This window comes from Micromonospora sp. NPDC005215 (assembly GCF_040607915.1).
Lineage (GTDB): Bacteria > Actinomycetota > Actinomycetes > Mycobacteriales > Micromonosporaceae > Micromonospora.
In genome coordinates, this window is sequence record NZ_JBEXHQ010000036.1 from 1 (window position 1) to 57671 (window position 57671).

The 57671-nt window shown below is 72.6% G+C and carries 47 protein-coding genes and 1 pseudogene (1 of these 48 running past the window's edge); 13 read left to right on the forward strand and 35 right to left on the reverse strand.

All coding sequences use genetic code 11. The features are described from left to right. Positions 1-270: 270 nt before the first annotated feature. The gene (locus ABZU25_RS24070) at positions 271-1668 is read left to right on the forward strand and encodes a cellulose binding domain-containing protein (RefSeq protein WP_355031625.1); all 1398 of its coding nucleotides are present in this window, start codon (positions 271-273) and stop codon (positions 1666-1668) included. A 49-nt stretch (positions 1669-1717) separates the two neighbouring features. On the opposite strand, the gene miaB is transcribed toward ABZU25_RS24070, so the two are convergent. Then, entirely contained in the window at positions 1718-3244 is a 1527-nt protein-coding gene (gene miaB, locus ABZU25_RS24075) for a tRNA (N6-isopentenyl adenosine(37)-C2)-methylthiotransferase MiaB (RefSeq protein ID WP_355031626.1), read from the reverse strand. 220 nt (positions 3245-3464) lie between these two features. On the opposite strand from miaB, the gene ABZU25_RS24080 reads away from it, so the two are divergent. Next, entirely contained in the window at positions 3465-4373 is a 909-nt protein-coding gene (locus ABZU25_RS24080) for an alpha/beta hydrolase (protein WP_355031627.1), read from the forward strand. A 70-nt stretch (positions 4374-4443) separates the two neighbouring features. On the opposite strand, the gene fxsT is transcribed toward ABZU25_RS24080, so the two are convergent. From fxsT to ABZU25_RS24110, 6 genes are all read right to left on the reverse strand, one after another. Further along, a complete protein-coding gene (gene fxsT / locus ABZU25_RS24085; protein ID WP_355031628.1) occupies positions 4444-8313 on the reverse strand; it encodes an FxSxx-COOH system tetratricopeptide repeat protein in 3870 nt (1289 codons plus the stop codon). Further along, the gene (locus ABZU25_RS24090) at positions 8310-9581 is read right to left on the reverse strand and encodes a TIR-like protein FxsC (protein WP_355031629.1); all 1272 of its coding nucleotides are present in this window, start codon (positions 9579-9581) and stop codon (positions 8310-8312) included. The genes fxsT and ABZU25_RS24090 overlap by 4 nt, the downstream gene beginning before the upstream one ends. Then, positions 9578-10237 (reverse strand): TIR-like protein FxsC, encoded by a 660-nt coding sequence (locus tag ABZU25_RS24095; RefSeq protein ID WP_355031630.1) that lies wholly within the window; start codon positions 10235-10237, stop codon positions 9578-9580. Before ABZU25_RS24095 ends, ABZU25_RS24090 begins: the two co-directional genes overlap by 4 nt. 52 nt (positions 10238-10289) lie before the next feature. Then, a complete protein-coding gene (locus tag ABZU25_RS24100) occupies positions 10290-11114 on the reverse strand; it encodes an AAC(3) family N-acetyltransferase (RefSeq protein WP_355031631.1) in 825 nt (274 codons plus the stop codon). Further along, on the reverse strand, positions 11098-13359 hold the full coding sequence (locus ABZU25_RS24105) for an FxsB family cyclophane-forming radical SAM/SPASM peptide maturase (RefSeq protein WP_355031632.1): 2262 nt from the start codon (positions 13357-13359) through the stop codon (positions 11098-11100). Before ABZU25_RS24105 ends, ABZU25_RS24100 begins: the two co-directional genes overlap by 17 nt. Positions 13360-13422: 63 nt before the next feature. Further along, complete coding sequence (locus ABZU25_RS24110; RefSeq protein ID WP_355031633.1) at positions 13423-13611, reverse strand: hypothetical protein; 189 nt, start codon at positions 13609-13611, stop codon at positions 13423-13425. A 162-nt stretch (positions 13612-13773) separates the two neighbouring features. On the opposite strand from ABZU25_RS24110, the gene ABZU25_RS24115 reads away from it, so the two are divergent. Beyond that, entirely contained in the window at positions 13774-14022 is a 249-nt protein-coding gene (locus ABZU25_RS24115) for a DUF2277 family protein (RefSeq protein ID WP_355031634.1), read from the forward strand. A 92-nt stretch (positions 14023-14114) separates the two neighbouring features. Here ABZU25_RS24115 and ABZU25_RS24120 read toward each other — a convergent pair whose 3' ends face one another. Together ABZU25_RS24120 and selD are read right to left on the reverse strand one after the other, a co-directional pair. After that, the gene (locus ABZU25_RS24120) at positions 14115-14594 is read right to left on the reverse strand and encodes a hypothetical protein (protein WP_355031635.1); all 480 of its coding nucleotides are present in this window, start codon (positions 14592-14594) and stop codon (positions 14115-14117) included. Positions 14595-14843: 249 nt separating this feature from the next. Beyond that, complete coding sequence (gene selD, locus ABZU25_RS24125; RefSeq protein ID WP_355031636.1) at positions 14844-15833, reverse strand: selenide, water dikinase SelD; 990 nt, start codon at positions 15831-15833, stop codon at positions 14844-14846. A gap of 195 nt (positions 15834-16028) precedes the next feature. Here selD and ABZU25_RS24130 point away from each other — a divergent pair, with 195 nt between their 5' ends. The 4 genes from ABZU25_RS24130 to ABZU25_RS24145 all read left to right on the forward strand — a co-directional run bounded on the left by ABZU25_RS24130 (position 16029) and on the right by ABZU25_RS24145 (position 19429). Next, positions 16029-16784, forward strand: a complete 756-nt coding sequence (locus tag ABZU25_RS24130; RefSeq protein ID WP_355031637.1) for an amino acid ABC transporter ATP-binding protein — start codon at positions 16029-16031, stop codon at positions 16782-16784. 57 nt (positions 16785-16841) lie between these two features. Next, the gene (locus tag ABZU25_RS24135) at positions 16842-17777 is read left to right on the forward strand and encodes a glutamate ABC transporter substrate-binding protein (RefSeq protein WP_355031638.1); all 936 of its coding nucleotides are present in this window, start codon (positions 16842-16844) and stop codon (positions 17775-17777) included. 79 nt (positions 17778-17856) lie between these two features. Then, positions 17857-18513: an amino acid ABC transporter permease gene (locus tag ABZU25_RS24140; RefSeq protein WP_355031639.1), complete on the forward strand. Its 657-nt coding sequence runs from the start codon at positions 17857-17859 to the stop codon at positions 18511-18513. A gap of 34 nt (positions 18514-18547) precedes the next feature. After that, positions 18548-19429, forward strand: a complete 882-nt coding sequence (locus tag ABZU25_RS24145) for an amino acid ABC transporter permease (protein WP_355031640.1) — start codon at positions 18548-18550, stop codon at positions 19427-19429. 63 nt (positions 19430-19492) lie between these two features. On the opposite strand, the gene rny is transcribed toward ABZU25_RS24145, so the two are convergent. From rny to ABZU25_RS24185, 8 genes are all read right to left on the reverse strand, one after another. Then, positions 19493-21259 (reverse strand): ribonuclease Y, encoded by a 1767-nt coding sequence (rny, locus tag ABZU25_RS24150; protein ID WP_355031641.1) that lies wholly within the window; start codon positions 21257-21259, stop codon positions 19493-19495. A 609-nt stretch (positions 21260-21868) separates the two neighbouring features. Continuing rightward, positions 21869-22567: a regulatory protein RecX gene (locus tag ABZU25_RS24155; RefSeq protein ID WP_355031642.1), complete on the reverse strand. Its 699-nt coding sequence runs from the start codon at positions 22565-22567 to the stop codon at positions 21869-21871. A 14-nt stretch (positions 22568-22581) separates the two neighbouring features. Next, on the reverse strand, positions 22582-23628 hold the full coding sequence (recA, locus tag ABZU25_RS24160; protein ID WP_355031643.1) for a recombinase RecA: 1047 nt from the start codon (positions 23626-23628) through the stop codon (positions 22582-22584). Between the two features lie 184 nt (positions 23629-23812). Beyond that, positions 23813-24013, reverse strand: a complete 201-nt coding sequence (locus ABZU25_RS24165; RefSeq protein WP_030489422.1) for a DUF3046 domain-containing protein — start codon at positions 24011-24013, stop codon at positions 23813-23815. A gap of 5 nt (positions 24014-24018) precedes the next feature. After that, positions 24019-25347: an MFS transporter gene (locus ABZU25_RS24170; protein ID WP_355031644.1), complete on the reverse strand. Its 1329-nt coding sequence runs from the start codon at positions 25345-25347 to the stop codon at positions 24019-24021. Between the two features lie 228 nt (positions 25348-25575). Continuing rightward, positions 25576-26178, reverse strand: a complete 603-nt coding sequence (locus ABZU25_RS24175; RefSeq protein WP_355031645.1) for a hypothetical protein — start codon at positions 26176-26178, stop codon at positions 25576-25578. 142 nt (positions 26179-26320) lie between these two features. Beyond that, the gene (locus ABZU25_RS24180; protein WP_355031646.1) at positions 26321-27025 is read right to left on the reverse strand and encodes a UdgX family uracil-DNA binding protein; all 705 of its coding nucleotides are present in this window, start codon (positions 27023-27025) and stop codon (positions 26321-26323) included. A gap of 317 nt (positions 27026-27342) precedes the next feature. Beyond that, complete coding sequence (locus ABZU25_RS24185) at positions 27343-28683, reverse strand: aminotransferase class I/II-fold pyridoxal phosphate-dependent enzyme (RefSeq protein WP_355031647.1); 1341 nt, start codon at positions 28681-28683, stop codon at positions 27343-27345. A gap of 36 nt (positions 28684-28719) precedes the next feature. On the opposite strand from ABZU25_RS24185, the gene ABZU25_RS24190 reads away from it, so the two are divergent. Together ABZU25_RS24190 and leuE are read left to right on the forward strand one after the other, a co-directional pair. After that, a complete protein-coding gene (locus ABZU25_RS24190) occupies positions 28720-29961 on the forward strand; it encodes a bifunctional pyridoxamine 5'-phosphate oxidase family protein/GNAT family N-acetyltransferase (RefSeq protein ID WP_355031648.1) in 1242 nt (413 codons plus the stop codon). Continuing rightward, positions 29961-30632 carry a leucine efflux protein LeuE gene (gene leuE, locus ABZU25_RS24195; protein ID WP_355031649.1) on the forward strand — a complete coding sequence of 224 codons (672 nt, stop codon included), beginning with the start codon at positions 29961-29963 and terminating at the stop codon, positions 30630-30632. Before ABZU25_RS24190 ends, leuE begins: the two co-directional genes overlap by 1 nt. Before the next feature lie 336 nt (positions 30633-30968). On the opposite strand, the gene ABZU25_RS24200 is transcribed toward leuE, so the two are convergent. The 10 genes from ABZU25_RS24200 to ABZU25_RS24245 form a co-directional block, all read right to left on the reverse strand. Continuing rightward, complete coding sequence (locus ABZU25_RS24200; protein ID WP_355031650.1) at positions 30969-31901, reverse strand: sporulation protein; 933 nt, start codon at positions 31899-31901, stop codon at positions 30969-30971. Positions 31902-32122: 221 nt separating this feature from the next. Beyond that, positions 32123-33187, reverse strand: a complete 1065-nt coding sequence (locus tag ABZU25_RS24205; RefSeq protein WP_355031651.1) for a hemolysin family protein — start codon at positions 33185-33187, stop codon at positions 32123-32125. Beyond that, positions 33184-34539 (reverse strand): hemolysin family protein, encoded by a 1356-nt coding sequence (locus ABZU25_RS24210; RefSeq protein ID WP_355031652.1) that lies wholly within the window; start codon positions 34537-34539, stop codon positions 33184-33186. Before ABZU25_RS24210 ends, ABZU25_RS24205 begins: the two co-directional genes overlap by 4 nt. Before the next feature lie 172 nt (positions 34540-34711). Beyond that, on the reverse strand, positions 34712-35071 hold the full coding sequence (gene mnhG / locus ABZU25_RS24215) for a monovalent cation/H(+) antiporter subunit G (protein WP_355031680.1): 360 nt from the start codon (positions 35069-35071) through the stop codon (positions 34712-34714). Further along, positions 35071-35334, reverse strand: coding sequence for a monovalent cation/H+ antiporter complex subunit F (locus ABZU25_RS24220; RefSeq protein WP_355031653.1), 264 nt, complete (start codon positions 35332-35334; stop codon positions 35071-35073). The genes mnhG and ABZU25_RS24220 overlap by 1 nt, the downstream gene beginning before the upstream one ends. Next, positions 35331-35942, reverse strand: coding sequence for a Na+/H+ antiporter subunit E (locus ABZU25_RS24225; RefSeq protein WP_355031654.1), 612 nt, complete (start codon positions 35940-35942; stop codon positions 35331-35333). The genes ABZU25_RS24220 and ABZU25_RS24225 overlap by 4 nt, the downstream gene beginning before the upstream one ends. Beyond that, positions 35939-37444 carry a Na+/H+ antiporter subunit D gene (locus ABZU25_RS24230; protein ID WP_355031655.1) on the reverse strand — a complete coding sequence of 502 codons (1506 nt, stop codon included), beginning with the start codon at positions 37442-37444 and terminating at the stop codon, positions 35939-35941. Before ABZU25_RS24230 ends, ABZU25_RS24225 begins: the two co-directional genes overlap by 4 nt. Then, positions 37444-37923, reverse strand: coding sequence for a Na(+)/H(+) antiporter subunit C (locus tag ABZU25_RS24235; RefSeq protein WP_355031656.1), 480 nt, complete (start codon positions 37921-37923; stop codon positions 37444-37446). Before ABZU25_RS24235 ends, ABZU25_RS24230 begins: the two co-directional genes overlap by 1 nt. Positions 37924-38040: 117 nt before the next feature. Further along, on the reverse strand, positions 38041-40872 hold the full coding sequence (locus ABZU25_RS24240; protein WP_355031657.1) for a Na+/H+ antiporter subunit A: 2832 nt from the start codon (positions 40870-40872) through the stop codon (positions 38041-38043). Between the two features lie 104 nt (positions 40873-40976). After that, on the reverse strand, positions 40977-41339 hold the full coding sequence (locus tag ABZU25_RS24245) for a hypothetical protein (RefSeq protein ID WP_355031658.1): 363 nt from the start codon (positions 41337-41339) through the stop codon (positions 40977-40979). Positions 41340-41516: 177 nt separating this feature from the next. Here ABZU25_RS24245 and ABZU25_RS24250 point away from each other — a divergent pair, with 177 nt between their 5' ends. Continuing rightward, entirely contained in the window at positions 41517-46169 is a 4653-nt protein-coding gene (locus ABZU25_RS24250) for an ATP-dependent helicase (protein WP_355031659.1), read from the forward strand. 14 nt (positions 46170-46183) lie between these two features. On the opposite strand, the gene ABZU25_RS24255 is transcribed toward ABZU25_RS24250, so the two are convergent. Further along, positions 46184-46780 (reverse strand): hypothetical protein, encoded by a 597-nt coding sequence (locus ABZU25_RS24255; RefSeq protein WP_355031660.1) that lies wholly within the window; start codon positions 46778-46780, stop codon positions 46184-46186. A 175-nt stretch (positions 46781-46955) separates the two neighbouring features. Here ABZU25_RS24255 and ABZU25_RS24260 point away from each other — a divergent pair, with 175 nt between their 5' ends. Next, a complete protein-coding gene (locus tag ABZU25_RS24260; RefSeq protein ID WP_355031661.1) occupies positions 46956-47198 on the forward strand; it encodes a CPCC family cysteine-rich protein in 243 nt (80 codons plus the stop codon). 24 nt (positions 47199-47222) lie between these two features. On the opposite strand, the gene ABZU25_RS24265 is transcribed toward ABZU25_RS24260, so the two are convergent. Further along, positions 47223-48485 (reverse strand): hypothetical protein, encoded by a 1263-nt coding sequence (locus tag ABZU25_RS24265; protein WP_355031662.1) that lies wholly within the window; start codon positions 48483-48485, stop codon positions 47223-47225. A 109-nt stretch (positions 48486-48594) separates the two neighbouring features. Between ABZU25_RS24265 and ABZU25_RS24270 the strand changes: the two genes are divergently transcribed. Together ABZU25_RS24270 and ABZU25_RS24275 are read left to right on the forward strand one after the other, a co-directional pair. Then, positions 48595-49404 (forward strand): DNA-formamidopyrimidine glycosylase family protein, encoded by an 810-nt coding sequence (locus ABZU25_RS24270; protein ID WP_355031681.1) that lies wholly within the window; start codon positions 48595-48597, stop codon positions 49402-49404. A gap of 164 nt (positions 49405-49568) precedes the next feature. Further along, the gene (locus ABZU25_RS24275; protein WP_355031663.1) at positions 49569-53186 is read left to right on the forward strand and encodes a hypothetical protein; all 3618 of its coding nucleotides are present in this window, start codon (positions 49569-49571) and stop codon (positions 53184-53186) included. 35 nt (positions 53187-53221) lie between these two features. On the opposite strand, the gene ABZU25_RS24280 is transcribed toward ABZU25_RS24275, so the two are convergent. The 6 genes and pseudogenes from ABZU25_RS24280 to rimO all read right to left on the reverse strand — a co-directional run. Next, complete coding sequence (locus ABZU25_RS24280; protein WP_355031664.1) at positions 53222-54007, reverse strand: hypothetical protein; 786 nt, start codon at positions 54005-54007, stop codon at positions 53222-53224. Positions 54008-54030: 23 nt separating this feature from the next. Then, positions 54031-54903 (reverse strand): PspA/IM30 family protein, encoded by an 873-nt coding sequence (locus ABZU25_RS24285; protein ID WP_355031665.1) that lies wholly within the window; start codon positions 54901-54903, stop codon positions 54031-54033. Between the two features lie 202 nt (positions 54904-55105). Beyond that, positions 55106-55546 carry a helix-turn-helix transcriptional regulator gene (locus ABZU25_RS24290; protein WP_355031666.1) on the reverse strand — a complete coding sequence of 147 codons (441 nt, stop codon included), beginning with the start codon at positions 55544-55546 and terminating at the stop codon, positions 55106-55108. Positions 55547-55849: 303 nt separating this feature from the next. Beyond that, positions 55850-56371 (reverse strand): annotated as a pseudogene (locus tag ABZU25_RS24295) (CinA family protein); the annotation flags it as partial. Positions 56372-56499: 128 nt separating this feature from the next. After that, positions 56500-57090: a CDP-diacylglycerol--glycerol-3-phosphate 3-phosphatidyltransferase gene (pgsA, locus tag ABZU25_RS24300; protein WP_355031667.1), complete on the reverse strand. Its 591-nt coding sequence runs from the start codon at positions 57088-57090 to the stop codon at positions 56500-56502. A 77-nt stretch (positions 57091-57167) separates the two neighbouring features. Further along, positions 57168-57671: the final stretch of a 30S ribosomal protein S12 methylthiotransferase RimO gene (gene rimO / locus ABZU25_RS24305; RefSeq protein ID WP_355031668.1), read on the reverse strand. The gene runs 1005 nt beyond the window's last position; only the last 504 of its 1509 coding nucleotides appear in the window; the start codon falls outside the window, past its right edge; it ends in the stop codon at positions 57168-57170.

A 57671-nucleotide genomic window follows, 5' to 3' on the forward strand; every position in this document is an offset into this window, starting at 1 on the left:
GAGACGGGCTGGGGAGCGTCGGTCGGTGTCGGCCTGTCCCCGTGCTCGTCACTCGGATCGGGACGGACGTCGGTGGTCCATACATCCAGAAGCTTCTATGCTTTCATCGGGAAAGCGCTTGCCTCCGCAGGGGCGGGCGCGAGCGCGGGAGCCGCTTTCCTTCACGTCATCGCACTGGCGGGCCCGAGGACCACCGGTCCCGGCCACGATTTCGCCGCCCACGGGCATGGGCGTCGCGACGGTCCGTCCGCCTCATCGAAAGGAAGCAGCATGCGCACAGGACGGCGTCGAATGACGCTGATCGCCACCACCGCCGCCGCCACCGCCAGCCTCGTCACTGCCGGACTGCTGACCTCCGTGTCCGCGCAGGCGGCCGCCGGCTGCCGGGTCGCCTACGCGGTCGCCAGCCAGTGGCCGGGCGGGTTCACCGGCAACGTCACTGTCACCAACCTCGGCGACCCGGTCTCCGGATGGACACTGCGCTGGTCGTACGGGGCCGGCCAGCAGACCAGCCAGGCGTGGGGCGCCACCGTCTCGCAGAGCGGCGCGCAGGTCTCCGCGACCAACGTCGACTACAACGGCAACCTGGCGACCAACGGCAGCACCTCGTTCGGCTTCAACGCGAGCTGGAACAACGCCAGCAACCCCGACCCGACCAGCTTCACCCTGAACAACGCCGCCTGCACCGGCAGCACCACGCCGACCACCCCGCCGCTGCCGAGCGACCCGCCACCGAGCACCCCACCACCCAGCACCCCGCCACCGAGCACGCCGCCGCCGTCCACGCCGCCGCCGACGAACAACCCGCCGCAGACCGGCCTGGTCGGCTGGGCCACCCAGAACGGCGGCACCAGCGGCGGCGGCAACGCCGCGACCACCACCGTCACCAACGCCTCGGCGCTGACCAGCGCGTTGAACGCGACAGGCGCCGCGGTGATCCGGGTGTCCGGCACGATCTCCTGCTCGGGAATGCTGCGGGTCCGGTCCAACAAGACCATCCTCGGCAACTCCGGCGCCACCATCGCCGGCTGCGGACTCAACGTCAGCGGTGACCGCAACGTCATCATCCGGAACCTGACCTTCCGGGACTGGAACGACGACGCGATCAACGTGCAGGAGTCGGCCACCAACATCTGGATCGACCACAACAGCTTCAGCAACGGATACGACGGCGCGGTCGACATCAAGCGCGGATCGGACTTCGTCACCGTGTCGTGGAACCGGGTCTTCAACCACGACAAGACCATGCTGCTCGGCCACAGCGACGACAACGGCGCACAGGACACCGGCCACCTGCGGGTGAGCTACCACCACAACTGGTTCGACGGAAGCAAACAGCGCAACCCCCGGGTGCGCTTCGGCAACCCGGTGCACGTGTTCAACAACTACTACCGGGCCAACGGCGGCTACGGCGTGGCCTCCACCGAGAACGCCGGCGTGCTCGTCGAGGGCAACTACTTCGAGAACGTCAACGACACGTACCACCTGGGCGAGGCCGATTCCGGGCCGGGCCGTCTGGTCGCCCGGAACAACCACTTCGTCAACTCGCCGGCCGGGCAGACCGGTGGCAGCGTGGCCAGCATCCCGTACTCGTACCAACTGGACACCGCGAGCAACGTCAAGTCCATCGTGACGGCGGGCGCCGGCGCCGGCCGGATCACCGTCTGAGCGCAGCGGCCCCTTGTCGTCGCGCGACGACAAGGGGCCGTCCGGCGGCTCAGTGGGTGGCGCAGCCCGCCGTGGGTGCGGGCACGACCGGCGGCGCGCCGATCGTCGGCAGACCGAGCAACACCCCTGGGGTACGCGGGGAGCGGCCCGCCTCGGCCGCGTCGCCGGCCCGGGTCCGTCGGTGCGACACCGGCGCCCCGTCGGCGTTGAGGTGGTGCGGAGCGGCGTACGTGATCGTGGTGTGCACGATGTCGCCCGGCCGGATCTGGTCGGCCATCGACTCCGCGCCCGGCGCCTGGGTCGCGAAGTGCACCAGCCGGCCGTCGCGGGCCCGACCGGACATCCGCCCGGTCCGCTCGTCCTTGCGACCCTCGCCGACCGCGACAAGCACCTCGACGGTCTCGCCGACCAGACGCTTGTTCTCCGCCCAGGTGATCTCCTCGACGCAGGCGACCAGCCGCTCGTAGCGCTCCTGCACGACCTGCTTGGGGAGCTGGTCGTCCATCGTCGCGGCGGGGGTGCCGGGCCGCTTCGAGTACTGGAAGGTGAAGGCCGAGGAGAACCGGGCCTCGCGAACCACGTCCAGGGTGCGCTGGAAGTCGGCCTCGGTCTCGCCGGGGAAGCCGACGATGATGTCGGTGGTGATCGCCGCGTCCGGCATCGCCGCCCGGACCTTCTCGATGATCCCCAGGTAGCGCTCGGAGCGGTAGGACCGGCGCATCGCCCGGAGCACGTCGTCGGAGCCGGACTGCAACGGCATGTGCAGCGAGTGGCAGACGTTCGGCGTCTCGGCCATCGCGGCGATCACGTCGTCGGTGAAGTCCTTCGGGTGCGGGCTGGTGAACCGGACCCGCTCCAGCCCGTCGATGTCGCCGCAGGCCCGCAACAGCTCCGCAAAAGCGGACCGGCCGCCACTGCGCTTCCAGTTCGGCTCGCCAGCGTCGCCGAACGCCACCCCGTAGGAGTTGACGTTCTGCCCGAGCAGGGTCACCTCCAGCACACCCTCGTCGACCAGGGCGCGCACCTCGGAGAGGATGTCGCCGGGACGGCGGTCCTTCTCCTTGCCGCGCAGGGCGGGCACGATGCAGAACGTGCAGGTGTTGTTGCAGCCCACCGAGATCGACACCCAACCGGCGTAGGTGGACTCGCGGCGGGTGGGCAGGGTGGAGGGGAAGACGTCGAGGGACTCCAGGATCTCGACCTCGGCGGCGGCGTTGTGCCGGGCCCGCTCCAGCAGCACCGGCAGCGCACCGATGTTGTGGGTGCCGAAGACCACGTCCACCCAGGGCGCCTTGCGGACGATCTCACCCCGGTCCTTCTGGGCCAGGCAGCCACCGACCGCGATCTGCATCCCGGGGTGCTTGTCCTTCACCGGGCGCAGGCGACCGAGGTTGCCGTAGAGCCGGTTGTCCGCGTTCTCCCGGACGGCGCAGGTGTTGAACACGACGATGTCCGGGGTGTCGTCGGCGGGCACCGCGCGTACGTAGCCAGCCTGTTCGAGCAGGCCGGAGATGCGCTCGGAATCGTGGACGTTCATCTGGCAGCCGTACGTCACGACGTTGTAGGTCCTAGCCACCCTCTTGGTGCCCCTTCCCCTCGGGCTACCAGGGTAGCGGCCCGTTTGGCGGCCCCGACCCACCGGCATTGACCCGGCGGCCCATGGCGGGCATCCACGACGGGCAGTACGCTGCACAACAAGGATGTGTTCTGGGCGATTTCGGGGGCTTTGCACTCGGCGCCGACGATGCGCGGCTCCGTTCACGGGGGAGCACATGACGACCCGCGGGAGGCCAACCGTGACGCGACAAGATGCGACACAGCGCACCGTCACGACTCCGGACGGGCGACGCCTCGCGGTGGAGACCTCCGGTGCGCCCGACGGGCCCGCGGTCTTCCTGCTGCACGGCACCCCGGGCAGCCGCAGTGGCCCCCGGCCCCGTGGCATCGTCGTCTACCGCCTCGGCGTGCACCTCGTCTGCTACGACCGGCCCGGTTACGGCGACTCCGACCGGCACGAGGGTCGGCGGGTGGCCGACGCCGCCGCCGACGTGGCGGCCATCGCCGACGACCTCGGCATCGAACGGTTCGCGGTGGTCGGCAGGTCCGGCGGCGGGCCACACGCCCTGGCCTGCGCGGCGCTGCTGCCGGACCGGGTCACCCGAGCCGCCGTGCTGGTGGGGCTCGCCCCGGCCGGCGCGCCCGACCTGGACTGGTACGCCGGGATGGCCGCGACGAACGTGGCGGACTACGGGCAGGCCGACGAGGACCTGACCGAGCTGACCCTCAACCTGAAGGTCCGTGCCGAGGAGGCTCGACGGGACCCGATGACGCTGCTGGACTTTCTCCGCCCCCAACTGCCCGACGAGGACATCCGGGTCGTCGACGACGTCGCGATCCGCCGACTGCTCACCGACATGTACGCCGAGGCGCTGCGACACGGCCCCGAGGGCTGGATCGACGACGTGTTGGCGATCCGACGGGGCTGGGGGTTCGACCTCGGCGCCATCCGTGCGGAGGTCCGGCTCTGGCACGGTGAGCAGGACCGCTTCTCCCCGGTGGAGCACTCCCACTGGCTCGCCTCGCGGATCTCGCGCGCCCAGGTGCAGGTCCAGCCCGGTGCCGCGCACTTCGGGGCGGTGGAGATCCTGCCGCAGACCCTGACCTGGCTGGCCACCCCGGCCCTGGCGACCAGCCCGCAACTCTGAGCGATCGACGCGGCGCGGCTGGGTGGGTGGGCCGGGGCGGACGCCCGACCCACCCGCCGCGCCGATCCGCTCAGATCGTCTGCGGGTCGATGACCCGGACGATGAACCGCCGTTCACGCAGCGTCTGGACGGTCGGGTGCTCCGGGCCGATCACCTCGGCCAACCGGTCGGCCACCGCGCCGACGTCCTCGGCGGAGGCGCCGTCGCCGGCCCGCCTCGACACCAGCGCGAGATCACCGAGGCAGCGCAGCGTGTCCGGATGGTCCGCCCCGATCACCGTGGCCAACCGGTCGGCGGTCTCCCGCAGCCGGTCCCGTGCCGACTCCCAGTCATCGTTCTCGGCGAGGCACACCGCCTGGTTGACCTCCGCGGCGAGGGTGTGCGGGTGGTCGGGGCCGAGCACCTTGCGCAGTTCACCGGCCGCGCGGGAAGCCGACGCGAGCGCCTCCGACCTGCGCCCGAGCGCACGCTCGGCGGCGGAGAGGTTGCTCAGCGTCGCCAGGGTGTGCGGGTGCTCCGGGCCGAGCCGGAGTTGCTCCTGGTACGCCTGACTCACCGCGGTCATCTCGGTCAACGCCCGGGCCGCGTCGCCGACGGCCAACAGGTTCGCCGCACGGCTGGACCGACACGCCACAGTGTCCGGATTGTCCGACCCGAAGCGTTCGTCGAGCTCACGGTAGGCCGTCTCGAACATCGGCGCGGCCTCGCTCCCCCGACCGGCGCTGCGCAGCGACACCGCGAGGTTGACCTGGGCGGCGAGGCTCTGCCCGTCGTCCGGTCCGAGCACCTCGCAGTAGGTCTCGAAGACCGTGCGCAGCAGGGTGGCCGACCTCTCGTACTCACCGGCCTCCCGCAGATCGCTGCCCAGCCGTACCGCGGAGACGAGCGTGTAGGGATGGGTGGGGCCGAGCACCAGCCGCCGCCGCTGGTGCACCTCGTCGTCCCACCGGCGGGCCGACCGGTAGTCGCCGACCAGCCGGTACGAGACGGCCAGGTTGTTGGCCGCACTCAACGTCCGGGGGTGGTCCTCGCCGAACACCTGGAGCCAGGAGGCGTAGGTGGACCGGTCCCGTTCCAGCGCCTCGGCGTAGCGGCCGAGCGCCCGCAGGTCACCACCGAGGCTGCCGGCGGTCATCAGACTGTGCGGGTGCAGCGGGCCCAGCAACCGTCGTTGCTCGGCGAGCACCGCCTCGTCCAGGTCCCGGGCCTCGTCGAAGCGGCCCAGACTGCGCAGGATGTTGGCTCGGTTGAACCGCAGGTGCAGCAACTGCCGGCCCAGCGCCGACGCCTCGACCTCGTTGCGCGTGTCACCGAGCCGGGCGCTCCAGGTGTCGTCCACCTCCTGACTGAACGAGTCGGCCTGGTCCAGGCCGCCGCGCTGCCACAGGTAACGGACCCGGTCGATCAGCAGCTGACACACCGACTCGTCCGGGCAGGTCAGCGCCTCGGAGACCTCCAGGTGCGGCCAGAGCATCCGCAGCCTCGCCCAGGTGGTCGGGTCGTCCACGTCGCCGCGCGGTCGGGACGCGGCCAGCACCAGGTGCACCTGGTGTCGGGCGGCGATGATCTCGTCCTCGGTCATCCGGTCGCGGACCACCGCCTGCAACAGCCGGTGCACCTGGACCCGACCGCCCTGCACGTCGAGCTTGAGCAACGCCAGGCGGTTGATCTGCTGGACCAGCGCGCCGCGCACGAGCCGCTCCGACACCGACGGGTCGAACGGCACGAGCGCCGCCGCCATCTCGTCGCTGTAGATGAGTTCGAGGGCGATCTCCGGAGCCAGCACCGAACAGAGCTGCAACAGCCGGTACGCGGCGGGCGCCTGCTCCAGCAGCCGGTTCAGCGACAGGTCCCAGGTGGCCTCCACGGAGAGCGCGCTGGGGCCGTGCCGCTCGATCTGCCGCAGATAGTCGGCGACCGACGTGCCGGTGTCCGCGAGCCAGGCACCCGCCGCGGCCACCGCGATCGGCAGGTCGCCGAGCGCCTCGGCCACCCGGTCGGCCTCCTCGGCGCTGATCGTGGGCACCCGCTGGGCGAGGTGCGCCACGCTCTCGGTGCGGTCGAAGACGTCCACCTGGATCGGGTTCGCCCGGTCACCCCAGGCGCGGTTGCGGGAGGTAAGCAGCACGTGGCCGGGGCCCTGCGGCAGGAAGGGCTCGATCTGGTCCAGTTCCTCGGCGTTGTCCAGCACGACGAGCCACCGCTCGTACGGCTCACCACGGCCCAGCACCTGCAACACCGACCGGACCGTGTCGGGCAGGGTGGGCCCGATGAGGATGCCGAGCCGACCGGCGAGGTCGGCGAGGGCGGTGTCGACGAACTGCGGCGGGTCCGCCACGATCCACCAGACCACGTCGTACGCGGCCCGGAACCGGTGCACGTACTCCAGGGCCACCTGCGTCTTACCGACGCCGCCCATGCCCTGCAGGGCCACCGGCAGCACCACAGCGCTGCCCCCGCTCTGCAACTGCGCGCGCAGTTGCGCCAGGTCGTCCTCCCGGCCGGTGAACCGGGCGTTCCGGTTGGGGGCGTTGAAGATCAGCGGCTCGGTGCCGGGATAACGGGTGGCCCCGGCGGCCGGACCGTCCGCCGACGACGGCACCGGACGGCCGACCAGCCGCAACACCCGTTCCACGGCGGTCGCGGCGCTCACGTTGACCAGGTTGGTGGAGCTCTGGGCGGGAAACTCGGCAAGCGGGCGCAGGTCGGCGACGTACACGGCGAGGGCCGTGGAGCCGGTGCTCGTGTCACGGTCGGGCAGACCGCCCGACGGCGTCGCCACGTAGGCCGGTGAGACCACTGTCAGCGTGCGCGGCGCGGGCGTACCGGCGGACCCGATGGCGGCCGCGGGATCCACCACCCGCAGCCCGGCCGAACTGAGCACCCGCTCCAGCCACTCGGCCCAGATGGCGTCCTCCGGGGCGCAACGGAGCACGATCTGGTCGTCGATCGCCTCGGTACGCCGACGGAAGCGGGCCTTGCCCCGTTCCCGCACCGACTCGTCCATCACCGGCAGCGCGGTCACCGTGCCGTCGGTGAGGATCCCGGTCAGGGTCTCGAACGCGGCCAGCAGCGACGTCGGCGAGCCGGGCGGGTCGCCGAAGGTCGCCAGGGTCTCCTCGTACGCGTAGAACGGCCGGTACGGGACCTCGACCGCGGCCCAGTAGCGCCGCCGTTCGGCCTCGGTCATGCCCGCCGGCAACCCGGCGAACCGGCGCATGGCCAGCAGGCGACCCGCCTCGGCCCGCTCCTTCTCGGCCTGGTCGACCCGCATCGGCACCGGCAGGACCCGGATGTCGCGCCGCCGGTACCGGTCCCGCACCGAGTGCGCCACCCGGGCCGCCCCGTCGATGCCCTGGTCGCTGAGCGTGAAGCAGTCGACAAGCGTGTCCGGGAGGTGCAGGGTGCAGATGTCGGCGACGTCGCTCAACCCCGTCCGGCTGTCGATCAGGGTGAAGTCGTACTGGCGCTTCATGTCCGCCCGCAGCGCCTCGAAGAACTGCGCCCCGCCCAGCCGGTTGTAGAAGTTGTCCCAGTCGAGCCCGCTCACCGAGACGGCGTAGTCGCTGTTCTGCCGGCCGGCGGAGAGGAAGTCGAGGCCGCCGCCGTCCGGGAAGTTCCAGCGCAACGAGAACGCGTGCCGCCCGACCCGGGCGTACTGCTCCATCCAGCGGTCCGGCCGGTCGTCGACCCGGGTGGTCTCCCACTCGTAGTCGCGGATCATGTCGATCACGCCACTGGTGCCCTGGATCGCCTCGGCGTCGAGGAACGGATGGAAGAAACGGTGCAGGCCGGGGGACTCGAGGTCCCAGTCGGCGACCAGCACCCGGCGGCCGCTGGCCGCGAGGATCCAGGCGACGTTGGCCAGCGCCATCGTCCGGCCCGTCCCACCCTTGAACGAGTAGAAGGTGACGACCTGACCTTCGCGATCGTTGTTCATCGGTTTTCTCCGTGGGGACGCAATGGGGCCGGATCATCAGGCGTGGACGCGGGGTCGGTGGTGGCGGTGGAGCCGGCGGGCGGCAGGCCGTCGCGCAGGCTCGGCACCGGCTCCGGCGGTGGTTCGAAGGGGACCACCGGGCCGTACTTGAGGAACTGGCGGCGGGCCTCGGTGACCAGCGCCGGCATCAGGTCGACGAACTCCGGCATGCTGCACGCCCGCTTCACCTGGGGCAGACCGGCGTCGTGCAGCAGTTGCGTCACCTCGGTCGCCCACCGGGTCGCGTCCTGGGTGTCGTCGTCGTCGGTGACCACCAGCGGAACGACCCACTCCCGCAGGCCGTGCAGCATGCGGCCGAGCAGGGCGGACGCGTCGGGCGCCGCCGCGATCCACGGGTCCACGAGCAACACCGCCGGTCGGCGCTCAAGCAGACCGGCGGCCTGCGCGAAGTCCTCCGTGCGGGCGGACAGCCCGAGGCGCTCGGCGGTGCTCACCGCGTACTCGGCGGCGGGCAGCTCCTGGCGACGCCCGTACGGCCGCCAGAGCCGGCCGCTGGCCGCGTAGCCGGCCGGGTCCCGGTCGGTCGGAAGGCGGTCCCGGGTCGGGGCCAGGACGGCGACGACGAAGTCCGGGTCGGACGGCCCCGGGCGGGCGACCTCGTCGAGGCCGGGCGCACGGGACGGACCCAACGGTCGCCGCTCGGCGGTGTGCACGATCCGACTGGCCAGGCGGCTCAGCAGCAGCTCGTACTGCGTCCGGTAGGAGGCCAGCATGCAGAAGGCGCGCAGACCGTCCTCGGCGTACTCCGGGATGTCCCGACCCAGGTCCAGTGCGCCGTCCAGCTCCGGATGGGCCTCCCACGGGGGGAACGGGATCCACAGCACCGGGGTGAGGTGGCCGGCGGTGCGCCGGGCCGGCCCGGCGGCGGCCAGCCGGGCCCGGAAGGACTCCTGCTCCCCCAACGCCCACGGGCGGCTGAAGTAGCCGGGCGAGTAGAGCGGGACGAAGACCTCGGCGTCACCGAGTGCCTCGGCGAGAGCCGCCTTCCAGTCGGCGCCCAACGGGATGTGCTGGTCGAAGAAGCCGATCCGCATCCCGGCCACCGGTCGCGCCTGGCGGCGCACCTCGTCGGCCAGGTCGGTGAAGAACTGCCCGACCCAGACGTCGGCGTCGGCCCGGGCGCCCGGGGCCGGCGCCGAGTGGGCGTAACTGAGGAAGAAGTACGTCCCTCGTGCCGCCGGTCGGCGGCGGTCCGCCGGCGGGCTCATCCCGGCTCCTCGGCGAACCGGTTGCACAGTTCGTCCACGCTCGCCGGCACCCAGGGCTCCACCAGGTACGAGCGGTGGATCGCCACGATCCGTTGCGCGAGCCGCCAGACCACCGCGCGGTACGCGTTCTCCCACTGCATGGTCAGCAAGCCATAGACCCCATCCCGCTGGTAGTGCACCGCGATGTCGGGATCCGGCATGGCGGTCGGGGAGAACCGTTGGATGTCGCGGAGCACCCGGGGCAGTGCGGCGCCGTTCGTCGGCGACCAGGTGACCGGCACGATCGCCGTCTCGTGGGCCGAGGCGGAGCTGTGCCGTGGGACGATCCGTCGGCGGGAGAACGCGTCCCACTCGCGGCCACACCACTCGCTGCCGAGCAGCGCGCTGGACACCAGTGGCACGAAGACCTGGCAGGTGCCGGCGGCCTCGAGAAGCTCCGGGCTCCAGCGTTCGCCGCCCGCGATGGAGCTGTCCAGGAAACCGGCGTCCACTCCGGTCACCGGGCCGACCAACTCGCTGACGTGGACGGAGAGGTCCTCGAAGAACCGGGAGACGTACTCGGCGGGCTTGCCGGTGGCCCGGCCGACCGGCGCCCTGGAATAGCTGAGGAAGAAGAGCGGGGCGCGCGTTCGGGAGGGTGCGTCCGCTGTGCTCACCGCTGACCCTCCGCCCTGCTCACGCGGCCGGATCATCAGCGTAGACCCCGCGTCAACGTTGCGCCGCCAGCCGGTTCGCCGCGAACCAGTCGACGGCGAAGTCCACTGTGGCGCGCGCCGGCAGGAGCCGGGCGCTGGCCAGACCGACCCGGCCGTGCCGCACGAACGGAGCGTCGTCGAGCGCGGCGCCCACCTTGGGGAAGTCGCGGTCGTCCAGGTCCAGGGCACGGAAGTCGAGGCGGACCCGGTGCCCGTCGACAAGCCGGAAGCAGCGGTAGTCGCGCTCGGGCGCCGGCACCGGCAGCCGGTACTCGGCCAGATGCAGGGCGCTGCACGCCTCGTACCCGAGGCCGAGCAGCAGGATCTGTCCGTCAGCCGCGTACAGGCCACCGACCGGTGAGCGTTCGCCCAGGTGACAGGTGAGGTCGTGGTCGCCGGTGAGCTGCCGGGCCCGAGGGCCGAGCGCGGCGAATGACGTCTGGGGGTGATCACTGCGTACGGCGCCGGGAGCACATCTGACGTACTCGGCGAGCGCGCCCATCCGCTGCGAGGGCGTGCCGCGGCGGTCCCAGCCCGGCAGCGCCGCCTCGTACCGGTCGCGCTGCGCCCGGTCCATGCCGGCGACGGCCGCCAGGTGGGCCCGGGAGGTGGTCGAGTTGCCGTCGGTGTGCGTGGGCACCAGCAGCGTGCCGGCGGGGCCGAGGACGTCCCGCAGAGCGCCGGCGAGCGTCGCCGGCCCGCCCTCCAGCCGGCCCACCCGACGCAGGCCGCAGTGCACCACGAGACACGCCCCCGGGCGGACGCCCAACGCTCGCAGGTCGTCGGCGAGTCGAGGACGGCCCACTGTGGGCGGATGCCGCTCATCGGGACCCGACACGGGTCTCCCCCAGGGCGTGCCGCAGCTGGCCGACGAACCGCTCGCCCGCTGCGGTGAGCGACCGGCTGGCCAGCAGCGCGTCGACGCCATCCCGGGTCCAGGTCAGGTAACGGTCGGCGTGCGCCGCCGCGTCACCCCCGCCGCGGGCCGCCCGGGACTGCCACACCTGGGTGACCGCCAGGTGGGCGTACACCCCTTGGAGGACGCCCTCGGGTGGCCGCGGGTCGGGGCGCCAGGGCACGCTGATCCGGGTGCCCCGGCCGGGTTCGACGAGGTCGTACAGGTCGAGCGCGGCACCGAGCTTCGCGTGCTGCCACTCGTGCACGAGCAGCACCGCCATCGTCTCCGGGTCCGCATCGGGGGTGACCGCGACCGCGCCGAACGCATGCCGCGCGGTCGCGCTGCGCAGTGGTCTCGCCGGGTCGGGCGTCAGCGGCACGACGGCGCGCAGACCACCGTCGAGCGCCGCCGCGTGCGCCGGCACGTCCCGGTGCACGACCCGCCAGGCCTCGGCCACGGTACGCCCCAACGCCCGCGCGGCCGGGTCCGCCAGGCGGGACGCCACCGACTGGCCGTAGCAGTCCCGGTACGGGTCGCCGTCCTCGATCAGCAACCAGCCACCGGGCACCGACACCTCGCGCGCCGGTCGCCAGTCGGCCGACAGCTCGACCGGATCGAGGAGCACCGTTCGCTCGGTGCTCCCGCCCCGGACCCGGAATCCACCCGGCCGGACGGTCACCTCGGCGCTCTCCCCCAGGCCGGGCAGCACCAGGCTGCCGAGCGTGGGCAACGTGATCGTGTCGGCCCGTACCGGGACGTGCACCGCGGCCGGGACGCCCGCCCGGAGAGCCGCCGCGACGGCGAGCGCCGGCAGCGGGTCGACCGCCGGGCGGACGCCCGACCGGGTCGACGAGTCGAGGCGATGCACCAGCCAGGGCCGGACGAAGGGGTGCTCCAGGACCGCCCGGACCGCCTCCGGCGCCGCCTGATCGAGCTGGACGAGCAGCTCCCAGGCGGCGGTGGAACCGGCCCGGTCCCGGCAGGCCACCAGCAACGCCCGGGTGATGGAGAGCTGGGTGGCGGCGAGCAGCGCCAGCGTCGGTGTCGACCCGTGGCCGGTCGCCAGGTCGTCCAGCAGCTCGTCGACCGGCGCGACGGCCGGCGGTTGGCTCGCCGGCCGTGGGTACGCGTCGACGCTGTCGATGAGGCGGAGCAGGTCGGCGCAGTACACCGACGGGTTGTCGAAGCCGGAGCCGGTGCGCCAGCGGTGGGCGTACAGGCCGCCGCCGCACCGGTCGACCACCCGACAGGCCCGGCAGGTCGCGCAGAGCCCGTCCACGCCCTCCTGCCGGATGGCCACCCCGGGGTGCCGGGCAGCCTCGTGCACCGAATGGCCGAACACGTCGAAACCGGTGCCCGCCGCGCCGTGATAGGCGGTCTTCAGCGAGTCGACCTGCTCCCAGCTGCCGTCCGCCTCGATCACCAGCACGTCGGCCGGCGCGAGGCCGAACGCCTCGGTGCCGCCACCACCGGGCCGCAACGCCTCGAACAGCCGGATCGACACCGGCCGCCCCTCGTCGACCCACCGCCGGTGCAGCCGCCCCAGCCAGTCCGCGTACGGGGTGGACCCGGGGCCGGGGCGCTCCGGGGGCTGGTCCCAGGTGGCGTGCGGCAGCAGCAGGTCCACCCGGGGCGGGCTTTCGGCAAGCAGTGCCTCGTACACCCGGTCGGGGTCGTTGCGGACGTCGACGGTGCAGAGGATGCCGGCGTAGCTGGCGTGGTGCTCCGGGCGCCGGAGCAGGGCCAGTGCCCGCCGGACGTGGTCATGACTGCTGCCGCCGTGGGCGAAGACCCGGTGCCTGTCGTTGGCGGCGCGGTCGCCGTCGAACGACACACCGACCTGCACGTCGTAGTCGACGAGGAGGCGGCACAGCTCGTCGTCGAGGAGCACCCCGTTGGTCTGCATCCGCAGGTCGAGCCGTGTCCACGGCGTGATCGCCGCCCGCAGCTCGGCCAGCACCTCGCGCAGCCCGACGGCACCCAGCAGCAGTGGCTCGCCCCCGTGCAGCACCACGTGCACGACCGGCAGCTCGTGCTCGCGGGCGTGCTCGGCGATCCGTCGCGCGGCGGCCCGGACCGTGGCCGCCGCCATCCGCACCGGCCGGCCCCGCCAGGTCTGGTCGGCGTGCTGGTAGACGTAGCAGTGGTCGCAGCTGAGGTCGCACCGGCTGTGCACCTTCAGCACGAACTGGCTGATCGGCCGGCAGGACCCGCCCGCTCCGGGTGGACCGCACCGGCCGACCATCAGTCAGATGGACGAGTTGAAGGCGGCGACGGGCACGCTGCCGGACGGCACGGAGTCGTCCACGACGACGCGTCGGCGGACCGCCTCGACCAGATCGGCGTGCTCGGCGGCGATCCGCTCCAGCGGAATGTGCAGGCTGCGGGTGAGGTTGTCGAGGTCGGGACGGGTCGAGCGGGTGGGGGCATGGTCCACAATGAGTCTCCGAGGGCCCGGGCGCTGAGAGCGCGAGCGGCGATAATTGCGCGAAAGGCTCTGGTCCCTGACCAGGATAGACAAATATCGACCCAGTGTCACCGTCGGTACAACCGCCAGCACCGCGGGTGGTGATCCGGGTGTCGGCAGAGGAGGAACCACATGTGCCGGAGCATCAAGACGCTGCGTGAGCCGTTCACCCCGCAGGTGACCGACGCGGACGTCGAGGCGGCGGCGTTGCAGTACGTCCGGAAGATCTCCGGCTTCCGGGCGCCCGCCGCACACAACGCCGCCGCGTTCGACGCCGCGGTGGCCGCCGTGACCGCGGCGACACGCGACCTGCTCGACCAACTGGTGGTGCGGGGCGCCGGCTCGGGCGCCGCGGACCGGCAGGCCGCCGCCACCACCTGATCGCGGGCGCGGACCGACTCGCCGGCGCGGCACCCGGCCCGCCCCCTGGCGGGTCAGGCCGCGGCGAGTCAGGCCCGCCCCTCGGCCGCGGGTCAGGCCGCGGCGAGCGCCGGGACGATCGTGTCCGGCGCCCAGCGCGAACGGTGGCACTGCGACCAGCCCCGACAGCCGGGGTCGCCCGCCGTGCAGAGCCGGTGCCTGCTGAGCACCTCACCGTCCTCGGTGTCCCGCACGTCGAAGTGCACCGGGCGGACCGTGCCGTCCGGGGCGACGAGCAGGTGCCGGCCCGCGTCGAGCGTGTCGTCGCGCAACAGGCAGTTGCGGCCCAACAGTCGAGCGAGCGCGGCGATGCTGGCGTGCTCGGGGAGACCCTCGGGCACCCCGTAGCAATCCACCACCGTCGCGAACTCGCCCGGCGCCTCCCAGACGTCGCACACCACCGCGTACGCCGGAAGCCGGGCCGGGTCGGCCACCGCCAGCGGCATCACCACCCGACCAAGCGCCTCGGCCAGCGCCGGGTAGACCTCCACGGGTCGAGCCCCGTCGATTCTCCAGTTCCACAGCTCGGTCATTCCGCCTCCTCGCTGCGTTCGTCCCACCGGCCTCCGGATCGGGCCTTACTCACGATGGTGGGGGGCATTTGACCCCAGGCGGGGGCAAGTTACCGGTCTGTGACCATTCCGGGCAAAATTTCCCTGAGCCGCATTGCTCGGAGTAGCGGGAAGGTGACAGTTTATCGGCTATGGTGCGCCAACCGCACCACCGCGACCGCGTGTCCGGCGAGCGGCCCTCGCGTGTCCGGCGTCAGCCTCCGGAAAGGGTCAGCGCAGGACGACGAGGTGCTCGCCGCGCGGCAGCAACTCACCCACCACGGGAGCGCCGGGAACCTCGCCGGCGACCAGCAGGCCGCCGGAGGTCTGCGCGTCGGCAAGCAACAACCACTCCTCCTCGCCCACGGCGCCGAAATCCGTCCACGGCGTCACCCACTCCAGGTTGCGCCGGCTGCCGCCGCTGACGTACCCGTCGCGTAGCGCCTCCCGCGCACCCGCCAGATACGGGACGCGGGCCGCGTCGATGGCCACCGTGAGCTGGCTGGCCCGGGCCAGCTTCGAGGCGTGCCCGAGCAACCCGAACCCGGTCACGTCGGTGCCGCAGCGGATGCCGGCGGCGACCGCCGCGCGGGCGGCGTCCCGGTTGAGCGCGCTCATCGAGGCCACCGCCTCCGGAAAGCTCTCACCGGTGGCCTTGTGTCGGGTGTTGAGCACACCCACCCCGAGCGGCTTCGTCAGCGACAGCGGCACCCCGACCCGCCCGGCGTCCAGGGTGATCAACTCCTCCGGGCGGACCGTGCCGGTGACCGCGAGGCCGTACTTCGGGCCGTCGTCGTCCACGCTGTGGCCGCCGGCCAGGTGACAGCCGGCCTCCCGGGCCACGTCCTGGCCACCGCGCAGGACCTCACCGGCCAACTCCATCGGCAGCACGTCGCGCGGCCAGCAGAGCAGGTTGAGCGCCACCAGCGGGGTGCCGCCCATCGCGTACACGTCGGAGAGCGCGTTGGCGGCGGCGATCCGACCCCAGTCGTACGCGTCGTCGACCACGGGGGTGAAGAAGTCGACGGTGCTGACCAGGCCGGTCCGCTCGTCCAGCCGCACCACCGCCGCGTCGTCACCGTGGTCCAACCCGACAAGCAACTCGGCGGTTCCGGTGGCCGGGCCGAGACCGGACACCATGATCTCCAACTCACCTGGCGGGATCTTGCAGGCGCAACCGCCACCACGGGCGTAACGGGTCAGCCGTACCGGTTCGGTCATCCCTCCATGATCTCGACAACCCGCCACGATCGCCACCGTTGCCACCCGCACAGTGACCGGAATCGGACCCTTGCCGACGATCGTGACCGGTGTTACCGCTCCGTGACCCGCTGAGTTGCATTCCGCCACATCAGGCCGCCTACAGTGGCCGCACCGGGGGTCAACCGACCCCGATCCGGGAGACGACAGGGGACGGTGGACGACGTGACGACGGGCGAACCGCTCATCGTGCTGGACGCGGTCAACAAGTGGTTCGGGCCGCTGCACGTGCTGGACGACGTCTCACTGTCGGTGGGTCGGGGTGAGGTGGTCGTGGTGATCGGCCCGTCCGGCTCCGGCAAGTCGACGCTGTGTCGCGCCATCAACCGACTGGAGCCGATCAACTCCGGCACGATCACCTTCGACGGCCAGCCGCTGCCGGCCGAGGGTAAGCCCCTCGCCCGGCTGCGCAGCGAGGTGGGGATGGTCTTCCAGTCCTTCAACCTCTTCGCGCACAAGACCATCCTGGAGAACGTCACCCTCGGCCCGATCAAGGTCCGCAAGGAGAAGCCGGCCGCCGCCCGCGAGCGCGGCCTGGCCCTGCTCGACCGGGTCGGCATCGCCAACCAGGCGGACAAGTTCCCCGCCCAGCTCTCCGGCGGGCAGCAGCAGCGGGCGGCCATCGCCCGCGCCCTGGCCATGCAACCCAAGGCGATGCTCTTCGACGAGCCCACCAGCGCCCTCGACCCGGAGATGGTCGGCGAGGTGCTGGACGTGATGACCTCGCTGGCCCGCGACGGCATGACGATGGTCGTGGTCACCCACGAGATGGGCTTCGCCCGGCACGCGGCCAACCGGGTCATCTTCATGGCCGACGGCAAGCTCGTCGAGGACGCCTCCCCGGCGGAGTTCTTCGAGAACCCGCGCAGCGACCGGGCGAAGGACTTCCTCTCCAAGATCCTCACGCACTAGGCGTCCGTAGTGGAGCGCGCCGAACACCGGTGGGCTCCGTGAAAGAAGGAGAAGAGTATGCGTATGAAGCGCGTGGCGGCGGTTGCCATGATGGCCTCCCTCGCCCTGTCGGCTGCGGCCTGCGGCAAGGAGGGTGAGCCGACCCCGAGCGCGGGCGGCAGCGCCCCGAGTGGCGCCCAGTCCGACACCTGCAAGAGCTCCGGCGCGACCTTCACCCCCAAGACGGACGCGGCCATCGCCGGCAGCCCGACCTTCGAGAAGATCAAGACGTCCGGCAAGGTCTCCGTCGGGGTCAAGTTCGACCAGCCGAACCTCGGCTACAAGGACGCCCAGGGCAAGCGGTGCGGCTTCGACATCGAGATCGCCCAGTACGTGGCCAGCACGCTGGGCATCGACCCGGCGAAGATCGAGTACAAGGAGATCGCGTCGGCCAACCGGGAGACCGCGATCAAGGGTGGTGAGGTCGACTACTACGTCGGCACCTACTCGATCACCGACAAGCGCAAGGCCGACATCTCCTTCGCCGGCCCGTACTTCGTCGCCGGCCAGGACCTGCTGGTCCGCAAGGACGAGACGTCGATCACCGGCAAGGACACCATCAAGGGCAAGAAGGTCTGCTCGGCCACCGGCTCGACGCCGATCCAGAAGGTCCGCGACGAGGGTCTGACCGAGGCGAACAACATCGTCGAGTTCAAGACCTACTCGGAGTGCGTCTCGCAGCTGCTCGACAAGAAGGTCGACGCCGTCACCACCGACGACGCCATCCTCAAGGGCTTCGCGGCACAGAGCCCGAGCGAGCTGAAGGTGGTCGGCAAGCCGTTCAGCACCGAGAAGTACGGCATCGGCCTGCCGAAGGACGACAAGGCGCTGCGCGACTACGTCAACAACCAGATCGAGGCGTCGTTCGGCAACGGCACCTGGCAGAAGATCTACGACGGCACGCTGGGCCTGTCCGGCTCGGCGGGCACCCCGCCCACCCTTGAGCGGTACTGACCAACCGGCTCGACACGAGTTGTGGCGCCGGGCGGGGCTCGTCCCCGTCCGGCGCCCGTCCGAGGACTGAGAGCGAGGCATGGGCGAGTTCTTCCGCGTACTGACGGACAACGGGCAACTGTTCGTTGACGGGTTCACCAACACCGTCAAACTCTTCCTGATCGCCGCGGTCGGCTGCCTCGTCATCGGCACGCTGCTCGGCGCGATGCGGGTCTCCCCCGTGCCGGCGCTGCGCGCGTTCGGCGCCACGTACGTCAACCTGGTGCGCAACACCCCGCTGACGCTGGTCTTCGCGTTCCTCGTGTTCGCGGTGCCGAAGCTGGACGTCAACATCGACTACTTCGCCAGCGCCGCCATCGCGCTGACCATCTACACCTCGGCGTTCGTCTGCGAGGTGATCCGCTCCGGCGTGAACACGGTCGCCGCCGGTCAGGCCGAGGCGGCCCGCGCGCTGGGCATGACCTTCGGTCAGGTGCTCACGCTCATCGTGCTGCCGCAGGCGTTGCGCGCGATGGTCCCGCCGATGATGAGCGTGTTCATCGCGATGTTGAAGAACACCACGATCGCCGCCGGTTTCTCGGTGCTGGAAGCCGGCGCGATCCCCTCGTACATGGCCGAGCGGGGCGAGCCGCAGTTCGCCGTCCTGCTCTGGATCACCATCGGCTTCCTGATCCTGATCCTGCCGCTGGTGGCGTTGCAGCGGATCCTGGAGCGCAAGTGGAGGGTGGCCCGATGAGCGAGCTGGCGGGCCCGACGGCCGCGAACGGAAGGTGGCTGAGTTGAGCCAGGCGTCGATCCTCTACGACCTGCCCGGACCCCGCGCCAAGCGGCGCAACACGATCCTGGGCGTCGTCTCCACAGCCGGCATCATCGCCCTGCTCGCCTACATCGGCTACAAGTTCGCCGACACCGGCCAGTTCGAGGCCCGCAAGTGGGAGCAGTTCCAGTACGCCTCGGTGCAGCGCGAACTGCTCGGCGGCCTGTGGGCGACGCTGAAGGCCGCCGGCATCGCCGCGGTCCTGGCGTTGCTCTTCGGCGCGTTCTTCGCCAGCGCCCGGCTGAGCGACAAGTGGGTGCTGCGCACCCCGGCCACCTTCGTGGTGGAGCTGTTCCGGGCCATTCCCCTGCTCATCCTGATCTTCTTCGGCTACTACGTGCCGTTGCAGTACGGCTGGTCGATCGACAAGCTCTGGGCGCTGGTCATCGGGCTGATGCTCTACAACGGCTCGGTGCTCGCGGAGATCTTCCGGGCCGGCATCAATGCGGTGCCCTACGGCCAGACCGAGGGCGGGTACGCGATCGGCCTGCGCAAGAACCAGGTGCTTCGGCTGATCCTGCTGCCGCAGGCGGTCCGGTCGATGCTGCCGGCGATCGTCAGCCAGCTCGTGGTGCTGCTCAAGGACACCGCGCTGGGCTTCATCATCACCTACCCCGAGCTGCTCTTCGTGGGTAAGCAGATCGGCGGCCGGTTGCCGTTCGGCCTGCCGTACGTGCCGACGTACCTTGTCGTGGCCGCCATCTACATCACCATCTGCGGCGCGCTGTCGGCCCTGGCCTGGTGGTTGCAGAAGCGGATGGGCCGCACCCCGCGGACGGCCGCGAAGGTGCTCCCGTCCCAGGATGTCGGCGACGCCGTCGGCCGGATGATCTGAGCGGAACCAGAACGAGCGACGGGCGGGTGGCCACAGCCACCCGCCCGTCGTCTGTTCCCGGGATCAGCGGGCGATCTCGGTGACCCGGGACTCGCGGACCACTGTGACCCGGATCTGACCCGGGTAGGTCAGCTCCTCCTCGATCTGCTTGGCCACGTCGCGGGCGAGCACGGCCGCCCCGATGTCGTCCACGTCGTCCGGCTTGACCATCACCCGGATCTCCCGGCCGGCCTGCATGGCGAAGACCTTGTCCACGCCGAGCTTGCCGGCCGCGATCTCCTCGATCCGCTCCAGCCGCTTGACGTACGCCTCCAGGCTCTCCCGACGCGCGCCCGGCCGACCGCCGGAGCAGGCGTCGGAGGCCTGGGTGAGTACGGCCTCGATGGTCTGCGGCGGCACCTCGTTGTGGTGCGCCTCGATGGCGTGCACCACGTCCTCGTGCTCGCCGTACTTGCGGGCCAGGTCCGCGCCGATGATGGCGTGGCTGCCCTCCACCTCGTGGGTGAGCGCCTTGCCGATGTCGTGCAGGAACGCCGACCGTTTGATGATGGGCACGTCCAGCCGCAGCTCGGCGGCCATGATGCCGGCAATGTGCGCGGTCTCGACCAGGTGCTTGAGCACGTTCTGCCCGTACGAGGTGCGGTAGCGCAGCCGGCCGAGCAGCGCCACCAGCTCCGGGTGGATCTCGGTGATGCCGACCTCGACCAGGGCGTCCTCGGCGGCCCGGAGGCAGAGCTGCTCCACCTCCTGCCGGGCCAGGTCGTAGACCTCCTCGATCCGGTGCGGGTGGATCCGTCCGTCCAGGACCAGCTTCTCCAGGGTCAACCGACCCACCTCCCGGCGGACCGGGTCGAAGCAGGAGAGCAGCACCGCCTCGGGGGTGTCGTCGATGATCAGGTTGACACCGGTCACCGACTCGAAGGCGCGGATGTTGCGCCCCTCCCGGCCGATGATCCGCCCCTTCATCTCGTCACCGGGCAGGTGCAGGACGCTGACGACGCTCTCCGCGGTCTGCTCGCTGGCGACCCGCTGGATCGCGTCCACCACGATGTGGCGGGCCCGCTGCTCGGCGGTGTTGCGCGCGTCGGACTCGATGTCGCGCACCAGCAGCGCCGCCTCCCGCTTGGCAGACGTCTCGATCGCCTCGACCAGCTCCAGTCGAGCCGAGTCGGCGGTGAGCCCGGCGATCCGTTCCAGCTCCCGGCGGCGTAGCTCCTCGGACTCGGCGAGCTCGGCCTCCCGCTGGGCGAGCGCGGACTCCCGGGCCGCGAGGGCGGCTCTCGCCGCGGTGAGCTGCCGCTCCCGCTCGGCGAACCGCTCCACCTCCTCGGTGTGCATCCGCTCCCGCTCGTCCATCCGGGCCGCCCGGCGTTCCACCTCCGCGGCCTGCTCGCGGGTGGTGGCGGCGAGCACCGCGACCTCCCGCTCACCGCTGCGGCGGGCCGTCGTCCGCAGCTGCTCGGCGTCCGACTCGGCCTGCTTGTGGGCGCGCTCCAGGACGGTGTCCGCCTCGGCGCGGGCGTCGTCGAGCATCCGACGCGCCTCGGCGCGAGCGGCCTTCGCCTCGGCCTTCGCCGCCGCCGCCTCGGCGCGGGCCGCCGCAGCCGCGGACTTCGCCACGTCGATCGTGCTGTTCGCCTCGTCGGCCGCGGTCCGCAGGACAGCGAGGGACTGCTCCTGGCGGTCCTTCTCGGCCATGAAGGCGGGATCCTCCGGAGCCGGCGCGGCACCCATCCGCCGCAGCGTCCGGATGCCGACCAGCACGGCCCCGATCACCACCACGGCGAGGACGAGGACGGCCGCGAGGAGCACGACGTCGAACGCGTTCATGCCGGGACCCCGTCGGGTCTACCGATGAACCTGTGCCGCCGCCCCGCCATGGCCGCCTCCCCTAACGTCGAGACCGCAGCGACCGTGCCGGGGCACACTCCTGCGGCTGTGGACGCCCGACCGGAGCGGCTGGCCGTGGGTAGCTCTCTCCGCCGGCGGTGCCCTCGGGCATCGTCGGCGACCGGGTGCAGTTGTCGCGGAGTTCCGGACCGGCCTGTCCAGATCTGCCGCCAAAGGCCGCGGAGTCGGCCAAAGTGATGCTGTCTTGTTACGCGATCTATGTTGTGCGCTTAGCCTGCGCTGGTCGGGCAATGTGAGCCTGTATGGCGAGGCTAGGTCGCCGGGGGTGCTCTGGTCAAGGACTCATGATCAAACCCCCCGAACGGAGAGAAGTTGCATCGTCACGCAAAGCTGATGTGGTTGCGGACACCCGGTGACAAACGTGGCGATCCGACGATGCGGATCCGGCTGTCGTGGCTGCTCAGCGACGGCCGGACCGCGCGCAGAGCCGGCTTTGTGACAACCATGACCCCCGCGCCCCGCCCGCCGGACCGCATCCAGATCGCCCGGCAGCCACGCCGACGTCGAACAGCGCGGCCCGGCGGCCGGTCAGTCGGACGGGCGGTTGTCGCGGTCCAACTCGCCCTCTGCGTCGGCGAGCGCGTCGGCGTCGATCTGCTCGGCGAACTCGGCCGCCTCGGCGCTCTGCGCGGCCAGCGCGTCCTTCACTGCCCGGATCGCCACACCGGGCGGGTAGCCCTTGCGGGCCAGCATGCCCACCAGCCGGCGGAACACCGCGTCCGGCTCTCCTCGGGCGGTGCGCAGCTTGCGCTCCACCAGGGCGCGGGCAGTGTCGGCCTCGGTCTCCTCGTCCAGCTCACCGAGCGCCTCGGTGGCCACCTCGCCGTCCACGCCCTTGCGGCGCAACTCGTTGGCGAGCGCGCGGCGGGCCAGCCCGCGCCCGGTGTGCCGACTGGACACCCAGGCTCGGGCGAACGCGGCGTCGTCGATGATGCCGACCTCGTCGTACCGGTCGAGCACCTCGGCCGAGACCTGCTCGGAGATGCCCCGTTTGGCCAGCGCACCGGCCAACTCGGCCCGGGTGCGGGGCCGGACCGCGAGCTGCCGCAGGCAGATCTCGCGGGCCACCTCCGACTCGTCACGAGGGGGGCCGGGAGACTCGACCGCGTCGGTCTCGGCGGAGCGTCCACGGCGTCCCTGGCGGGGGCGCGGTGGATCGGTGGCGTCGCCCGTACGGGGCGGGCTGGCATCCCAGCCCCGCCCCGTTCGGGCGCGTCGTCCTGCCATGGGTCAGCGACCGGTCAGAAGTCGACAGGCGGCAGCTCGGGGCCACCGGCGGCGTCACCCGCGCCGACACCGACGCCGAGCTTCTCCAGGATCTTCTTCTCGATCTCGGCGGCCACGTCCGGGTTCTCCTTCAGGAACTCCCGGGCCTTCTCCTTGCCCTGACCGAGCTGGTCGCCGTCGTACGTGTACCACGCTCCGGACTTGCGGATGATCGCCTGCTCCACGCCGACGTCGATCAGCGAGCCCTCGCGCGAGATGCCCTTGCCGTACATGATGTCGAACTCGGCCTGCTTGAACGGCGCGGCGACCTTGTTCTTTACGACCTTGACCCGGGTGCGGTTACCGACCACGTCGGTGCCGTCCTTGAGGCTCTCGATGCGTCGCACGTCGAGCCGGACCGAGGCGTAGAACTTCAGCGCCCGACCACCGGTGGTGGTCTCCGGGCTGCCGAACATGACGCCGATCTTTTCCCGCAGCTGGTTGATGAAGATCGCCGTGGTGCCGGTGTTGCTGAGCACACCGGTGATCTTCCGTAGTGCCTGGCTCATCAGCCGGGCCTGGAGACCCACGTGGCTGTCGCCCATCTCGCCCTCGATCTCGGCGCGCGGCACGAGGGCCGCCACCGAGTCGATCACGATGATGTCGATCGCGCCGGAGCGGATCAGCATGTCCGCGATCTCCAACGCCTGCTCGCCGGTGTCCGGCTGCGAGACCAGCATGGCGTCGGTGTCGACGCCGAGGGCCTTCGCGTACTCCGGATCGAGGGCGTGCTCGGCGTCGATGAAGGCGGCGATGCCGCCGTTGCGCTGGGCGTTGGCCACCGCGTGCAGTGCCACAGTGGTCTTACCGCTGGACTCGGGACCGTAGATCTCGACCACCCGGCCACGCGGCAGACCGCCGATGCCCAGCGCCACGTCGAGCGCGATGGAGCCGGTCGGGATGATCGCGGTCTGGACGACCGGCCGGTCACCCAGCCGCATCACCGAGCCCTTGCCGAATTGCTTGTCAATCTGAGCGAGAGCAAGGTCGAGTGCCTTCTCCCGGTCAGGCCCTGCTGCCATGGTTGCCACCCCTGCCTTCGCCGGCGTCTTTGCTGAGCTTCGCGTCACGCGGACACGCTAGGCGCTGGGTCCGACAGAAAACCAGCCGACGGGCCGCGAGCTGTGGACGAGCACCCCGCTGTGGACAATAGCCGAACAGGTGTACGACTCGACAAGCGACACGCGGAAGCGACGAAAAGGCTGCTCAGCGTAGTCGGGCGGGCACACGGTCGGGGTACGCGGCACAAACCGCCCGCCACACCACGTGCGTCTGCTCCCCCGACGCCAGGGCCTGCTCGATGGTCCGTCCGCCGAGCTGCGACAGCACCTGATCGCGGGCGATGCTGGCCGCGTAGCCGGGCCCGAACGCCTCGTCAAGGCGCGTCCAGAAGTCGGTCAGCCGCACAGTGATCAGCCCTCCTCGTCCGGTGCCCTGGTCGGCACCGGCCGCAACGCTAGCGCCACCAGGGGCACCACCGCGACCGCCGCGAGCAGGGTGAGCACGGGATATCCGGCGGACTGCATGACAAACCCGCTGGCCACGGCGGCCCCGGCCCCGGCCAGACCCATGATCAGGTCGGACAGCCCCTGCACGCTCGGCCGCACACCGGCCGGCACCGACTCGGACAGCAGCGTCGAGCCGGCCACCATCGTCCCCGACCAGCCCAACCCGAGCAGGACCAGACCCACCGACAGCCGGGGGGTGTGGTGCCCGGCGGTGCCGGCGACCGCGCAGGCGGCCAGCAACAACCCGACCCCACCGAGGATGACCGCCCGCCGGCCGAGCCGGTCGGTGAGCCAGCCGACCAGCGGGGAGAGCGCGTACATGCCGGCGATGTGCAGGCTCAACACGATGCCGACCAGCCGCAGCACGTCGGCGTCGGCGTGCGACTCGCCGAGCCGGACCGGCGTCATCGCCATCACCGCCACCATCACCAGGTGACCGACCGCCACCGCGGCGATGCCGAGCCGGGCGGCCGGCCGCCCGCGTACCACCGACCAGGCCGCCCACATCCCGGCGCCGGTCGGGGCGCGCACCCCGACCGGCGCGGCGGCCGGGGTCACCCCACCGGTCGCCGGCGCGCCGGCCGCCGCGAGCCGCCGCGCGGTGAGCAGCGGGTCGGGCCGGAGCAACCCGAGGAGTACGGCCGCGGCCAGCACGAACGCGACCGAACTGAACGCGAACGGCCCAGCCAGCGGGGGCAGCCCCCAGCCCGTGGTGACCCGGTCGGCCAGCGCGGCGAAGTTAGGCGCGGCCACCGCGCCGATGGTGGTGGCCCAGACGATCAGGGAGAGCTGCCGCCCTCGGCGGGCCGGCTCGGCGAGATCCACCGCCGTGTAGCGGGCCTGGAGGTTCGCGGCGGTGCCGCCACCGAAGAGCAGCATCCCGAGGAAGAGCAGCGGCACCCAGCGGGTGGCCGCGGCCAGCACCACGAGGACGCCGCCGACGGCACCGACCGCGTACGCCACCACCAGGCCCGGTCGCCGCCCGTGCCGCGCCATGATCCGGGTGACCGGGACGGCGAGCAGCGCCGCGCCCACCACCCCGGCGCTCTGCGCCACACCGGCCATCGCGGTGCCGGCGATCCGCGCGGCGAGCAGCGCGCCCACGGCGATGCCGATGGTCACGCCGATGCCACCGATGATCTGGGTGGTGAAGAGCAGCCGCAGGGTACGACGCTGGATCGACGTGACGTCGGGGCGGGCGACGGTACGCGGCGCGATCAGGTCGGTGGCCATCTGCGCTCCTCAGGTGGGGGGTGACCCATCCTCGCGCACCCACCCAGACCAGCGGCAGCGGGTTTGCCGACAGCCGAACCGATGACCGGCCGACCGGCCGACCGGCCGGCCCAAGATCCGCGCAACTTCGGTGAAGTTGCTGTGTCGGCGCGCCCGGAGGCAGCATTTTCCCCGATGTTGCGCCGGCGGTGGTTCGGGCGCGTGGGCGGGCGCCCGGGGGAAGTCGTTCTACTCGCGCGGTCGTGGTGGGTTGGGCACAGCCAGCAGGGAGGCGAGCCGGCGGACCCGGGTCAGGGTGAGCGCGGTGACGCCCACACTGACGGCGGCCACCACGCCGAAGACCACCGCGAAGCCCTCGCTGTCGGCGCCGAGCAGAGCGAGCAGGACCAGCCCGAGGCAGACGCCCAGGATGAGCGGCAGCGCCGCCCAGGTGCCTCGCCGCTGCTCCGCCAGGTACGCGGGCAGTGCGGCGCGCGTGGCCTCGTCCTCGGGCACGGTGCCGGTACGCAGCGACTGGCGCAGCGCGTACCCCTCGGGATCCCGCCGTGCATCGCCCACGATCCGCTGCGCCAGGTAGATCCAGGGGACGATCCAGACGGTGTTCAGAGCGGCGCCCAGAACGGCCTCGACAAACGACTCCTGCCGGTCGAAGAGCCAGCGCACCGGCAGCCCGATGAGCACCGTCATCGGCACCCAGTGGACGGCCATGATCTGCAAGCCGGGCGCCCGTTCGAGGAACCGCTTCCACCCCCGGCGACGCCCGCTTGTCGCGGCAGGGTCACCGACGGCGGCAGGCGCACCGATCCGACGCGCATCGCTGTCGACATCCATCGACCCCTGCTACCCGCCCACGGCAGCCGCGCAATCCGGCTCGCACTGTCAATCTTTGACACTTTCCGTCAGCCGACCGGGGACGGGAACAAGATCTGGAGAGGTCGCGGCGACGCGCAGGGCGGCCAGCAGAGCCGCCGGGCTACCCGGCCAGGGCGCGGGTGACGACGGCGAGGTCGGTGACCAGCCCTTCGTACGCCTTGTCCTGATCGTCGGCGCGCAGCACCGCGGACGGGTGGATGGTGGCCAGCAGCCGCGCCGTCGGCACGTCCGCACGCTTTCCGGCGCTGTCCACCGGCACCCGCTGGAAGTCCTCCGGGTGCTGTGCCGACTCGGGCCAGGGCAGTAACTCGCCCCGCTGCCGGGTGACCCGGAAGGACGGGCCGAGCAGCGCCTTGGCGGCGGTGGCGCCGAGCACCACCACGATCTCCGGACGCAGCCGGGCGAACTCGGCGACCAGCCACGGCCGGCAGGCGGTGATATGCACCTGGTCCGGTGTCTGGTGGATCCGCCGCTTGCCGCGCAACTCGAACCGGAAGTGCTTCACGGCATTCGTGACGTAGAGCTGACCCGGCTCCAGCCCGGCGTCGTCGACGGCACGTCGCAGCAGCCGTCCGGCGGGGCCGACGAACGGCAGGCCTTTCTGGTCCTCCATGTCACCGGGCTGCTCACCGACCAGCACCACCCGGGCGCTCTCGTCGCCCCGGCCGAAGACCGTCTGCGAGGCGTCGCGGTACAGCTCGCAGCCCCGGCAGCCACCGGCCGCGGTGCGCAGGTCATCGATGGTGTCGGCATCCGGCGGGATGAATCGCTGGGCGCCCGGAGCGCTCCCGGTCTGCTCGGCCATGCCGACTGTTATATACCCGTTGGGTGCTCGACGGCGGGTACGTCCGCGGCGCGGTGCCGCGACGCGAGGCGTTGGCGACGCGGCACCGACCGACCCGCGTCAGTACCCGTTGCCGCCGCCATCCCCGCCGGAAGCGATCGCGATCAGCACGATAATGATGATGATGATCGCGACTGCGACAGCGATCCAGACTCCCTTACGTGCCCCACCTGAAGCCATGATCCCCACCTCCGGCGCCCCGCATACCCATCTCATCCACCCCGAATCATCGCGATGGTGCACTTTTTGGGTGAACGGACGCGCGCGGCGGGTGGGCGTCAGGTCGGGAAGCCCCGGGGCGGGGTGGGATTCTGCGCGTGGGCCAGGGCGGCCGCCAGCGGGGCCAGATCCTCGGTGGTCAGGGGGCTGACGCAGATGCGGACAGCGGGTGGCGCGGCGATTCGGTAGAGGGCGCCGGGGGCCACCGCCCAGCCGGCATCGCGCAGGGCGGTGACCACGCTGGTCTCGTCGGAGACGGGCAGCCAGACGTTGATGCCGCTGCGGCCGTGCGCGGTCAGGCCGTGCGCTGCCAGTGCGGCCAGCAGCCCTTCGCGCCGCTGCTCGTAGCTCTGCGCCGCCCGCCGCACCTGCTCGGTGACCACCGGGTCCTGCCAGAGGGCGAGGACCAGCCGCTGCAACACGGTGGAGACCCAGCCGGCGCCGACCCGGGTCCGGCCGGTCACCCGGGCCACAGTGGTCTCGTCGCCGACCAGCACCGCGAGCCGCAGGTCCGGGCCGAAGGGTTTGCTCACCGAACGGACGAAGGCCCAGCTCGGGGTGGCACCAGCCAGCGGGTGCAGGGGTACGCGGGCCAGTTCGGCGGCATGGTCGTCCTCGATCAACAGCAGGTCCCGCCGACCGGCGAGCAGCGCCCGTAGTGCTTCGGCGCGGGCGGCGGAGACGGCGGCGCCGGTCGGATTCTGCGCCCGGCTGGTGACCACCAGCGCCCGTGCTCCGGCGGCCAGCGCGGCGGCCACCCCGGCCACCAGTGGCCCCTCGTCGTCAAGGGGTACGCCGATCGGGCGCAGCCCCAGCGCGGCGACCAGGTCGAGCAGGTTGGCCCAGCCCGGGTCCTCCACCGCCACCGCGTCACCGGGGCGCAGGTGTGCGCCGAGCAGCCGTTCGATGCCGTCCAGCGCGCCGCCGGTGAGGGTGAGTTCCCCGGCCGGTACGCGGTCGGCGCTCAGCCGGGCGCGGGCCGCCTCGGCAAGCTCCGGCAGCACTCCCGCGTCGGAGTAGCCGACCGACGGGCCGGTGTCGGTGGCGAGGGCCGCCAGCTGCGGGCCGAGCGGCGGGAGCAGCCGGGGGTCGGGTTCGCCCCGGGACAGGTCGCGGGCGCCGGGCAACGGCGGGGGGCGCAGCGCGGAGCGGCGGGCGGCCACCGGCGGGCGCTGACGCACGTGGGTGCCGTGCCGCCCGGCGGTGGCGAGCAGGCCGCGCTGGCGCAGGTCCTGGTAGGCGCGGGCGACGGTGGCGGGGCTGACCCCCAACTCGGCGGCGAGCGCCCGTACGGGCGGCAGGGCGGCCCCCGGCGGCAGGGCGCCGGTCCGGATGCCCGACTCGATGCTGGCCGAAATCTCGACGGCCGTCGTACCACTGAGCTGATAGCGTGCTGACACAAACAAGAGATTGTACTAGAACAAAGGGGCGAGCGCATGTATCCACCCACCGCCCGGACCACACCCCACCGCTCCCGCGACAAGATGAGCTACGACCGGGCCGCCGCCCACGCCGTGCTCGACGAGGCGTACCACTGCGCGCTCGGCTTCACCGTCGACGGCCAGCCACGGGTGCTGCCCACCCTGCACGTCCGCATCGGCGACACGCTCTACCTGCACGGCTCCACCGGCAGCCGCCCGCTGCTCGCGGCCCGCGGTGACGGGCTGGAGGTCTGCGTCGCGGTGACAGTGCTGGACGGCCTGGTCTACGCCCGCTCCCAGTTCCACCACAGCGCCAACTACCGCTCGGTGGTCGCGCTCGGCACCGCCCGACTTGTCACCGACGAGCGGGAGAAGAGCGCCATGCTCACCGCGCTGGTCGAGAAGGTCGGCTCGGGGCGCAGCACGGACACCCGCCCACCCAGCCGGCGCGAGCTGGCCGAGACCGCCGTGCTGGCACTGCCACTGCACGAGGTGTCGGTCCGCAACCGCACCGGTGGGGTCCGCGAGGACGAGGCCGACCTGCACCTGCCGCACTGGGCCGGCGTGCTGCCGCTGCGGCTGACCGCCGGGCAACCCGAGCCGGACGCCGGGGTCACCGCACCGCTGCCGGCGTTCCTGCGGACGGCCCGCACGCCCTGGCACGATCCGGTGTCGCTGCGCGGCGAGCACGTCCGGCTGGAGCCGTTGGAGCTGGCGCACGCCGACGAGTTGCACGCCGCCACGGCGGACGCCGAGGTCTGGCGACACCTCAGCGTCGCGCTACCCAGCACGCCCGCCGCGACGGCCGAGGTGATCCGCACCGCCCTGGCCGCCCAGCACGGTGGCGAGCGGGTGGCCTGGGTGCAGCGGTGCGCGGCGACCGGGGCCGTGGTCGGCAGCACCTCCTACTACGAGATCGACCCGCAGCGGCGATCGGTGGCGATCGGGCACACCTTCCTCGGGCGGCCCTGGTGGCGTACCGGGATCAACACCGAGGCCAAGTTGCTGCTGCTCAGCCGGGCCTTCGACGACCTGGGCGCGGTGCGGGTGGCGTGGCACACCGACATCCGCAACCTTCGCTCCCAGGCGGGCATCGAACGGCTCGGCGCGACCCGGGAAGGGGTGCTCCGGATGCACCGGCAACGCCCGGACGGCTCCTGGCGGGACACCGTGCAGTACGCGATGACCGTCGACGAGTGGCCGAAGGCACAGGCCCGGCTGCGCAAAAGACTTCTGCGGACGGCACCGGTGGCGTGATGATGGCGGGCGTGCTGGGGATTACCGACATCTGGACGTACGTGCTGGGCACCGTGGCCATCATCCTGCTGCCCGGGCCGAACTCGCTCTTCGTGCTCTCCACCGCGGCCAAGCGGGGCATCGCGGTGGGCTACCGGGCCGCCGGTGGCGTGTTCGTCGGCGACGGGGTGCTGATGTTCCTCTCCGCCGCCGGGGTGGCGTCGCTGCTCAAGGCGTACCCCCCGCTGTTCATGGTGATCAAGTACGCGGGCGCCGCGTACCTCGGTTATGTCGGGGTGACCATGCTGCTCGGCGCCGCGCGGCGCTGGCGCGACCGCAACGACCCGAGCACGCCGCGGCTCATCGACGCCGCGGAGCCGGCGGCGATGCGCAGCCCGTTCCGCAAGGCGCTGGTGATCAGCCTGCTGAACCCGAAGGCGATCCTGTTCTTCATCTCGTTCTTCATCCAGTTCGTCGACCCCGGCTACGCCTGGCCGGCGTTGTCGTTCCTGCTGCTCGGGCTGATCGCCCAGGTGACAAGCGCGCTCTACCTCACCGCGTTGATCTTCGCGGGCACCTTCCTGGCCGCCCAGTTCCGCCAACGTCGCCGGCTGGCCGCCGGGGGCACCACCGCCATGGCCGCACTCTTCCTGGCCTTCAGCCTCAAGCTGGCCACCGCCAGCGCCGGCTGACCCGACGCCGGCCGGCCCGGTACCGGTCGAGGCGGCCGCAACGGGTACGCCCACCCACGCTGCCCCCTGTCCGCTCACCCGCCGGCGAGTCCGCACTCCCGGCGGGTAAGGGAACCATGCCCTCGGGCGGCCAGCGTTCACGCAAACCCGCAAGATCCAGGCAACTTCGGGGAAACTGCTGCCTCCGGTGCGTCTGAGGCAGCAGTTTCGGGGAAGTTGCTCGAATCTTGGCGGGGCGCGCGGGGCGCGCGGGGCGCGCGGGGCGCGCGGGGCGCGCGGGGCGCGCGCGGGTTGGCAGGGTGGTGGCTTGACGGCTGACCCGGGGAGGGGTGGGGGTTAGGTGCCGTCGCCACCGCCGGAGCCGCCGCCTCCTACGCCGGCGCCGCCGGCGGTGCCGCCGAGACCGTAGCCGGGTCGGATCGGCTCGTCGGGGTGGCGGCTGACGTGGGCGGACCCGGCGATCTGCGCGGACCAGTCGGCGTCCGCGGCAGCGGCGGCGTGCCGGTTGATCGCCTGGCGGATCCAGCCGTCCACTGTGGCGACCCAGTCCCGCCGGTCGGCATCTTCGTGCCAGATCCGGAACCGGCTGATGCTCTGGTGGGTGATCCCGGCCAGCGCCAGCCGGCGATCCATCCAGAGGATCGCTTCCAGGCCCGCCGAGTTGGTCACGAAGATCACCTCCAGTTCGGTGATCGGGCCGGCGTAGAGCGGCCCCACCCAGTAGCCCCAGCGCTGGTGCAGCGGCAGGGTGTGCTCCACCCCCGGCAGCCCACCCTGCTGCAACCCCGCCTGGCGGATCATGAAACCGAGGGTGTCCAGCGCCGCGAACACGTGCTGCTGGGTGGGGATCGGGTGCACGAAGACGGGCACCATCGCCCCCTGGTCGAGATCAGGATCGACGGACACCTCGGTCCGCAGACCCATCCGCAGGCTCAGCAGTGGCACCCCACCGAAGGTCGTCACCGGGGTCTCCCAGGGCAACGGCAACGCGAAGTCGACAGCCCTGCGCCGCCCGGCCGGCACGACGAACCGACCGGCGATCGGCACCTGGTGGAACTGCACGAGACGACGGGCGCCGGCCGGATCCTCCGGTTCGACAGTGGTAACGAGGCCGAGCCGGATGTGCCGGACCAGCACGTCCTCCGGCCCGGCTGCGAGGGTCACCCGCCCCGGCAGGCGCAGGCCCGGCCGGGTGCTCGGGTTGGGGAGCGTGGTCTGCACCGACAGCCCGGTCCAACCGGACTCCGGGGACACTCCCGTCAGCCGCACCGCGCGCCCCCTCCCGGGACGGGGCACCGCCGCCCCGCACCAGCCGCGCCTACCCGGTCGAGGTGACCTCAAGCCCGCCCGCGCCGACCCGGCCGCACCATTCGGCGCTGTGCGCACATCGGCCCGGCCGCACCATACGGCGCTGCGCGCCGACCCGGCCGCACCATACGGCGCTGCGCGCCGACCCGGCCGCACTGGCGTTGTGCGGCCGGGTTGGCAGCTCAGCGCAACCGCCGCCCGCGCGGCACCATGTCGGTCTCGTCGTCGAACTCGCCGATGACCTCCTCCAGGAGGTCCTCCAGCGCCACGAAACCGATCGGCCGGGCCGGGCCACCGCCGTTGCGCACCAACGCGAGCTGCGACTGCCGGGCCCGCATCGCCGCCACCGCCTCGGTGACCGAGGACGTCGCGGGCAGGGTGAACGCGGGCGTCATCAGCGCCCCGGCGGTGGCGACCCGGCCGGCGGTGACCACCCGTACCGCCTCCCGGACGTGCACCAGGCCGCAGACGTCGCCCGCCTCGTCGAGCACCGCCAGTCGGGACCGACCGCTGTCCCGGCTGACCTGCTCGATCCGCTCGGCCGGGTCGTCCCGACGGACGGTGACCATGGTGGCGAACGGTTCCATCACCTGAGCCACGGACGTGCCCTGCAACTCCAGCATGCTGGTCAGCAGCTGGTGCTGCTCCGCGCCGAGCAGCCCGTGCTCACGGGACTGCTCCAGCAGGATCCGCAGCTCGTCCGGGCCGTGCACCTGGGCCAGCTGATCCTGCTGGTTCACCCCGACCAGCCGCAGGATCGCGTTGGCCAGGGCGTTGAGCGCGGAGAGCACCGGCCGCGACACCCGGGCGAAGGCACGGAACGGCAGCGCGAGCAGCGTCGCCGAACGCTCCGCGTCGGTGATCGCCCACGACTTGGGTGCCATCTCCCCCACCACCAGGTGCAGGAAGGTGACCACCCCGAGGGCGAAGACCAGGGCGATGAGGTGGCTGGCCGCGTCCGGCAGGCCCACCGCGTGCAGCAGCGGGCTGAGCAGGTGCTCGATCGCCGGCTCGGCCAGCGCGCCGAGACCCAGGGTGCACAGCGTGATGCCGAGCTGCGCGCCGGCCAGCATCAGCGACAGCTCGCGGACGCCGTCCAGCGCGGCACGTGCCGCCCGGCCGCCGTTCACCGCCGCCTGCTCCAGGCGGTACCGCTTGCTGGCCACCAGGGCGAACTCGGCGGCCACGAAGAACCCGTTCAGCGCCAGCAGGATCACCGAACTGAACAGCGCGATCCCGGGGCTCATGCGGTCACCCCCGGCTTGGTGAGCTGCAACCGCACCGAGTCGGCCACGTGCCGGTCCACGGCCAGCACCTCGACCAGCGCCCGCGGCTCCGGGTCCGTCTCGTCGGCCTCGACGCCCTCGGGCAGCAGGCTGATCTCCAGCCGGTCACCGACCTCCGGCACCCGGCCCAACTCCCGCATCACCAGTCCGGACAGCGTGTCGTACTCCGGGGCCTCGGGCAGGGCGATGCCGGTGCTGTCGGCGACCTCGTCGATCCGCCAGCGCGCCGGCACCACCCAGGACCCGTCGTCCTGCCGGGCCGGTGCCCGGTCGGGCGGGTCGTCCTCGTCCCGGATCGGGCCGACCAACTCCTCGGCGATGTCCTCCAGCGTGATCACCCCGGCGAAGCCGCCGTACTCGTCGACCACGCAGGCCATCTGGCGATGCCCGGACCGCAGCCGGTCGAGCACCGTGGGCAGGGGCAACGTCTCCGGTACGAGCAGTGGCGGCCCGGCCACCGCGCTCACCGGGGTGGTGGCCCGCTCCGCCGGGGGTACGCCGAGCACGTCGGCGATGCCGACGATGCCGAGCAGGTCGTCGACGCCCTCCGCACCGCGCACCGGGAAGCGGGAGTGGCCGGTGTCCAGCAGCTCGACCACCCGGCTGACCGGTTCGTGCGCCCGTACGGTGTGCACGTCGACGCGGGGCACCATGGCCTCGCCGGCGGTCAGCTCGCGGAAGTCCAGACCTCGGTCGAGCAGCGTGGACATCTCGGCGTCGAGGCTGCCCTCCTCGCGGGACTCGGCGATGATCTGCTCCAGGTCCGCCGGGGTGGCGCCGCTGGGCAGCTCCTCGATCGGTTCGATACCGAGGCGGCGCAGCAGACGGACCGAGGCTCGGTCGAAGAGCCGGATCAGCGGCCCGAAGACGGCCAGGTAGAGCAGAGTGGAGCGGCTCAGCGCCCGGGCCAGTTGCTCGGCCCGGGCGATGGCCAGGTTCTTCGGGGCCAGCTCACCGAGGACCATCTGCACGATGGTGGCGATGACCAGGGCCAACGCCACCGACAGCGGCAGGCTGACCGCCTCGCTGACGCCGGCCACGCCGAGCAGCTCGGCGAGGCCACCGCCCAGGTACGGCTCGGCGACGTAGCCGACAAGCAGGGCGGTGACGGTGATGCCGAGTTGGGCGCCGGAGAGCATGAAGGAGAGCCGGCTGGTGACGGTCAGGGCCCGGGCGGCGGCCTGGTCGCCGTCATCGGCGAGCTGGCGCAGCTTGCCCCGGTCCACGGCGACGTAGCCGAACTCCTGCGCCACGAAGTAACCGGTGGCGGCGGTGAGCACGATGATCAGAAGGAGACCAACGACAATCAACACGGGTCGCTCAGGGCTCCCGGGGTCGTCGGTACGGGGATATGCCGGGCACGACCCGGCTGGCTACTGCTGCCCTCCTGGGCAGAAGAGTCGATCATGCCGCTATTTTATCGTCGCTGGCTGGGACTCCGCTGGGGGTGGGCCGAACGAAGCGGAACGTCCGGTTCGCCCGCCGTCACGCCGGTCCGGCCGGTCCACCGCCCGAGCCCCGTTCGGCCAGCTCGTCGGCGTCGAGCAGGCTCCGGTCCAGCCGCCCCGACCGGTACGCTGCCCGCCCGATCATCTGGGCCGCGACCGGTGCGGTCGCCAACTGGAAGATCGCCACCAGCAGGATCATGCCCAGGTCCGCCGGAGAGCGCAGCCGCAACGCGATGCCCAGCAGCAACAGCAGCGCCCCGAGCACCTGCGGCTTGGTGGCCGCGTGCATCCGGGACAGCGCGTCCGGAAATCGCAGCACGCCGATCGCGGCGGCCAGGCCGAGCAGCGCGCCGGCCACCAGGCAACCGGCGCCGAGCCAGTCCGCGATCGTCGCGATCACCGCTGCTCCCGAACGGCGAAGCGGACCAGTGACACCGAGCCCACGAAGCCGAGCAGGGAGAGCACCACCAGCACGGGCAGCGTGGTGGCATGTCGGTTGACCGCCGCCTCGGCGCCCACCGCGCCGACCATGGTGGCGAGCAGCATGTCCGCGGCGATCACCCGGTCCACCAGCGACGGGCCACGGTACAGGCGGGCCAGCGCGAGCAGCGCGGTCACCGACAGCAGGACGGTGAGGACGACGGCCAGGAACGTGGTCACGGGCTGGTGCCCCTCTCGGACGAGTCGGTCTCGACGCGGCGCAGTTCGGCGGCGGAGCCCACCGCCCGGATGATCCGCCGTTCGACGGTGCGGGTGCGTTCGCGGGCCACGTCGAGGTCCGCCGGCCCGTGGGTGTCGAGCACGTGCAGGTAGAGCGTCCCGGAGTCCCGGTCCACCTCGAGGATCAGCGTGCCCGGCACCAACGAGACCGCCTCGGCGGTGAGCGCCAGATTCAGGTCGGTGGACACCCGCAGCCGGACCGCGATGATCGCCCCACGCGGCCGATAGCCGGGCTGCACGGCGATCCGGGCGACGTGCAGGCTCGCGCTGACCAACTCGACGACGAACCGGCCGGCGAACACCAGCAGCGCCCCGGGCCGCAGCCGGCCGACGAAGCTGACCGCCGGCAGCGGATAGAAGACCAGCACCGCGCCGCCCACCAGCAGGCCGCCGAGCACGTTGGCCCAGTTGATGTCGCCCCAGAGCAGGTTCCAGACCACCACCAACCACCCGAGCGCCAGCACCTGGTCGCGCCAACGCCCGAGCCGGCCGCGCCCCACCACGCTGGGCGCGGGGGCGTCGGGAGCCGGCTCAGGGGGGCCGGTCACGGCACGCCGCCCGGCAGCACGGCATGCACGTACGGGGTGCGCAGCCGCAGGTCGGCGGCGGCATCCGCTGTGACGTCGAGGAGCGGACCGGCCAGCACGGTCAGCGCCAGCCCGAGGGCGACCAGGGCCACGGTGGCCCCGACCATCAGCTTCGGCAGCTGGACGGCCGGCTCGCTGGTGGCCAGTCGGGGCGCCCGCCAGAAGGCGATGTTCCACACCCGGGACGCCACGTAGAGGGTGAGCAGGCTGGTCAGCGTGCCCGCCGCGACAAGCATCCAGGGCAGCGGACCGCCGGCCGCCACCCCGGCCTGGAGCAGGCCGAGCTTGCCGAGGAAACCGGAGAACGGCGGCACCCCGGCGAGGTTCATGGCCGGGACGAAGAACAGCACCCCGAGCAGCGGCGCCACCCGGGCCAACCCGCCGATGCGGCGTAGGTCGGTGCTGCCGGCGCGCTCCTCGACCAGCCCGGCGACGAGGAACAGGGTGGTCTGGATGGTGATGTGGTGCACCACGTAGAAGATCGCGCCGGAGAGCCCGGCGGCGGTGCTCAACGCCACCCCGAAGATCATGTAACCGATGTGGCTGACCAGGGTGAACGAGAAGAGCCGCTTCAGATCGGACTGGGCCACCGCGCCGAGGATGCCGATCACCATGGTCAGCCCGGCGACGACCATGAGCAGCACGTCGGCATGCCCACCGGGAAACAGCAACGTCTCGGTGCGGATGATCGCGTAGACGCCCACCTTGGTGAGCAGACCGGCGAAGACGGCGGTGACCGGGGCCGGCGCGGTGGGATAGCTGTCCGGCAGCCAGGCCGACAGCGGAAAGACCGCCGCCTTGATCGCAAAGGCCAGGAGCAGCATCAGTTCCAGGGCCAGTCGGACGCCGTCGGGCAGGTCGTCGAGACGCTGGGCGAGTTGGGCCAGGTTGAGCGTGCCGGTGGCCGCGTACACCAGGCCCACACCGGTCAGGAAGATCATCGAGGAGAGGATGCTGACCACCACGTACGTCGACCCGGTCCGGATCCGGGTCTCGGTGCCACCCAGGGTGATCAGCACGAAGCTCGCGGCCAACAGGATCTCGAAGCCGACGAAGAGGTTGAACAGATCACCGGCCAGGAACGCGTTGGTGACGCCCGCGGTGAGTACCAGGTACGTCGGGTGGAAGATCTCCACCGGGCTGGACTCGCTCGACTCGCTGCGACCCTGGCCGATCGAGTACAGCAGCACGCAGAGGGTCACCGCCGACGAGACCACCACCATCAGCGCGGCGAGTTGGTCGGCGACCAGCACGATGCCGACCGGTGCCGGCCACCCACCGACCGCCACCACCACCGGCCCGTGCCGGTACGCCTGCACGAGCAGCAGCAACGCCACGATCAGCGTGCCGCCCAGGCAGAACACGCTGATCGAGCGCTGGAGTCGGGGCTTCCCGGCCAGCAGCAGCGTCAGTGCCGCACCGAGCAGTGGCACCACCACCGGCAGCGGCACCAGCGCACTCATCACGCCTCCTCCCCGCGGCGGAGCCGGCGGCGGGCGGGCTCGGGATCGACCTGCTCCGGGTCGCCGTCCGGGCCCTCCCCGCCGTGGTCGACGGCGCCCACCTCGTTCCGCACCGCCCGGCGGATGATCTGCCGGTCCTCCAGGTCGTCGGGCACCTCGTCGTCACCGGTGAGATACCAACTGCGGTACGCGATCGCGAGCAGGAACGCGGTGAACCCGAAGGTGATCACGATGGCGGTCAACACCATGGCCTGCGGCAGCGGGTCGCTCATCTGCCGCACCGCACCGGTGCCGACGATCGGCGCCCCACCCGGCCGCCCGCCCAGCAGGATCAACAGGTTCACCCCGTTGCCGAGCAGGATCACCCCGAGCAGGATCCGGGTCAGGGTGCGCTCCAACAGCAGGATCACCCCGCAACCGACGAGCACCGCGACAGCCAGCACCAGCACCAGCGTCGGTCCCGCGTCGCTGTCGGTCATGGCCGTGCCACCCTTGTTCGCGACTGCGGGGCTCGCAAGACCGGCTCACTCCTCGCGCTCACCGTGCCACCTCTGTTCGCGACTGCGGGGCTCGCAAGACCGGCTCACTCCTCGCGCTCACCGTTCCCCCTTGTCGACGGCCAGGCCACCGGTGGCCGTCCCGGTGGCCTCGATGTGCCGGTCCACCTCGGCGCCGAGGCTGCGCAGGATGTCCAGCACCAGCCCGATCACGACCAGGTACACACCGATGTCGAAGAAGATTGACGTGACCAGGTGGGCGTCACCGACCAACGGCAGCGACCGGTCGACCTTGGCGCTCTCCAGCACCGACCCACCGACCAGCAGCGCCACCACGCCGCTGCCGACCGCCAGGGCCAGCCCGGCGCCGAGGATCGCACCAGCGCCGATCGGGGCCGCCTCGGTCAGCTCGTACCGGCCGCCGGCCAGATAACGGACCACCAGGGCGAGACCCGCCACCAGACCACCGGCGAAACCGCCGCCCGGCGCGTTGTGCCCGGAGAAGAGCAGGAACAGGGAGAACAGCACCACGGTGTGGAAGATCAGCCGGGTGACCACCTCCAACACGATCGAGCGGCGCTCCTCCTGGAGGGTGGGCCCACCCCGCAGCCACACCGGCCGGCCGGGTTCGTCGACCCGCTGATCCGACTCCGGCCGGCGCGGTCGCGGCCCGGTCCGGGACCGCTCGAAGATCAGGCTGGCCACCCCGGTCGCGGCCACCACCAGCACCGCCAGCTCCCCCATGGTGTCCCAGGCCCGGATGTCGACAAGGGTCACGTTGACCACGTTGCGGCCGTACCCCTCGGCCACCGCCAGATCCGGGAAGGCGGCGGAGATGTCCGGCGCCCGGCGGGCCCCGGCGGCGGTGAGGGCCAGCCCGGCGGCCACCACACCCACCGCCACCCCGATGGCCCGACGGACCCAGCGGGTACGCCGCAACGGACGAGCCGAGAACCGCTCCGGCAGGCGACGCAGCACCAGCACGAAGACCGCGATCGTCGCGGTCTCCACAAGGAACTGGGTGAGCGCCAGGTCGGGCGCGCCGTGCAGGACGAAGAGCATCGCGGTGCCGTAGCCGGTCATCCCCACCAGCAGCATCGCGGTCAGGCGACGACGGGCACCGACCGCCAGCAGCGCGGCGACCGCGATCACCACCACGACCACCGGTTGGAGCAGGTTGTCCCAGAGCGGGATCCGGGCCCGCCACGGGCCGGCGGAGAGCATCGCCGCACCGGGCACCAGCACCAGAGAGACCAGGATGATCCCCAGATACTGCGGCAGGGAGCCGCGCTGCGTCGCGCCGGTGACCTCGATGGCCAACCTGTCGAACCGGCCCACGATCCACTCGTACCCCTGGTTGCCGGTTACCGGCGCGCGGAGCCGGGCCAGCACCGGGGCGAGCGGCCCGCGCACGGCGAAGAGCAGGCCGCCGCCGGCGAGCGCCAGCACGGACAGGCCGAGCGCCGGGGTCGGCCCGGACCAGAGCGCCAGGTGCGCGTCGACCCCACCGAGCAGATCGGCGTACGGGCGCAGCAGGTCGTCCAGCACGCTCGCGGCCGGGCCGGCGAGCAGCCCGACCCCGGCGAGCACCGCCGGCGGGACCAGCAGCGACGCGGCGACCGGGCCCGACTGGGCCGGTGCCACAGCGGGGCGGTCGGCGAACGCGCCCCAGAGGAAGCGGGCGCTGTACGCGACGGTGAGCACCGTCCCGGCGACCAGTCCCGTGAGGAGCAGAGGCTGGTCGGTGAAGGCCCCGAACACCGCCTCCTTCGCCACGAAGCCGACAAGCGGCGGCACACCGGCCATCGACGCCGCGGCCAGCACCGCGACCACGAACAGCGGCCGGGACCAGTGCCGCAGCCCGGACAACTCGCGCAGATCACGGGTGCCGGCACCGTGGTCGATGATGCCGACGACCAGGAACAACGCCGCCTTGAACAGGGCGTGCGCCAGCAGCATCGCGGTGCCGGCCAGGGCGGCGTCCGGGGTGCCCGACCCGGTCACCGCGATCAGCAGACCGAGTTGGCTGACCGTCCCGTACGCCAGCAGCAGCTTCAGGTCGGTCTGCCGCAGCGCGCCCCAGCCGCCGAGCAGCATGGTGGACACCCCGGCGATCTGCACCACCGGCCGCCACGGCCCGACCGTGGCGAGTACCGGCGCGAGCAGCCCGACCAGGTAGACGCCGGCCTTGACCATGGCGGCGGCGTGCAGGTACGCGCTGACCGGCGTGGGCGCCGCCATCGCGACCGGCAGCCAGGAGCTGAACGGCAGCACCGCCGACTTGGACAGCGCGCCGGCCAGGATCAGCAGCACGGCGACCACCAGGTACCCGCCGCCGGGCAATGGCTGGGCGGCGATCTCCGACCAGCGGTAGGTGCCGGCGTGCACGCCCAGCATGATGAACCCGACAAGCATGGCGAGCCCGCCCAGCGTGGTGACGGTGAGCGCCTGCGCCGCCGCCCACCGGCTGGACCGCCGCTCGGTGCTGTGCCCGATCAGCAGGTACGAGAAGATCGTGGTCAGTTCCCAGCCGACGTAGAGCAGCAGCAGGTCGTCGGCGAAGACCAGGACGAGCATCGCGCCGGCGAAGGCGACCAGGACCCCGACGTACCGGGCCAGCCCCCTCGACCCGGCGCTGAAGTAGCGGGCGCTGTAGACCAGCACCAGCGCGCCGACGCCTCCGATCAGCAGTGTCATCAGCCAGGAGAGCGTGGTGAGCCGAAACGCGAAGTCGAGGCCCAGCTGCCGGATCCACGGGTACGTCTCGACCACCGCCCCGCCGTCGGCGACGGCCGGGGTGCGGGCCAGCGCCCAGCAGAAGGCGGCGGCCGGCGCCAGCGCCAGCGGGTAGCAGGCGCGGGGTCCCCACCACCGGACGAGCAGGGGTGCGACGAGGGCCGCCACGAGGTGGAGGACGAGCAGTACCAGCACCTGCGCTCCCGATCCAGGTGGCCGACGCCCGTGCAGCGGCGGCCCCTAGCAGCGATCAGACGCCTGTTCGTCGCCCTTCGGGCGGTTTTGCCGGAATTCCCCCGCTACCCCAGCCGGCCTGGCATGGGGCGGTCCTGGCGCAGTTCGGTCAGCAGGTCGGCTCGGCCGAGTTGGCGTGCCACCCGGTCGACCACCCGTTCCGCGGCGGCCAGCGACCGCACCGAGAGCAACCGACCACGACTCTCCCGGCGCAGCACGAAGTAGTGGACGGCGGCGCGGACCTGGCCACGATCGGCGGCGCTGGCCTGGGCGGTGCACAGGACCAACTCCCGCAGGCAGCGGGCGAGGCGTTCGGCGAGCTCGAACTCGGCGCCGTGCAGACCGCCACGCAGCGCGGCAAGGTGGCCGTCGACCTTGCGAATCAGCACGTCGGTGCCCGGTTCGACGGTGTGCTGCTCGCCAGCCATCAAACCCCCTCACCCCGGTTCGCGTTGGCAGTGAAGTTACTTTATGTTGCTCCTCAGAAGCAAGCAGTTAAGTGAGACTTAACGTATTAAGCGCACGTTCCATGCTTTTTGCTTTTGTCCGGCACATTCCACCGTCGGCCGGTCGTCGTTGTCGTACCGGCGGGGCAGGATGGACCGGTGACCGGGGCAGACGCAGACGCCGGCGCGGTGCTCGCCGACTTCGGCCCGGCCACTCGCGCCTGGTTCGAGGCGGCCTTCGCCGCCCCCACCGCCGCGCAGACCGGAGCCTGGCGGTCGATCGCCGCCGGCCGCAACGCCCTCGTGGTCGCACCCACCGGTTCCGGCAAGACGCTCGCGGCCTTCCTCTGGTCACTGGACCGGCTGGCCCGCGAGCCCGCACCGGCCGAGGCGCGGCAGCGCTGCCGGGTGCTCTACGTCAGCCCGCTCAAGGCCCTCGCCGTCGACGTGGAACGCAACCTGCGCACCCCACTGGCCGGCATCCGGCAGGCGGCCACCCGACTGGGCGTCGCACCGCCCGACATCACCGTCGGCATGCGCACCGGCGACACGCCCGCCGACGAGCGGCGAGCCTTCGCCCGCACCCCACCGGACATCCTCATCACCACGCCCGAGTCGCTGTTCCTGCTGCTCACGTCCGCCGCCCGCGATTCGCTGCGCGGCGTCCAGACGGTGATCGTCGACGAGGTGCACGCGGTGGCCGGCAGCAAACGCGGCGCCCACCTCGCCCTCTCCCTCGAACGCCTCGACGAGTTGCTGCCCGCTCCGGCGCAGCGCATCGGCCTCTCCGCCACCGTCCGGCCGATCGACGCCTGCGCGCAGTTCCTCGGCGGCGCCCGCCCGGTCGACGTCGTGCAGCCGGCCTCCGCCAAGACCATCGAGGTCAGCGTGCAGGTCCCGGTGGAGGACATGACCCGCCTGGACGAGCAGGAGCAGCCACCGGAGGACGACCTGGGCGGCCCCGGGCCACGCCGCGCCTCGATCTGGCCGGCCGTCGAGGAACGGGTCTTCACCCTCATCGGGCAGCACCGCTCGACAATCGTCTTCACCAACTCCCGCCGCAGTGCCGAGCGTCTCTGCGCCCGACTCAACGAACTGGCCGCCGAAGCGGTGGCCGCCACGTCGGCGGAGGGCGCGCTCGGCGTACCGGAAAAGTTGTCTTCGGGCGACGGCGGCCCGGCCTCCGGCGCGGAGCGGTGGGGTGGTCCCGCCGGTCCGGTGCGCAACCGGCCGCCGGCCGAGGTGATGGCCCAGTCCGGCGCGGCGGCCGGCGCGGCGCCGGTGATCGCCCGCGCCCACCACGGCAGCGTCTCCCGGGAGGAGCGCAAGCACATCGAGGAGGCGCTCAAGTCCGGTCAGCTCCCCGCGGTGGTGGCCACCTCAAGCCTGGAGCTGGGCATCGACATGGGCGCCGTCGACCTGGTGGTGCAGATCGAGGCCCCACCGAGCGTGGCCTCCGGTCTGCAACGGGTCGGCCGGGCCGGGCACCAGGTGGGCGCGGTCTCCCGGGGGGTGGTCTTCCCCAAGCACCGCGGCGACCTGCTCTCCTGCGCGGTGGTCGCCGAACGGATGACCGACGGCGCGATCGAGGAGCTGCACTACCCGCGCAACCCGCTTGACGTGCTGGCCCAGCAGATCGTCGCGATGGTGGCACTGGAGCCGTGGCCGCTCGGCGACCTGGCGGTGCTGGTCCGCCGGGCCGCGCCCTTCGCCGAGCTGCCCGACTCCGCGCTGCACGCCGTGTTGGACATGCTCTCCGGCCGCTACCCGTCCACCGCGTTCGCCGAGCTACGCCCCCGACTGGTCTGGGATCGGGCCACCGACCTGCTCACCGGCCGTCCCGGCGCGCAACGACTGGCGGTGACCAGCGGCGGCACCATCCCGGACCGAGGGCTGTTCGGGGTCTTCCTGGCCGGTGCCGAACGGGCTGCGCGGGTCGGCGAGTTGGACGAGGAGATGGTCTACGAGTCCCGGATCGGCGATGTCTTCCTGCTCGGCTCCTCCTCCTGGCGCATCGAGGAGATCACCCCCGACCGGGTGCTGGTCTCGCCCGCCCCCGGCCAGGCCGCCCGGATGCCCTTCTGGAAGGGCGACCAGCTGGGCCGGCCGGTGGAGCTGGGTCGGGCGATCGGCGCCCGGGTGCGCACCCTGCTGCGACAGAGCGACGAGGCGGCGCTGGCCGCGCTGCGTGCCGGCGGGCTGGACGACTGGGCCGCCAGCAACCTGATGGCATACCTGCGCGAGCAGCGGGAGGCCACCCGCTCGCTGCCCGACGACCGCACGGTCGTGGTCGAGCGGTTCCGCGACGAGCTTGGCGACTGGCGGCTCGCCGTGCACAACGTCCTCGGTGCCCGGGTCAACGGGCCGTGGGCCCTCGCGGTGGGCCGCCGGCTGGCCGAGCGGTACGGGGTGGACGCCCAGGTGATGCCCTCCGACGACGGCATCGTGGTGCGACTGCCGGACACCGCCGACGAGCCGCCCGGCGCCGACGTGGTGGTCTTCGAGCCCGACGAGATCACCCAACTGGTGGAGGAGTCGGTAGGCACCTCCGCGCTGTTCGCCGCGCGCTTCCGAGAGTGCGCCGCCCGGTCACTGCTGCTGCCCCGCCGTGACCCGCGCCGCCGCCAACCGCTGTGGCAGCAGCGGCAACGCGCCGCGCAACTGCTCGACGTCGCCCGCGAGTACGCGGACTTCCCGGTCACCCTGGAGGCCGCCCGGGAGTGCCTCCAGGACGTCTTCGACCAGCCGGCGCTGGCCGGGCTGATGCGCGACCTGGCCGCCCGGAAGGTGCGGCTGGTCGAGGTCGAGACGAGCGCGCCGTCCCCGTTCGCCAGGTCGCTGCTCTTCGGCTACGTCGGCGCGTTCCTCTACGAGGGGGACGCCCCGTTGGCGGAGCGACGCGCCGCCGCGCTCGCCCTGGATTCCACACTGCTCGGTGAGCTGCTCGGCCGGGTCGACCTGCGCGAGTTGCTCGACCCCGCCGTGCTCGCCGAGACCGACCGGCAGCTGCGGTGGCTGACCGAGCAGCGCCGCCCCCGCGACGCCGAGGACGTGGTCGAGCTGCTGCGGGTGCTCGGTGACCTGAGCGACGCCGAGTTGACCGAGCGAGGTGTGCCGGAGACCTGGCTGACCGAGCTGGAAGCGGCCCGCCGGGTGCTGCGGGTCCGGATCGCCGGCGAGCAGCGCTGGGTGGGTGTCGAGGACGCCGCCCGGCTGCGCGACGCCCTCGGCGTGGCGCTGCCGGTCGGGGTGGCCGAGGCGTACCTCGCCCCGGTGGTCGACCCGCTCGGTGACCTGGTGGCCCGCTACGCCCGCACCCACGGGCCGTTCGCCGCGGCCAGCTGTGCGGCCCGCTTCGGGCTGGGCGTGTTCGTCGTCGAGCAGGCGTTGCGCCGGCTCGGTGCCACCGGGCGGGTGGTCTCCGGGGAGTTCACACCGGATTCGACCGGCGCCCAGTGGTGCGACGCCGAGGTGTTGCGGATGCTGCGCCGCCGCTCGCTCGCGGCGCTGCGCCGGGAGATCGAGCCGGTGCCGCCCCGGGCGCTGGCCACGTTCCTGCCCCGCTGGCAGCAGGTTGGCTCGTCCGCCCGGGGGGTGGAGGCGCTGGCCGCGACGGTGGAGCAGTTGCAGGGCGCGGCGGTGCCGGCGTCCGCGCTGGAGCGGCTGGTGCTGCCCGGTCGGGTCGCCGACTACTCCCCCGCCCACCTCGACGAGCTGTGCGCCAGCGGGGAGGTGCTCTGGGCCGGGTCGGGGGCGATCTCCGGCGGCGACGGCTGGGTCACCCTGGCGTACGCGGACTCCGCACCGCTGCTGCTCCCGCCCCCCGACGAGGCGTTGACCCGCACTCCCCTGCACGACGCGGTGCTCGACGCGCTCGGCGACGGGCAGGCGCTGTTCTTCCGGCCGCTTGCCGACCGCGTCGGCTCGACCGACGACGCGGCGTTGACCGGGGTGATCTGGGACCTGGTCTGGGCCGGGCACCTCACCAACGACACCCTGGCCCCGCTGCGCGCGGTGCTCGGTGCCGGTGGTGCGCACCGTGCCCGGCCGTCCGCGCCGCGCACCCGTTACCGGCGGCCCGGTCGGGTGGCGCTGCCCACCAGGGGTGGCCCGCCGACCGTCGCCGGCCGCTGGTCGCGCCTGCCCGAACGGGACCTCGACCCGACCCGGCGCGCCGCCGCCCTCGCCGACGTGCTGCTGGAGCGGCACGGGGTGGTCACTCGCGGCGCGGTGATGGCCGAGCAGGTGGTGGGCGGGTTCTCGGCGGTCTACCCGGTGCTGTCGGCGCTGGAGGAGCGCGGCGCGGCCCGTCGGGGTTACTTCGTCGAAGGGCTGGGCGCCGCGCAGTTCGCGGTGCCCGGCGCGGTGGACCGGCTGCGCGCACTGGCCGAGCCGATGGACGGCACCCGGGGGCGGGGCACGCCGGCCACCGTCCTCGCCGCCACCGACCCGGCCAACCCGTACGGCGCGGCGCTGCCCTGGCCGGAACGGGTGGTCGACTCCGGCGACGGGGCCGCCCCGGCGACCGGGCACCGGGCCGGCCGCAAGGCCGGCGCGCTGGTGGTGCAGGTCGGCGGTGACCTGGTGCTGTACGTCGAACGCGGCGGTCGGACGCTGTTGTCCTTCAGCGACGACACCGACACGCTCGCGCTGGCCGGCAAGGCCCTCGCCGACGCCGTCCACTCCGGCGCGTTGGGTGCGTTGTCGGTGGAGCGGGCCGACGGCGAGGCGGTGCACTCCTCGCCGCTGCGCGACGCACTCACCGCCGCCGGCTTCCGGGCGACCCCACGCGGCCTGCGCCTGCGCGGCTGATCCGTCCGCTCCGGTCAGCGAAGGCCGTTGAGGACCTTCTCGTAACGAGGGCGCTCGGCCGCCGGAGTCTTCGCCTCAAGGTAGTTGAGCACCACCGCGCCACGGCGGTACGACTGGCCACCCCAGGTCTCCGCGATGTCGCCGGCGCTGGTCTCGTCGGGGAAGACGTACACCGTCACGGCGTCGGTGGCGATCAGCTCGGAACAACCCAGGCCGAGCCCGTCCGGTCCGCAGTCGACCGAGCGGTCCTTCGGATGCGGCACCTTCAGGCCGGCGGCCTTGAACGCCTCGACGATCTGCTTCGCCCCGGGTGCCCCGACCGGGCGTTGGGGCAGCACCACCGGCGGTGGACTGGCCGGCCGGTGCTGCGTGGGCCCCTGCGGGGCAATGGAGGGCGGGGTCGGCGGAGGTGGCGCACCGCCGGTGCTGGACGGGGCGACCGAGGGCGTCGGCGCGCTCGGCAGAACGGCGGCCGTCGGGGCCGAGGCGGGCGAGGCGGACGAGGCGGTGGGAGCCGCGCTCGACGGGTCGGCGTCGTCACCGCCGCAACCGGCGGTGAGGGCGACGGCGACCAGCAGGACCGCGACGGCGGGCAGGCTCCGATGTGTCACCAGGGCAGTCTCCCTCGACGCCACCCGAGCGCGGGAGTGGCCGGTCGGTCACCGCACTGTCCCATATTCGCCACCCACGTCGACCCCGGCGGGCGGGCGGTGGACCTCCTCCGGGTGGCCCCGGGTGACGTCCTGCGGGTTTCCCGCTGATATTCGACTGTGGAATGCTGCCCCGGTGGGTGAACAAGTGGTTCCCGTGGGCTGTCCCTGCTGTGCGTCTCGGACCGGTGGGGGGACCTGCCCGGTCTGTTTCTGGACCGACGACGGCCAGACCGACGCCGACGCCGACGCGGTCCGGGATGGCCCCAACGGCGACCTGAGCCTCTCGCACGCAAGACTCAACTACGCCGTCTACGGTGCCAGCCACCCGCGCTACCAGGACATGGTGCGCCCGGCCCGCCCCGACGAGCGCCCCTGACCGACGTCCGACGGGGAGCGTGGCTCAGCAGACGGGCACGCTGCCGCCGTACACGCCGGAGATGTACGCGTGGCTGACGTACTGCCCGGTGGCCAGGCGGTTCCAGCGGGTGGTGGTGCGGTAGGGGCCGGCGACCGACTGACCGGTGACGTAACACTGGATCGGCACGTGCGCCAACCGGGCGGCGAGGCCACGAATCGCGGACGACGTGCTGGCGCCGGCGCGGATGTTCAGCGGCCCGTCACCGACCACGCCGCGCGGCCCACCGCCGGTCCACAGGTACGCGACGTCCACCCAGGCGTTGGTGGTCAACTGGAGGCCGTCCCAGAAGGTGCCGTCGGCCAGGTCGACGCCCGCCGGGTTGAGCACCGTCCGCCCGAACTGGTCTCGACCGCCGTTGTAGCCGGACTGGTACGCGGCCTGCGCCTCGGGTCGGCCCTGCGGCAGGTTCTTCCAGTTTTCCCGGACCGACGAGAGGTTCCAGTAGTCGTCGCGGGTGTTCCACGGCCCGACGTCCCAGACCGGGGCGTATTCGCACCGGGAGCCGCTGGTGGTGCAGACCCGCACTGTGTAGTCGCCGGTGTTGAGTGGGGAGAGGCCGCGCCGCGACGGCAGCGCCACGAAGTGGTCCCGGGGTTGGACGGTCCGGCCGTTGGCGGTCAGTTCGCCGACGAGTCCGATCCGGGTGGCGTACACCCGGTAGGTGCGGCCGGGCGTGGCGGCGGAGACGGCGGCGGCCGCGTCGGCGCTGAGCCGCACGGCGCGTACCGTCGCGGTGCCGCCGCCCGTGGGCGCGGTGAGCACCACCCGGGTCTGTACCCGGGTCACCGGCCGGTCAAAGACCGCGCCGGCGGTGGCGGCCCGCCACTCCGTCCAGCCGGCGGCCCGCCACCCGCGGACCTGCGCCTCGACGGTGGCGCCGGCGGGGATCGAGGCGCTGATCTCGGCGCGGACGCGGGTGACCGGCCGGGACAGGGTGCGGGGTGTGGTCAGGAGCATCCCCTCCGCGACCGCGCTGTGCGGGCTGCGCGCGCCACGCCCGGTGGGCCGAGCCGCGCCGAGTCGAAGGCCGGCCGCGGTGCGCCGGACGTTGACGTCGTCGCTGTCGACGACGGACAGGTCGGCGCCCCACTCCTCGGTGTGCGGGGCGGCCGCGATGAGGGTGATCGGGCCGGCGGCGGGGGCAGCCGGCACCGAGTTGACGGCGGGCAGGAGCGCGGCGCTGAGCAGCAGGGTAAGAGAGCCGACGAGGGCGACGGTTGGAGTACGACGACGAGGTCGCGTCATGGTTATTCTCCTCAGAACCCCCTGACCCTCGCATGTCAGGAGATCAGGAGGAACCTGTGTACAAATAGCGACACATGCGAATCCTGCTCAAATGAGAGAGGATGAGAGGGTGCCCGAAGGCGACACCGTCTGGAACACCGCGCGCGTGCTGCACCGCGCCCTCGCCGGCGCACGGATCACCGACAGTGACTTCCGGGTGCCGCAGCTGGCGACCGCCGACCTGACCGGTTGGACCGTCCGCGAGTCGGCCAGCCGGGGCAAGCACCTGCTGCTGCGCCTCAACGCTCCGGACCAGGCGCACTGGACCCTGCACTCGCACCTCCGGATGGACGGCGCCTGGCGGGCGTACGCCCCGGGGGAACGCTGGACCCGCCGGCCCGCGCACCTGATCCGAGTGGTGCTGCGCAGCCCCGGCGCTGTCGCTGTCGGTTATCACCTCCACGAGCTGACAGTCGTGCCCACCGCCGAGGAGGACCACCTGGTCGGCCACCTCGGCCCCGACCTGCTCGGCCCGGACTGGGATCCGGCCGAGGCGGTCCGCCGACTCACCGACCACCCGGAGCAGACCATCGGCGAGGCACTGCTCGACCAGCGCAACCTGGCCGGGGTGGGCAACCTCTACAAGTGCGAGGTGCTGTTCCTGCGCGGTGTGTCGCCGTGGACGCCGGTCGGCGCGGTGCCCGACCTGCCCGGCCTGGTGGCCCTCGCGCAGCGGCTGCTCGCCGCCAACCGTGGTCGGTGGACGCAGAGCAGCACCGGCTCCCTGCACCGGGGCCAGACCAGCTACGTGTACGGTCGCCGCGCCCAGCCGTGCCGCCGCTGCGCCACCGCGATCCGCAAGGAGGAGCTGGGCGAGAGGGTCACCTACTGGTGTCCGGTCTGCCAGCCCGAACACCCGGGCACCCCAAGATCCGGCTGACCAGGGCACCCGTCGGCCAAGGCCATCCCAGATACGGACGATTGGGTAATTCCTATCCGGCCGTCGGAGTCGCATGCTGCGGTTGAGTGCTCACCGATCGTCAGCAGAGCGCCGAGGCAGCCACGCCGGGGTGGCGACCCTCGCGCCCCGACCCGGGGAGAGTCATGGCGTTGTTCCGCAGACTCCGCTCCACCTTCTTCGAACGGGCCACCCGCGACACCGACGGCTCCGTCAATGGCCGAACGGTGTCCGTGCCGACCGCGCGTACCGCCGAGGAGACCACCCCGGCGTCGAGCCTGGATCCGGCCGTCGTGCCCCGCTGCTTCGGCCCGGTGCCGAACTTCGCCCACAGCCCTCGCCCGACGCGCAACACCGGCGGGCGGGTCGTGCCCGGGACCGGGCTGCGCAAGTTCGTCGACCCGCTGTCCGTCCCGGACCGGCGGGGCGGCACCGACCTCGGCGGCCACCTGCCGGTGGCAACGCCGGACACGATCAGCTATCCGGGCTGCGACTACTACGAGATCGTCGTGCAGGAGTACGCGCAACGGCTGCACCGGGACCTGCCAGCCACCCGGCTGCGCGGCTACCGGCAGCTCAACCTGGGCACCGACCCGGCGGGCCACAACACGGTGGGGCCCCCGGATCGGCCCTGGCACCTCGGTCCGATGATCGTCGCCCGGCGGGGCCGACCGGTCCGGGTGAAGTTCATCAACCAACTCCCGACCGGCCGGGCCGGTGAGCTGTTCCTGCCGGTCGACGACAGCATCGAGGGAGCCGGGATCGGCCCGCTGGACGGGCCGGCCCCGTTCCCGCAGAACCGCGCGGTGCTGCACCTGGCCGGGGCGCAGACCGGCTGGAACAGCGCCGGCAACCCGGGGCAGTGGATCACTCCGGCCGGGGAGATCACCCCGTACCCGAACGGGGTGGGCGTCACCCACGTGCCGGACATGCCGCCGCCGGGCGCCGGGGCCACCACCCTGTACTACCCGAACGAGCAGAGCGGCCGGCTGCTGTGGTTGCACGACAACACCCTCGGCCTGGCCCGGCTCACCGTCTACGGCGGACAACTCGCGCTCTACCTGCTCACCGACCCGGCCGAGGAGCAGCTCGTCGCCGACGCGGTGCTGCCGGCCGACCAACTGCCGCTGGTGATCGAGGACAAGACGTTCGTGCCGGACGACGCCCAACTGGCCGCCGAGGACCCGACCTGGGACCGGGAACGCTGGGGCGCCCGGGGCAGCCTCTGGCACCCGCACGTCTACCAGCCGCGGCAGAACCCGTACCGGTCCGACGGACGCAACCCCACCGGCCGGTGGGACTACGGCCCCTGGTCGCGTGATCCCGCCCCGGGCAGCACCCGCGCCGACGGCTGCGTCGCCAACCCGCACCACGACCCGGTCGACGCACCGGACGAGCCCCCGTTGCGCCCCGGCGTGCCGCACCCGTCCGCGGTGCCCGAGGCGTACGGAGACACCCCGCTCGTCAACGGCGTCGCCTACCCGTACCTGGAGGTGCGGCCGCGCGCGTACCGGTTCCGGATCCTCAATGCCTGCCTGGACCGCAGCCTCAACCTCCAGCTCTACCGCGCCTGCTCCGACGCGCCGATGTGGACGGCCGACGGGGCGCTCGCCGACGCCGACGCCGGGGAGGTGCCGATGGTGCCGGCGGTGCCGGCGGCGGACCGCCCGCCGGGGTGGCCGACCGACGGACGCGACGGCGGTGTGCCGGATCCGCGCGCCGCCGGGCCGGAGTTCATCCAGATCGGCAACGAGGCCGGACTGCTGCCCGCCCCGGTGGTGCTGCCGAACCGGCCGGTCGGCTACCGCTACGACCGGCTCGACCCGACAGTGCTGAACGTCGACGGTCACACACTGCTGCTCGCCCCGGGTGAGCGGGCCGACGTGCTCGTCGACTTCTCCGCCGTGCCGCCGGGCAGCACGCTGATCCTGTACAACGACGCCCCGGCGCCGCTGCCGGGCTTCGACCCGCGCTACGACCAGCACACCGACGCACCGGACCGGACGGCCGAGGGTGGGCCGCCGGGCACCGATCCGGGGTACGGCCCGAACACCCGCACCCTGCTCCAGTTCCGGGTCGCGGGCATCCCGGCGCCGCCGTACGACCTGGGCCGGCTGCGCGAACGGCTGCCCGTGGCGTACGCGGCCAGTCAGCGCCCGCCGATCGTGCCGCAGCCGGCGTACGACACGGCGTTCGGCACCCGCACCGCATCGACGACTTCGGTGCCGGTGCACGCCACCTCGGTGACGATCACACCGACGGCCGGCGCGGGGCCGGTGACACTGCCGATCGCCGTCAAGGCCGTACAGCAGGTCTTCGAGCCCGACCACGGCCGGCTGGCCGGCCGACTCGGCGTCGGGCACCCGCACGCCGGGCCGCTCAACCCGACGACCCTGCCCCTCGGCCCGACCGACCCGGTCACCGAGGTGCTCTTCGCCACCGACCTCGCCGTGCCGCTGGGCACCGCGACCGACGGCACCCAGCTCTGGCGGATCAGCGGCAACGTCCGGCAGACCGAACCGCTGCATTTCGGCGGCTGCGACGTGCAGCTGGTGAACCGGGTCGGTTGGGACGGCACGCTGCGCCTCCCGCACGGCACCGAGTTGGGCTGGAAGCAGATCGTCCGGGTCAACCCCCGGGAGGACGTCGTCGTGGCGCTGCGCCCGGTCGCCCCGGCGCTGCCGTTCAAGCTGGGCGACAGCGTCCGGCTGCTCGACCCGTGCCGCCCGGCCGGTGCCCGGACCGGGTCGACCCCGGTCAGCCCGGCGGACGGGCGACCCGCCACCGTTGTCAACCACCTGGTCAACCTCGGCTGGGAATACCGCTGGCACAGTCAACTCGCCGGCCACCGCGACGGCGGGATGACCCGGCCACTGGTGCTGCGGGTGACGCCGAAGGCACCGACCGGGCTGACCGCCACGCCGGTGTCGGGCTCGGCCACCGCGCTACCCGCGATCGCGCTCGCCTGGACCAGCAACGGAGGTCGGCCACCCGCCACCAGTCACCTGCTGCACCGGGCCACCGACGCGACCTTCGACGGCGAGGTCACCACGATCACCGTCGCGGCCGCGGCCACCCGGTACACGGACGCGTCCGTCACTCCCGGGGTGACCTACCACTACCGGATCCGGGCGGAGAACGCGGTCAGCTACTCGTCCTGGTCGAACGGGGTGCCCGCCTCGGTGCACCTGGCCGCGCCGAGCGGCCTGGTCGCCGCGCTGCCACCCGCCGCGCCGCTGCGGGTGGCCCTGCGCTGGACGAACCGCTCGTTCGCCACCGGCATCGACGTGCAGCGGGCCACCAATCCGACGTTCACCAGCGGGCCGGGCACCACGGCGATCGGTGCCGGCGACAATCACCTGGACGTCACGATCGCCCCGGACACCACGTACTACTACCGGGTGCGGACCACCTATCTGGGTGCCGCCTCGGCCTGGTCGACGGTCGCCACGGTGACCTGCCCGCCCGCGCCGGGCACCCCGAACGGGGTGGGCGCCACCGCGAGCGCGCCGGGGCCGGACACCGCGACGGTGATCCTGGCCTGGGCGGCGAGCACCCCCGCCGGCCCGGGGTCCGGGTTCATCGTGCAGCGGGCCCTGGACCCGGCGTTCGACCGGGAGGTGGCCACCTTCACGGTGACCGGTCGCGGCTTCAGCAACACGGGACTGGCCCGGGACGTGACCTACCACTACCGGATCCGGTCGTTCAACGTCGTTGGCAGTTCGCCGTACACGGATCCGATCCGGGTCACGACGCCGCCGTGACCGGGCCGGGTGCGTGGTGCGGCGGTGGGCGTCTCTCAGCGGGTCGGCGCGCGCAGCGGAGTGCCGACGGCGCGCAGCTCGGCCAGCGCCCCGGCCACCCCGTGCAACAGGTCGGTCGCCTCGGTGAGCCGGTCGGCGGCCGGGTGGGCGGTCTCCGGTCGGGCGTCCTCGGCCAGGTAACCGGCGGCGGCCACCACCAGCCGTTCGTAGGCCGCGACCCCACTCTCCAACTGGGCGGTCAGCGCGGCGTGTGCCTCGGCCAGCGGCGGGCGGGCGTCGGCCGGGGCCAACCGCAGCGCACGTTCGACGCTGGCCACCCGTGCGGCCAGGTCGCGCAGCGAACGGTCGGCGGCGGCGGCCTCCAGCACCGCCGGCTCGGCCAGCCCGGTGAGCCGGGGGGCCATGCCGGCCAGGGTGAGCGCCGCCCGGTCCAGTCGGGCCCACTGCTCGCCGGCGCTAGTGCCGCGCAGGGCGATCCGGGAGCGGACCCGGCGGACCTCGGCCAGCACCCCCGGACCGACCGGCAGCCGCTCGACGGCGGCGATCAGCCGGGCCCGCGACCGGGCCGCCGCCTCCGCGGGATCGAGGGCTGGCGGTGCCGGCTGGGCGGCGAGGGCACGCACGTCGATCCAGCGCCAGGCGGCGAGCGCCACCGCGCTGCCCGCGGCGCCGGCCCAGGCCGCGTCGGGCAGACCAAGGCCGGCGTACGGAGTCAGCAACGCAGCCGCGCCGCCGAGCCCACCGGCCAGCACGCTCCACCGTCGGGCGGACCGGCGCAGCCTACCCAGTTTGCGGAAGTACCGGGTCCGCTCGTCTGCCACAGTGACCTCCTCGGTCCGGTCGTTCAGCCGGCGGCGGTCGGGTCGCCGGTGCCCCGCTCGCGGGCCATGCTGGCGCGCAGCTCGTCCAGCCGGGCCGCGGCCGTCGGGTCGGTGGCCGGGCTGGCCTTCTCGGCCTGCGGCACGGCGGGTCGTTGCGACGCGCCGCCGAGCTGCTCCCCTGCCATGCTGGACCGGATCTGCTCCAGCCGGGCCGAACCGGCTGAGTCGATCGTCGCCTTCTGGATCTCCAACATCCGGCCCTCGGCGGAGTTGCCAGCCAGCTCGGCGCGACCCATCGCGGTGGCGTACCGCCGCTCGATGCGGTCGCGCACCTCATCCAGTGACGGGGTGTTGGTGGGCGCGGTCAGCGACGACATCGACTCCAGCGAGCGGGCCACCGACTCCTGCATCTTGGCCTGCTCCAGTTGGCTGAGCAGCTTGGTGCGCTCGGCGAGCTTCTGCTGGAGGATCATCGAGTTGTTCTCGACCGCACGGCGGGCCTGGGCGGCGGCGCCCAACGCCTGGTCGTGCAGGGTCTTCAGGTCTTCGGTGGCCTGTTCGGCGGAGACCAACTGGGTGGCCAGGGTCTGCGCCGACTGCTCGAACCGCGTCGCCTCGGCCTCGTCACCCTTAACCCGGGCCTGGTCGGACAGCACCAGGGCCTGCCGGGCGTTGCCCTGCAACCGCTCGACCTCGGACATCTGCCGGGACAGCTTCATCTCCAGCTGACGCTGGTTGCCGATCACCGCGGCAGCCTGCTGGACCAGCGCCTGGTGCTGCCGCTGGGCATCCTCGATGGCCTGCTGGATCTGCACCTTGGGATCGGCATGCTCGTCGATCTTCGCACCGAAGAGCGCCATCAGGTAGTTCCAACCCTTGACGAACGGGTTCGCCATCTCCGCGGTATCCCCTCAGTAGCATCGCTCCACCACGGCCGGCCGGGCCGGACGGACCGACTGGCCACCACCGGCCGATCTCCATCGTCCCAGCCGAACGCCAACAAGGCATCCGTACCGGTCGGTCGACCGCACCAGCAGCTCCTGTGGGCCACCCTACGCGGCCGGAGCCAGCCCTCCCATGGTCAACCGGGCGACGGGCTCAGGCGGCGCAGACCACGTCCCGGTCGCGCTCGGTCGGGCGGACGCGCGCGCTGCGCAGCGTGGCCCTGAGCGGCGAGTCGTGGCGGACCGAGACGGCGACCTTGCCATCGGAGGTGACCTGGCGGACACCCCGGCTGGTGCTCTTGGACACAGCCCCGGCGTTGGCCGGCTCGTCCTGCATCGAGACGAGCACCTCGGGCATCTGCTCGGCGAGTGCCACGGTGTCGCTCACCTCACGGAGAAGCTCGGACAGACGGGCACCGAGGGCGTCACAGATCGCGGCGAGCAGCTCGCTGGACGGCTCCTTGTGCCCCCGCTCGATCTCGGAGAGGTAGCCGAGGCTGACGTTGGCGGCGGTGGAGACCTCACGCAGCGTGCGCTGCTGCCCCTGCCGGCGCGCCCGCAGTGCGTCACCGATCACCCGGCGTAGCAGGATCATCGCACCTCCCCCTGAGGGATACCTCGCGCCCGGCGCTGGGCGGCCGGCCGCGGCGGACCGCGCCGACCCCGAAACGTCGGAGCCTTCCCGCAACCGTACCCGTTGCGAGCCCAGCCGACATCCCGCCCCGCCCGTCGCTTCGCCGGCGCGGACTCACCGGCGGGCGGCGTCGGCCGTCCCCGCCCTGCCCCGGGTGCCCTCGGCGGTCCCGGCAGGACCCTCCGGGTCGTCGAATTCCCGGGCCTCGGGATCGTCGGCTGCGGCGCCCGGGTGGGCGTCGGGGTCCTGGCCGTCGGCGTCGTGGATCCGCTCGGCGAGCAGGCGCAGCGCCTCGACCACCGCCGCCGCACGGACGTGGTCCCGCCCGCCGTCCAGGTCGAACTGGCGGACCTCCCCGCCGTTCGGGCCGGCGACCGCGACGTAGACCAGACCGACGGGCCTGCCGTCCTGCGGTTCGGGGCCGGCGACGCCGGTGGTGGCCACCCCCCAGTCCGCGCCGCAGCGCTGGCGACCGCCCTCGGCGAGGGCCGCCGCCACATCCGGGTCCACCGGCCCGCGCTCGGACAGCAGGTCGGCGGGTACGCCGGCCAGGGCGCTCTTCAACTCGGTGGCGTAGACGACGAGGCCGCCCCGGTAGATTCCGCTGACTCCGGCGATGTCGACGATCGACGCGGCAAGCGATCCGCCGGTGAGCGATTCGACGGTGGCCAGGGTCTCGTGCCGCTGCGCCAACCGGTGCACCACGCCCGCCGCCGCGCTGCCAGCCGTGGCATCGTCCGCCGCCGCGCCATCCGCCGGCCGCTCGACACCCGTGTCCCGCTGCATGAACCAGTCCTTCCCCACCCAAGGGCCCTCAACCCTGCCGACCCGGTCACGTCGATCATGGAGTTTGCACCACGACACGCCGCCGCGGATGGCAACCACTTCATGATCAACGCAGGGGCGGGGTGGTTTCAGCGGGGGCGGCGGAGGCGGAGAGCCTGGGCTATGTAGTCGAAGCCGGTGGCGACAGTGACCAGGACGGCGGCCGCCATGATCCACGGGCCGACGGCGGCGAGGGCAGCGGGCATCGGCCAGAGATACCAGGCGATGGCGAGGATCTGGAGCGCAGTCTTGACCTTGCCGCCCCGGCTGGCCGCGATCACGCCGTGCCGGATCACCCAGAACCGCAGCCCGGTGATGCCCAGCTCGCGGACGAGGATCAGTGCGGTCACCCACCAGGGCAACTGGTCGTACCAGGACAGCAACACCAGGGCGGCACCGGTGAGCGCCTTGTCGGCGATCGGGTCGGCCACCTTGCCGACCGAGGTGACAAGCCCGAACCGGCGGGCGATCCAGCCATCCACCAGGTCGGTCGCCGACGCCACCGCGAAGATCAGGCACGCTGCCATCCGCCAGCCGGAGTGGATCATCCCGGACATGATCACCGAGGCGGCGAAGACCGGCACCAGCGCGAGCCGCAGGGCGGTCAGCGCGTTGGCCGCGTTGACGACGGGCACCACGGCGACCACCCGGGCCGGCGTCGACTCCGCCGCCCCGGTCACCGCCGCACTCCGCTCGGCCCGCCGTGGCGTTCCCGGCACCGCACCACTGGGCTCCCCCGCTCCGCTTGGGCCCACCGTCACCGTGCCGCGCCGGGCGCCGCCGAGATCATCTCATCCGGCACCGCCAGCAGGTCCACCCCTTCGGTGCCGGTCACCGTTGCGCGCACCAGGTCACCCGGGCGCAGCGCGACGAGGTCGACCCCACCCTCGAACGGGGCGACCAGCGTGGTGGAACCGTCCACCTCCGGCGCCTGGTGCGCCGCCCGCCCCTCCACCACGCCGTCCTCGATCGAGTCGACAAGCACCTCGACGGTCGAGCCGAGTCGGTCCTCGGCCCGCTGCGAGCACAGCTCGTCGGCGAGCGCGCTCAGCCGGTCGTACCGCCGCTTGATCGTCGCGGCGGAGACCTTGCCAGGCAGGCCGGCGGCCTCGGTGCCGTCCTCGTCGCTGTAGTCGAACATCCCGATCGCGTCCAGCCGGGCCTCGGTCAGGAACCGGACCAGCTCGTCGACATCGGCGCGGGTCTCGCCGGGGAAACCGACGATGAAGTTGCTCCGGGCGCCCGCGTCCGGGGCCAACGC

Excerpts from the sequence above, each read along its gene's own strand:
- ABZU25_RS24230 (WP_355031655.1), bottom strand. The coding sequence starts at position 37,444 with ATGAGTGCGCTGGTGCCGCTGCCGGTGGTGGTGCCACTGCTCGGTGCG.
- ABZU25_RS24120 (WP_355031635.1), bottom strand. The coding sequence starts at position 14,594 with ATGACCGAGCTGTGGAACTGGAGAATCGACGGGGCTCGACCCGTGGAG.
- ABZU25_RS24285 (WP_355031665.1), bottom strand. The coding sequence starts at position 54,903 with ATGGCGAACCCGTTCGTCAAGGGTTGGAACTACCTGATGGCGCTCTTC.
- ABZU25_RS24235 (WP_355031656.1), bottom strand. The coding sequence starts at position 37,923 with ATGACCGACAGCGACGCGGGACCGACGCTGGTGCTGGTGCTGGCTGTC.
- ABZU25_RS24155 (WP_355031642.1), bottom strand. The coding sequence starts at position 22,567 with ATGGCAGGACGACGCGCCCGAACGGGGCGGGGCTGGGATGCCAGCCCG.
- ABZU25_RS24190 (WP_355031648.1), top strand. The coding sequence starts at position 28,720 with ATGTATCCACCCACCGCCCGGACCACACCCCACCGCTCCCGCGACAAG.
- ABZU25_RS24265 (WP_355031662.1), bottom strand. The coding sequence starts at position 48,485 with ATGACGCGACCTCGTCGTCGTACTCCAACCGTCGCCCTCGTCGGCTCT.
- ABZU25_RS24245 (WP_355031658.1), bottom strand. The coding sequence starts at position 41,339 with ATGGCTGGCGAGCAGCACACCGTCGAACCGGGCACCGACGTGCTGATT.
- ABZU25_RS24115 (WP_355031634.1), top strand. The coding sequence starts at position 13,774 with ATGTGCCGGAGCATCAAGACGCTGCGTGAGCCGTTCACCCCGCAGGTG.
- ABZU25_RS24070 (WP_355031625.1), top strand. The coding sequence starts at position 271 with ATGCGCACAGGACGGCGTCGAATGACGCTGATCGCCACCACCGCCGCC.
- ABZU25_RS24275 (WP_355031663.1), top strand. The coding sequence starts at position 49,569 with ATGGCGTTGTTCCGCAGACTCCGCTCCACCTTCTTCGAACGGGCCACC.
- ABZU25_RS24290 (WP_355031666.1), bottom strand. The coding sequence starts at position 55,546 with ATGATCCTGCTACGCCGGGTGATCGGTGACGCACTGCGGGCGCGCCGG.
- ABZU25_RS24180 (WP_355031646.1), bottom strand. The coding sequence starts at position 27,025 with ATGGCCGAGCAGACCGGGAGCGCTCCGGGCGCCCAGCGATTCATCCCG.
- ABZU25_RS24135 (WP_355031638.1), top strand. The coding sequence starts at position 16,842 with ATGCGTATGAAGCGCGTGGCGGCGGTTGCCATGATGGCCTCCCTCGCC.
- rny (WP_355031641.1), bottom strand. The coding sequence starts at position 21,259 with ATGAACGCGTTCGACGTCGTGCTCCTCGCGGCCGTCCTCGTCCTCGCC.
- selD (WP_355031636.1), bottom strand. The coding sequence starts at position 15,833 with ATGACCGAACCGGTACGGCTGACCCGTTACGCCCGTGGTGGCGGTTGC.
- ABZU25_RS24140 (WP_355031639.1), top strand. The coding sequence starts at position 17,857 with ATGGGCGAGTTCTTCCGCGTACTGACGGACAACGGGCAACTGTTCGTT.
- ABZU25_RS24170 (WP_355031644.1), bottom strand. The coding sequence starts at position 25,347 with ATGGCCACCGACCTGATCGCGCCGCGTACCGTCGCCCGCCCCGACGTC.
- ABZU25_RS24090 (WP_355031629.1), bottom strand. The coding sequence starts at position 9,581 with ATGAGCCCGCCGGCGGACCGCCGCCGACCGGCGGCACGAGGGACGTAC.
- ABZU25_RS24175 (WP_355031645.1), bottom strand. The coding sequence starts at position 26,178 with ATGGATGTCGACAGCGATGCGCGTCGGATCGGTGCGCCTGCCGCCGTC.
- ABZU25_RS24205 (WP_355031651.1), bottom strand. The coding sequence starts at position 33,187 with ATGAGCCCCGGGATCGCGCTGTTCAGTTCGGTGATCCTGCTGGCGCTG.
- leuE (WP_355031649.1), top strand. The coding sequence starts at position 29,961 with ATGATGGCGGGCGTGCTGGGGATTACCGACATCTGGACGTACGTGCTG.
- recA (WP_355031643.1), bottom strand. The coding sequence starts at position 23,628 with ATGGCAGCAGGGCCTGACCGGGAGAAGGCACTCGACCTTGCTCTCGCT.
- fxsT (WP_355031628.1), bottom strand. The coding sequence starts at position 8,313 with ATGAACAACGATCGCGAAGGTCAGGTCGTCACCTTCTACTCGTTCAAG.